This is a genomic window from Sphingomonas sp. NIBR02145 (assembly GCF_027359115.1).
Lineage (GTDB): Bacteria > Pseudomonadota > Alphaproteobacteria > Sphingomonadales > Sphingomonadaceae > Sphingomonas > Sphingomonas kyeonggiensis_A.
Genome location: NZ_CP114791.1, coordinates 2,535,484 through 2,590,791, shown reverse-complemented (window position 1 = coordinate 2,590,791; position 55,308 = coordinate 2,535,484). Strand labels below are relative to the sequence as shown.

The 55,308-nt window shown below is 66.8% G+C and carries 55 protein-coding genes and 2 riboswitches (2 of these 57 cut by a window edge); of the genes, 26 read left to right on the top strand and 29 right to left on the bottom strand.

The genetic code is table 11. From position 1 onward, the window contains the following. The 3 genes from O3305_RS11355 to O3305_RS11345 all read left to right on the top strand — a co-directional run. On the top strand, positions 1 to 1,106 hold the 3' portion of the coding sequence (locus tag O3305_RS11355) for a hypothetical protein (protein ID WP_269572671.1). The gene continues 772 nt to the left of window position 1, outside the view; 1,106 of the gene's 1,878 nt are visible here — the last part of the coding sequence; the start codon falls outside the window, past its left edge; the stop codon is at positions 1,104 to 1,106. A gap of 114 nt (positions 1,107 to 1,220) precedes the next feature. Next, entirely contained in the window at positions 1,221 to 4,139 is a 2,919-nt protein-coding gene (locus O3305_RS11350) for a TonB-dependent receptor (protein WP_269572670.1), read from the top strand. A 181-nt stretch (positions 4,140 to 4,320) separates the two neighbouring features. Continuing rightward, the gene (locus O3305_RS11345; RefSeq protein WP_269572669.1) at positions 4,321 to 5,442 is read left to right on the top strand and encodes an alginate lyase family protein; all 1,122 of its coding nucleotides are present in this window, start codon (positions 4,321 to 4,323) and stop codon (positions 5,440 to 5,442) included. Between the two features lie 43 nt (positions 5,443 to 5,485). Here O3305_RS11345 and O3305_RS11340 read toward each other — a convergent pair whose 3' ends face one another. The 3 genes from O3305_RS11340 to O3305_RS11330 all read right to left on the bottom strand — a co-directional run bounded on the left by O3305_RS11340 (position 5,486) and on the right by O3305_RS11330 (position 8,398). Further along, positions 5,486 to 6,427 (bottom strand): DUF4861 family protein, encoded by a 942-nt coding sequence (locus tag O3305_RS11340; protein ID WP_269572668.1) that lies wholly within the window; start codon positions 6,425 to 6,427, stop codon positions 5,486 to 5,488. Between the two features lie 9 nt (positions 6,428 to 6,436). Beyond that, complete coding sequence (locus tag O3305_RS11335) at positions 6,437 to 7,612, bottom strand: glycoside hydrolase family 88/105 protein (RefSeq protein ID WP_269572667.1); 1,176 nt, start codon at positions 7,610 to 7,612, stop codon at positions 6,437 to 6,439. An 87-nt stretch (positions 7,613 to 7,699) separates the two neighbouring features. Then, positions 7,700 to 8,398, bottom strand: a complete 699-nt coding sequence (locus tag O3305_RS11330) for a hypothetical protein (RefSeq protein ID WP_269572666.1) — start codon at positions 8,396 to 8,398, stop codon at positions 7,700 to 7,702. A 179-nt stretch (positions 8,399 to 8,577) separates the two neighbouring features. Between O3305_RS11330 and O3305_RS11325 the strand changes: the two genes are divergently transcribed. Then, positions 8,578 to 8,988: an acyl-CoA thioesterase gene (locus O3305_RS11325; RefSeq protein ID WP_184168966.1), complete on the top strand. Its 411-nt coding sequence runs from the start codon at positions 8,578 to 8,580 to the stop codon at positions 8,986 to 8,988. 102 nt (positions 8,989 to 9,090) lie between these two features. Beyond that, the gene (locus O3305_RS11320; RefSeq protein WP_269572665.1) at positions 9,091 to 9,447 is read left to right on the top strand and encodes an STAS/SEC14 domain-containing protein; all 357 of its coding nucleotides are present in this window, start codon (positions 9,091 to 9,093) and stop codon (positions 9,445 to 9,447) included. 31 nt (positions 9,448 to 9,478) lie between these two features. Here O3305_RS11320 and O3305_RS11315 read toward each other — a convergent pair whose 3' ends face one another. The 4 genes from O3305_RS11315 to ispH form a co-directional block, all read right to left on the bottom strand. After that, positions 9,479 to 10,837, bottom strand: a complete 1,359-nt coding sequence (locus O3305_RS11315) for a class I SAM-dependent methyltransferase (protein WP_269572664.1) — start codon at positions 10,835 to 10,837, stop codon at positions 9,479 to 9,481. Positions 10,838 to 10,901: 64 nt separating this feature from the next. Further along, a complete protein-coding gene (rnhA, locus tag O3305_RS11310; protein WP_269572663.1) occupies positions 10,902 to 11,342 on the bottom strand; it encodes a ribonuclease HI in 441 nt (146 codons plus the stop codon). After that, the gene (gene thrB, locus O3305_RS11305) at positions 11,339 to 12,295 is read right to left on the bottom strand and encodes a homoserine kinase (RefSeq protein WP_269572662.1); all 957 of its coding nucleotides are present in this window, start codon (positions 12,293 to 12,295) and stop codon (positions 11,339 to 11,341) included. The genes rnhA and thrB overlap by 4 nt, the downstream gene beginning before the upstream one ends. 82 nt (positions 12,296 to 12,377) lie before the next feature. Continuing rightward, positions 12,378 to 13,331 carry a 4-hydroxy-3-methylbut-2-enyl diphosphate reductase gene (gene ispH, locus O3305_RS11300; RefSeq protein WP_269572661.1) on the bottom strand — a complete coding sequence of 318 codons (954 nt, stop codon included), beginning with the start codon at positions 13,329 to 13,331 and terminating at the stop codon, positions 12,378 to 12,380. A 108-nt stretch (positions 13,332 to 13,439) separates the two neighbouring features. Here ispH and O3305_RS11295 point away from each other — a divergent pair, with 108 nt between their 5' ends. From O3305_RS11295 to gcvPB, 6 genes are all read left to right on the top strand, one after another. Then, positions 13,440 to 14,087 carry a hypothetical protein gene (locus O3305_RS11295; protein ID WP_184168961.1) on the top strand — a complete coding sequence of 216 codons (648 nt, stop codon included), beginning with the start codon at positions 13,440 to 13,442 and terminating at the stop codon, positions 14,085 to 14,087. Between the two features lie 89 nt (positions 14,088 to 14,176). Beyond that, positions 14,177 to 14,265, top strand: a riboswitch (glycine riboswitch). 1 nt (position 14,266) lies between these two features. Continuing rightward, a riboswitch (glycine riboswitch) is annotated at positions 14,267 to 14,356 on the top strand. 67 nt (positions 14,357 to 14,423) lie between these two features. After that, entirely contained in the window at positions 14,424 to 15,587 is a 1,164-nt protein-coding gene (gcvT, locus tag O3305_RS11290) for a glycine cleavage system aminomethyltransferase GcvT (protein WP_269572660.1), read from the top strand. After that, positions 15,587 to 15,958 (top strand): glycine cleavage system protein GcvH, encoded by a 372-nt coding sequence (gene gcvH / locus O3305_RS11285; protein ID WP_269572659.1) that lies wholly within the window; start codon positions 15,587 to 15,589, stop codon positions 15,956 to 15,958. Before gcvT ends, gcvH begins: the two co-directional genes overlap by 1 nt. After that, positions 15,955 to 16,443: a hypothetical protein gene (locus tag O3305_RS11280; RefSeq protein WP_269572658.1), complete on the top strand. Its 489-nt coding sequence runs from the start codon at positions 15,955 to 15,957 to the stop codon at positions 16,441 to 16,443. Before gcvH ends, O3305_RS11280 begins: the two co-directional genes overlap by 4 nt. Before the next feature lie 10 nt (positions 16,444 to 16,453). Then, complete coding sequence (gene gcvPA, locus O3305_RS11275) at positions 16,454 to 17,812, top strand: aminomethyl-transferring glycine dehydrogenase subunit GcvPA (RefSeq protein WP_269572657.1); 1,359 nt, start codon at positions 16,454 to 16,456, stop codon at positions 17,810 to 17,812. After that, positions 17,809 to 19,383, top strand: a complete 1,575-nt coding sequence (gcvPB, locus tag O3305_RS11270) for an aminomethyl-transferring glycine dehydrogenase subunit GcvPB (RefSeq protein ID WP_269572656.1) — start codon at positions 17,809 to 17,811, stop codon at positions 19,381 to 19,383. The genes gcvPA and gcvPB overlap by 4 nt, the downstream gene beginning before the upstream one ends. Positions 19,384 to 19,521: 138 nt before the next feature. Here gcvPB and O3305_RS11265 read toward each other — a convergent pair whose 3' ends face one another. After that, a complete protein-coding gene (locus tag O3305_RS11265; RefSeq protein ID WP_269572655.1) occupies positions 19,522 to 20,433 on the bottom strand; it encodes an oxygenase MpaB family protein in 912 nt (303 codons plus the stop codon). Positions 20,434 to 20,558: 125 nt separating this feature from the next. Between O3305_RS11265 and O3305_RS11260 the strand changes: the two genes are divergently transcribed. Continuing rightward, entirely contained in the window at positions 20,559 to 20,885 is a 327-nt protein-coding gene (locus O3305_RS11260) for a phage tail protein (RefSeq protein WP_269572654.1), read from the top strand. A 21-nt stretch (positions 20,886 to 20,906) separates the two neighbouring features. On the opposite strand, the gene O3305_RS11255 is transcribed toward O3305_RS11260, so the two are convergent. Further along, positions 20,907 to 21,380, bottom strand: coding sequence for a methyltransferase family protein (locus O3305_RS11255; RefSeq protein WP_269572653.1), 474 nt, complete (start codon positions 21,378 to 21,380; stop codon positions 20,907 to 20,909). A gap of 129 nt (positions 21,381 to 21,509) precedes the next feature. Between O3305_RS11255 and O3305_RS11250 the strand changes: the two genes are divergently transcribed. Both O3305_RS11250 and O3305_RS11245 read left to right on the top strand, forming a co-directional pair. Continuing rightward, positions 21,510 to 22,019 (top strand): CcdC protein domain-containing protein, encoded by a 510-nt coding sequence (locus O3305_RS11250; protein WP_269572652.1) that lies wholly within the window; start codon positions 21,510 to 21,512, stop codon positions 22,017 to 22,019. Continuing rightward, positions 22,016 to 22,597: a DUF938 domain-containing protein gene (locus O3305_RS11245; protein ID WP_269572651.1), complete on the top strand. Its 582-nt coding sequence runs from the start codon at positions 22,016 to 22,018 to the stop codon at positions 22,595 to 22,597. Before O3305_RS11250 ends, O3305_RS11245 begins: the two co-directional genes overlap by 4 nt. 132 nt (positions 22,598 to 22,729) lie before the next feature. Here O3305_RS11245 and O3305_RS11240 read toward each other — a convergent pair whose 3' ends face one another. Together O3305_RS11240 and O3305_RS11235 are read right to left on the bottom strand one after the other, a co-directional pair. Then, on the bottom strand, positions 22,730 to 23,635 hold the full coding sequence (locus O3305_RS11240; protein WP_269572650.1) for a DMT family transporter: 906 nt from the start codon (positions 23,633 to 23,635) through the stop codon (positions 22,730 to 22,732). Positions 23,636 to 23,685: 50 nt separating this feature from the next. Beyond that, complete coding sequence (locus O3305_RS11235) at positions 23,686 to 24,483, bottom strand: hypothetical protein (protein ID WP_269572649.1); 798 nt, start codon at positions 24,481 to 24,483, stop codon at positions 23,686 to 23,688. A 229-nt stretch (positions 24,484 to 24,712) separates the two neighbouring features. Here O3305_RS11235 and O3305_RS11230 point away from each other — a divergent pair, with 229 nt between their 5' ends. The 3 genes from O3305_RS11230 (at position 24,713) to O3305_RS11220 (ending at position 28,005) form a co-directional block, all read left to right on the top strand. Further along, positions 24,713 to 26,248: an aminoacyl--tRNA ligase-related protein gene (locus O3305_RS11230; RefSeq protein WP_269572648.1), complete on the top strand. Its 1,536-nt coding sequence runs from the start codon at positions 24,713 to 24,715 to the stop codon at positions 26,246 to 26,248. Positions 26,249 to 26,392: 144 nt separating this feature from the next. Then, the gene (locus tag O3305_RS11225) at positions 26,393 to 27,001 is read left to right on the top strand and encodes a TIGR02466 family protein (RefSeq protein WP_269572647.1); all 609 of its coding nucleotides are present in this window, start codon (positions 26,393 to 26,395) and stop codon (positions 26,999 to 27,001) included. Beyond that, a complete protein-coding gene (locus tag O3305_RS11220) occupies positions 26,998 to 28,005 on the top strand; it encodes a pectinesterase family protein (protein ID WP_269572646.1) in 1,008 nt (335 codons plus the stop codon). Before O3305_RS11225 ends, O3305_RS11220 begins: the two co-directional genes overlap by 4 nt. Positions 28,006 to 28,009: 4 nt before the next feature. Here O3305_RS11220 and O3305_RS11215 read toward each other — a convergent pair whose 3' ends face one another. The 5 genes from O3305_RS11215 to glpD all read right to left on the bottom strand — a co-directional run bounded on the left by O3305_RS11215 (position 28,010) and on the right by glpD (position 33,075). Further along, positions 28,010 to 28,339, bottom strand: a complete 330-nt coding sequence (locus O3305_RS11215; RefSeq protein WP_269572645.1) for a pilus assembly protein — start codon at positions 28,337 to 28,339, stop codon at positions 28,010 to 28,012. Between the two features lie 80 nt (positions 28,340 to 28,419). After that, on the bottom strand, positions 28,420 to 28,920 hold the full coding sequence (locus O3305_RS11210) for a TadE family protein (RefSeq protein WP_269572644.1): 501 nt from the start codon (positions 28,918 to 28,920) through the stop codon (positions 28,420 to 28,422). Beyond that, positions 28,917 to 30,926, bottom strand: a complete 2,010-nt coding sequence (locus O3305_RS11205; protein WP_269572643.1) for a beta strand repeat-containing protein — start codon at positions 30,924 to 30,926, stop codon at positions 28,917 to 28,919. The genes O3305_RS11210 and O3305_RS11205 overlap by 4 nt, the downstream gene beginning before the upstream one ends. A gap of 318 nt (positions 30,927 to 31,244) precedes the next feature. Then, entirely contained in the window at positions 31,245 to 31,577 is a 333-nt protein-coding gene (locus tag O3305_RS11200; RefSeq protein ID WP_269572642.1) for a PilZ domain-containing protein, read from the bottom strand. 49 nt (positions 31,578 to 31,626) lie between these two features. Next, positions 31,627 to 33,075, bottom strand: coding sequence for a glycerol-3-phosphate dehydrogenase (gene glpD, locus O3305_RS11195; protein WP_269572641.1), 1,449 nt, complete (start codon positions 33,073 to 33,075; stop codon positions 31,627 to 31,629). Positions 33,076 to 33,129: 54 nt separating this feature from the next. Here glpD and rnr point away from each other — a divergent pair, with 54 nt between their 5' ends. The 3 genes from rnr to O3305_RS11180 all read left to right on the top strand — a co-directional run bounded on the left by rnr (position 33,130) and on the right by O3305_RS11180 (position 36,164). Continuing rightward, a complete protein-coding gene (gene rnr / locus O3305_RS11190; protein WP_269572640.1) occupies positions 33,130 to 35,370 on the top strand; it encodes a ribonuclease R in 2,241 nt (746 codons plus the stop codon). 69 nt (positions 35,371 to 35,439) lie between these two features. After that, positions 35,440 to 35,853 carry a hypothetical protein gene (locus tag O3305_RS11185; protein WP_184168940.1) on the top strand — a complete coding sequence of 138 codons (414 nt, stop codon included), beginning with the start codon at positions 35,440 to 35,442 and terminating at the stop codon, positions 35,851 to 35,853. Further along, positions 35,850 to 36,164 carry a hypothetical protein gene (locus tag O3305_RS11180; protein ID WP_269572639.1) on the top strand — a complete coding sequence of 105 codons (315 nt, stop codon included), beginning with the start codon at positions 35,850 to 35,852 and terminating at the stop codon, positions 36,162 to 36,164. The genes O3305_RS11185 and O3305_RS11180 overlap by 4 nt, the downstream gene beginning before the upstream one ends. Here O3305_RS11180 and O3305_RS11175 read toward each other — a convergent pair. Both O3305_RS11175 and O3305_RS11170 read right to left on the bottom strand, forming a co-directional pair. Beyond that, positions 36,153 to 37,322: a saccharopine dehydrogenase family protein gene (locus O3305_RS11175; protein ID WP_269572638.1), complete on the bottom strand. Its 1,170-nt coding sequence runs from the start codon at positions 37,320 to 37,322 to the stop codon at positions 36,153 to 36,155. The genes O3305_RS11180 and O3305_RS11175 overlap by 12 nt on opposite strands. Before the next feature lie 323 nt (positions 37,323 to 37,645). Then, positions 37,646 to 38,083, bottom strand: a complete 438-nt coding sequence (locus O3305_RS11170; protein ID WP_269572637.1) for a MarR family winged helix-turn-helix transcriptional regulator — start codon at positions 38,081 to 38,083, stop codon at positions 37,646 to 37,648. A 138-nt stretch (positions 38,084 to 38,221) separates the two neighbouring features. Here O3305_RS11170 and O3305_RS11165 point away from each other — a divergent pair, with 138 nt between their 5' ends. Beyond that, positions 38,222 to 38,647 (top strand): organic hydroperoxide resistance protein, encoded by a 426-nt coding sequence (locus O3305_RS11165; protein ID WP_269572636.1) that lies wholly within the window; start codon positions 38,222 to 38,224, stop codon positions 38,645 to 38,647. Between the two features lie 167 nt (positions 38,648 to 38,814). Continuing rightward, entirely contained in the window at positions 38,815 to 40,767 is a 1,953-nt protein-coding gene (locus tag O3305_RS11160; RefSeq protein ID WP_269572635.1) for a PAS domain-containing sensor histidine kinase, read from the top strand. A 7-nt stretch (positions 40,768 to 40,774) separates the two neighbouring features. Here O3305_RS11160 and O3305_RS11155 read toward each other — a convergent pair whose 3' ends face one another. Then, on the bottom strand, positions 40,775 to 42,556 hold the full coding sequence (locus O3305_RS11155; RefSeq protein ID WP_269572634.1) for an ABC transporter transmembrane domain-containing protein: 1,782 nt from the start codon (positions 42,554 to 42,556) through the stop codon (positions 40,775 to 40,777). A 273-nt stretch (positions 42,557 to 42,829) separates the two neighbouring features. On the opposite strand from O3305_RS11155, the gene O3305_RS11150 reads away from it, so the two are divergent. After that, on the top strand, positions 42,830 to 44,062 hold the full coding sequence (locus tag O3305_RS11150; protein WP_269572633.1) for a polyhydroxyalkanoate depolymerase: 1,233 nt from the start codon (positions 42,830 to 42,832) through the stop codon (positions 44,060 to 44,062). Between the two features lie 143 nt (positions 44,063 to 44,205). On the opposite strand, the gene O3305_RS11145 is transcribed toward O3305_RS11150, so the two are convergent. From O3305_RS11145 to O3305_RS11115, 7 genes are all read right to left on the bottom strand, one after another. Next, a complete protein-coding gene (locus O3305_RS11145; protein ID WP_269572632.1) occupies positions 44,206 to 44,580 on the bottom strand; it encodes a YkvA family protein in 375 nt (124 codons plus the stop codon). Positions 44,581 to 44,618: 38 nt separating this feature from the next. Then, positions 44,619 to 45,098: a pyridoxamine 5'-phosphate oxidase family protein gene (locus tag O3305_RS11140; protein ID WP_269572631.1), complete on the bottom strand. Its 480-nt coding sequence runs from the start codon at positions 45,096 to 45,098 to the stop codon at positions 44,619 to 44,621. Positions 45,099 to 45,145: 47 nt separating this feature from the next. Further along, the gene (locus O3305_RS11135) at positions 45,146 to 46,096 is read right to left on the bottom strand and encodes a glucokinase (protein ID WP_269572630.1); all 951 of its coding nucleotides are present in this window, start codon (positions 46,094 to 46,096) and stop codon (positions 45,146 to 45,148) included. 548 nt (positions 46,097 to 46,644) lie between these two features. Further along, positions 46,645 to 47,823: an acetyl-CoA C-acyltransferase gene (locus O3305_RS11130; RefSeq protein WP_184168929.1), complete on the bottom strand. Its 1,179-nt coding sequence runs from the start codon at positions 47,821 to 47,823 to the stop codon at positions 46,645 to 46,647. Positions 47,824 to 47,844: 21 nt separating this feature from the next. Continuing rightward, the gene (locus O3305_RS11125) at positions 47,845 to 48,276 is read right to left on the bottom strand and encodes a MaoC family dehydratase (protein ID WP_184169284.1); all 432 of its coding nucleotides are present in this window, start codon (positions 48,274 to 48,276) and stop codon (positions 47,845 to 47,847) included. Between the two features lie 203 nt (positions 48,277 to 48,479). Then, positions 48,480 to 49,640 carry a mechanosensitive ion channel family protein gene (locus O3305_RS11120; protein ID WP_269572629.1) on the bottom strand — a complete coding sequence of 387 codons (1,161 nt, stop codon included), beginning with the start codon at positions 49,638 to 49,640 and terminating at the stop codon, positions 48,480 to 48,482. Beyond that, positions 49,637 to 50,665 (bottom strand): DNA topoisomerase IB, encoded by a 1,029-nt coding sequence (locus O3305_RS11115; RefSeq protein WP_269572628.1) that lies wholly within the window; start codon positions 50,663 to 50,665, stop codon positions 49,637 to 49,639. Before O3305_RS11115 ends, O3305_RS11120 begins: the two co-directional genes overlap by 4 nt. Positions 50,666 to 50,767: 102 nt before the next feature. Here O3305_RS11115 and O3305_RS11110 point away from each other — a divergent pair, with 102 nt between their 5' ends. Further along, positions 50,768 to 51,319, top strand: a complete 552-nt coding sequence (locus O3305_RS11110) for a type 1 glutamine amidotransferase domain-containing protein (RefSeq protein ID WP_184168926.1) — start codon at positions 50,768 to 50,770, stop codon at positions 51,317 to 51,319. Here O3305_RS11110 and O3305_RS11105 read toward each other — a convergent pair. From O3305_RS11105 to O3305_RS11095, 3 genes are read right to left on the bottom strand one after another with little or no spacing between them, the layout of a single operon-like run. After that, positions 51,270 to 52,358 carry an acyltransferase family protein gene (locus O3305_RS11105; protein ID WP_269572627.1) on the bottom strand — a complete coding sequence of 363 codons (1,089 nt, stop codon included), beginning with the start codon at positions 52,356 to 52,358 and terminating at the stop codon, positions 51,270 to 51,272. The genes O3305_RS11110 and O3305_RS11105 overlap by 50 nt on opposite strands. Next, positions 52,355 to 53,707, bottom strand: a complete 1,353-nt coding sequence (locus tag O3305_RS11100) for a putative O-glycosylation ligase, exosortase A system-associated (protein ID WP_269572626.1) — start codon at positions 53,705 to 53,707, stop codon at positions 52,355 to 52,357. The genes O3305_RS11105 and O3305_RS11100 overlap by 4 nt, the downstream gene beginning before the upstream one ends. After that, positions 53,700 to 53,852: a hypothetical protein gene (locus O3305_RS11095; RefSeq protein WP_184168923.1), complete on the bottom strand. Its 153-nt coding sequence runs from the start codon at positions 53,850 to 53,852 to the stop codon at positions 53,700 to 53,702. The genes O3305_RS11100 and O3305_RS11095 overlap by 8 nt, the downstream gene beginning before the upstream one ends. Before the next feature lie 87 nt (positions 53,853 to 53,939). Between O3305_RS11095 and O3305_RS11090 the strand changes: the two genes are divergently transcribed. Beyond that, positions 53,940 to 55,184: a TIGR04063 family PEP-CTERM/XrtA system glycosyltransferase gene (locus tag O3305_RS11090; protein WP_269572625.1), complete on the top strand. Its 1,245-nt coding sequence runs from the start codon at positions 53,940 to 53,942 to the stop codon at positions 55,182 to 55,184. Further along, on the top strand, positions 55,154 to 55,308 hold the 5' portion of the coding sequence (locus tag O3305_RS11085) for a hypothetical protein (RefSeq protein ID WP_269572624.1). Its footprint extends 892 nt past the window's final position; the window shows 155 of its 1,047 coding nt (coding positions 1–155); its start codon is at positions 55,154 to 55,156; its stop codon lies beyond the right edge, outside the window. Before O3305_RS11090 ends, O3305_RS11085 begins: the two co-directional genes overlap by 31 nt.

Below are 55,308 nucleotides of genomic sequence, written 5' to 3'. Positions count from 1 at the left end.
CGCAGGTAAAGGCCTGGTTGCGCAAGTCTGCCGAGCTGATGCTCCACCGTGCGACCCTGACCGGCGAAGGCTGGGAATATGGCCGCAGCATCGGCACCTATGGCGAGACTGCCTTCCTCGAGGTGCTCACCGCCGCGGCAAGGCTCGGCGTGCTGACGCCCAAGGAGCGCGACATGGCCTATGCGCTCTCCAGCCGGATCGCCGCGCGCTATGCCGATTTCTGGCTGAGCCCGGCAACGGGATCGGTGAACCTGTGGGACGATGGCCGCCGCACCGATGGCTATCGCGGCAAGCACCGGATCCTGGGCGAGAATCTCAGCCTCGCCCGCCAATATATCTATACCAACGCGCTGTGGAACGGCCTGGGTTACAAGGGCGCGGCGCCGTCGCCCGACTATGCGGCCTGGCTCCGGACCTTGCCGGCGGCGCGCTTCACCTGGTTCGCCCGCGGCGACCATGACCGCGCGCTGCTCACGCTGCGCGACAAGGGGCATGTCATCGGCCTGCCGATCATCAACGGTGCCGAAGACCAGCATATGCACAATCCCTATTTCCCGATCCCTTTCTCGGGCGGGATGCTGCAGGGATCCGCGGACGCCAGCTTCCCGCAGCTTACCCCGCGCTTCGCGCTGGCGGACGGCAGCGTGTTGATGCCGCTGGCCTGGTTCCGCGGGATCAGCTGGAAGCGGCAGGGCAGTCGGACGATCGTCGGCTGGCGGCAGGATGCGATGGACCGGATGGGCGAGAATGCCCCGGTCGCCGACAAGCGCATCACCGTCACCACCCGCTACGAATTCACGCCCGGCCGGATCACCCGCACGGACACCTATCGTGCGGCCGGGCCGGTCGAGCTGTCCGACGTTACGCTGGAATTCGCCAGCTTCTCCGGCGAAGCGCGCAGTGCCGGGCCCGGCGCGGTGGCGTTCGGGGCAGGGGAGGTCACCGGCTTCTCCGCCACCGGCTATCAGGGTTGCACGGTCGGCCCGGCGGAGGGCAAGGAGTATCGCGCGCCGACCGGCGCCTTCGCTTCGCTCGTCCGCTGTCGCCTTGGCGCCCGTCGCCTGTCCGGGCCGCTCACCTTGCGGTGGTCGCTCACCTACCGCTGACGGTAGCTGGAAATCTCGAACTGGCCAATTGGGTTGACACCGGTGACAAATTGGCCTTACCAAGAAGCCCGACCCGAAAACGGGCGCGATAAAAATATATGCAGGGGAGTTGGTATGCCTGGGATCCGTTTTTCCGCTTTCGGACGTAATGCACTGCGCCTGGCGCTGTTGGCATCGGCCTGTGCCGTGGTGCCCGCCTATGCGCAGGACACGACGGCCGATCCCGCCGCGGCGGCTCCCCAGGAGGAAAGCCAGGCCATCGTCGTCACCGGTGCCCGCGCCGAGCAACGCAGCTCGATCGACGTGAAGCGCAACGCCGATGTGGTGCTCGACGGCATCGTCAACGACGAGATCGGCGCGCTGCCGGACAATAGCGTAGGCGACACGCTCGAGCGTATAACCGGCGTCTCGGCCGATCGCTTCAAGGGCAATGCCAACGAACTGTCGGTGCGCGGCCTCGGCCCGACGCTGAGTTTCTCGACCTTCAACGGCCGCGAAGTCTCCACTGCCGGCGCGGACCGTTCGGTCGCCTTCCAGCAATTCCCATCCGAGCTGGTCAACGGCGTCATCGTCTACAAGACGCAGCGCGCCGACTTCCTCGAAGGCGGCATCGGCGGCGTGATCGAGCTCAAGTCGATGCGCCCGCTCGATTATGGCAAGTCGCGCTTCCAGGCCGAGATCCGCGGATCCTATCTGCCCAAGGATGACGACATCATCGGCCGCGACGGCCTTGGCTACCGCGCCAATGCCAGCCTGGTGAAGCAGTTCAGCACGGGTATCGGCGAATTCGGTATCGCGATCGGCTATCAGCGCCAGGACGTCGCGGCGCCGGAAGACTATTACAACGGCAACTCGAACTTCGTGCCGTGCAACACCTCGGCGCTCAACGGCACGCTCGTCACTGGCACCACTGCCCAGCTCAATGCGGCGGGCGCAAACTCGAACTGCCAGGTGGGCACTGCGCCGCGCGCCGGCATCGGCGAGACGGTCGGCACCACCTATTACGCCACCCAGTCGCGCAACTTCCGCCAGCAGAATACGCGCGAGTTGCGCAACGCGGTGATCGGCGCGCTCCAGTGGCGCCCCGCGCCCAATCTCGACATCGCGCTCGACGGGCAGTGGTCGAAGCGGGAATCGACCGAGGATCGCAACATCCTGTCGATCGCCGAGGCGCTGCGCGGCATCAAGCCGATCCTGATCGGCGACGGCACCAACGGCTACACCAAGGGCGCGCTGATCAAGTACAGCGGCAACTCGAACATCGAGAACCAGCTCGAGCTGCGCAATCGCAACGAGGAATACAAGGGCGGCGGCGCGACCGTCACCTGGAAGCCGGGCAACTTCATCCTCACCGCCGATGGCAGCTTCTCGGACTCGCACCGCACCGAGACGCAGAAGGCCACCCGCATGCGCTCGACCACGCGCGTCGGCTATGAGCTGGACTATACCGACAGCCCGGACGTGCCGCGCGTCACTTTCCTCAATTTCGACGTCAACAATCCGGCGAGCTTCGGCGCCAACACCGCGACCGCGGTCTATGCGCGCAACCGCTTCGTCACCGATCGCAAGGACAATATCTGGGCGGGCCGCTTCGATGGCGAATACAAGTTTGCCGAGGGCAGCTTCCTCACCGCGATCAAGGCGGGCGGGCGCTATTCCGAGCACCACCGCACGCTCGACAACAACCGCAACAACGATGTGAACACGATCCTGCCCTATGGCGGCCAGACCGTCGCGCAGATCATCAACGGCGCGAACGCCAATTGCCGCCGCGGCTTCCCGACCAAGGACTATTTCCCGAGCACCAGCACGAACCTCACCAGCTGGGCGACGTTCGACAACCAGTGCCTGTACAAGGCCTTTACCGGATCGGACGCGCTGCCGCTGCCGGCCGAGAGCCGCGACCCGAGCGACCTCGACATCCGCGAGCGGATCAAGGCGGCCTATGTGATGGCCAGCTTCCGCGGCGATCTCGGTGCGCTGCCGGTCAGCGGCAATATCGGCCTGCGCTATGTGAAGACCAACATCACCTCGGTCGGCTATCGCCTGCCGTTCAAGGTGACGATCGATACCGGCGCGGACAGCTACACGGTTGCCGCCGATCCCACCGGCACGATCCAGACCGATACGCTCAAGGGCGAATATTCCTACTGGTTGCCCAGCCTGAACCTCAGCTTCGACCTGTCGGACAAGATCAAGCTGCGCACCGCCGGCTATCGCGCCCTGTCGCGTTCGCCGATCGAGAGCTTCGGCGCGGGCATCAACCTGAACCCGACCTCGGGCACCGGCGGCGCCTCCAGCGTGACCTTCAATCCGACCAGCGGCAATCCGAACCTCAAGCCGATGCGCGCCTGGAATGCGGACGTCAGCCTGGAATTCTATCCGAGCCGCGACACGCTCTTCTCGGTCGCCGGCTATTACAAATGGCTGCGCGGCTCGGTGATCTCGCGTTCGGCGGGTCTCCCGACCACGATCACCGTCACCACCCAGGTGGATGCCGGCGCACCGACCCAGCAGAGCTACAACGTCAACCTGATCGCCCCGGCCAATGATCCGGACCTGCGTCACCTCTACGGCGTCGAGTTCACCGGCAGCCACAATTTCTCCTGGCTGCCCGGCATTCTGAGCGGCTTCGGCGTCAACGGATCGCTCAACATCGCCTGGGCCAATTTCCAGTATCCGGACACGTCGGCGCTGGGCGCCTATCTCGATCCGGAGAACCTGATCGGCCTGTCCAAGTACGTTGCCAACGGCACGGTCTATTGGGAGCGCAAGGGCTTCTCGCTGCGCGCGATGTATCGCTACCGCTCGCACTATTACAAGCCGAACGGCGGCACGAACCGCGGGGTGCAGGACGCGGGCTATCTGAACCTCTCGGTCCAGTATGACGTGACGAAGAACATCCAGCTCAAGCTGCAGGCGCTCAACGTCACCAACACCAAGGACGTGTTCTACAAGGGCGGCTACGATTCGATCGCCGAGGTGAGCGAGAGCGGGCCGCAATATTATTTCGGCTTCCGGATCCGCTACTGAGCGCGAAGGAGAATATCCCATGCGCCGCAGTCCCATTCCTCTCCTAGTCCTGGCTGCGGCGTTCGCGCCGCAGGCTGCCTCCCATGCCGGGATCGCCTCCCCTGGCCAGAATACGCAGCAGCCGGTCTGCAACGGCGCGGAAGGATATTCCGCGGCGTTCGATGGACGCAGGACCTTTTTCTTGGCGCCGGACGTGATGGCGCGGCTCAAGGCCGCGATCGCCACCGATCCGGCGGTGAAGGCAGCCTATGAGCGGCTGATCGCCCGCGCCGAGGCGGCGATGAAGCGGCCGCTCTATACGGTGACCGACAAAAGGACGATCCCGCCCTCGGGCGATCGCCACGACTATCTCAGCATCGGCCCCTATTGGTGGCCCGATCCTGCCACGAAGACCGGGCTGCCCTACATACGCCGCGACGGCGAGATCAATCCCGACCGCAACACCGACAAGTTCGACGTCAGCGATCTGGAGGGGATGAGCTCGGACGTCGAGACGTTGAGCCTGGCCTATTATTTCTCCGACAACCCGCGTTACGCCGGTCGCGCGGCCAGCCTGGTGCGCACCTGGTTCCTGACGCCCGCGACGCGGATGAACCCGAACATGAACTATGCCCAGGCCGTTCCCGGGCGCGAGGAGGGCAGGGCGGAAGGCGTGCTCGACACCTCGCGGCTCGAGCGGGTGGTCGACGGCATCGGGCTGATCGGCCCGGCGGGCAAGCTCACCGCCGAGGAGCAGAAGGGTCTGGAGAAGTGGTTCTCCGACTATCTCGACTGGATGCAGTCGAGCAGGAACGGCAAGGCGGAGAATGCCGCCAAGAACAACCATGGCATGTGGTTCGACGCGCAGACCGCGCAATTCGCGCTGTTCGCCCGCAGGCCGGAAATGACCAGGGCGGTGGCCGAGGCTTTCCCGAAGAAGCGCATCGCGCCGCAGTTCACGCCGGAGGGCAAGCTGCCGCTCGAGCTCACCCGTACGCGCAGCCTCCATTATTCGATCTATGCGCTGCTTGCCGCCTATGACGTCGCGGATATGGCCAGGTGCGTCGGCGTCGATCTGTGGAACTACCAGGACGGCGGCAAGGGCCTGCGCGGGGCCACCGACTATCTCAAGCCCTATTACCGCAAGGTCGAGACCTGGCCGATGCCCGAGCTGCGTCCGCTGCCCGGCGAGCTGGACGAGCTGCTGCGCCGCGCGCGCGGTGCCTGGGGTGACAGCTATCCGCTTGCGCCGGAGACCGAGCTGAAGCGCTATTTCGGGAACGGCTCGGGCGTGAGCGAGGCCAATCCTAAGGCAGATAGCTAGGCGTCCGTTCCCCGGCGAAAGCCGGGGAACCGTCAGGGCCTCTTCACTTCGCCGCGCAGGTCTTCTGCACCGCGCCCACCACATAGGGCTGGGTCGCCAGGTCGGTCGCGGTATCGTCCAGCCACTTCCGGAATTCGCGCTCGGTTTTCGGCGCGCCCGGCTCCTGCACCCAGACGGCACCGAACGCATAGCGGATGTTCCGCGGGTCGCAGAAGGTCACGTACAGCGTCTTGCCGTCGCTGCCGGTGCCCGCGGCCTCGTCGGCCGGATAGAAGAGCGCGATGCCCAGATCGTCCCCGGCCAGGCTCTGCTTGCCCCAGGTGGCGAAATAGCGCCACTTGCCGCGCTTCGGGCTCTCGATCTTGCTGACCCCGTCGTGCAGCGTCAGCCCCGCGATCATCTGCGGCACCTTGCCGCTCACCCGCGCCTCAACATTGGTCAGCCGCGATCCCGCGAAGATCCGGTAGGTGGTCGAAAGGTCGGCCGGCCCGCCTTCGCCGGGGAAGCCGACATTGTTGACCAGCACCGTCGCCGCGCGATCGGTGTTGAACACGCGCGCGCTGATCTTCGCCTTGCCGAGCTGGGTCGCCGCGCCGCCGCGCAGCACGCCGATCCCGCCCATCCCGAGCGACTGGTCGACCTGGAAGATGTCCTGCCCCCAGGGTGCCATCGAGTGATAATTGTCCTGGCCCATGCCGATCGTCGGCAGCACGTTCCCGGGCAGCTTCTTGCCATAGATGTCGGGCACGTTCCGCTCGTCGAGGTACAGGCGATAGGCGACCTTGTCGCTCTCCCAACCTGGTCCTTCCATCGCGATCATGCCGTCATGGATCTTGTGATCCGCCGGCACGTCGAACCGGTCGACCAGCTTGTAGCTGCCATCCGCCTGGCGGACGTTGAGCGTCGCCAGCGGGGCCGGCGGCGGGCTGTCCTGCCCGGCCGCGACCAGCAGGGGGGCGGCGAGGAGCCAGAGGGCATGCTTCATATGTCTTCCTTACCTCGTCAGATCATGGACCGCGGCGCCGGCGAGCAGATACGCGCCCGTACCATAGAATTGCGCGTCCTCGGCCTTCACGACGTCCGGCCGGTCGCTCACTTGCTGTACCCAGCCCAACATTCCATTCGGCTGAACGGCTCTCTCAAGTGCCGCCCAACCCTTTGTAACCGCAGGGAGATAGGTCTTGCGATCGAGAAGACCAGCCTTGATTCCCCATGCCATGCCATGGACGTAGAAGCCGGTGCCGCTCGATTCATCCTGCGAGCGCTCGGGATCGGCGAGCAGCGAGGGCGGCCAATAGCCGTTGCCGCGCTGCAGCTTCACAAGCTTCGCCGCCATCTCCTTGAACAGCTTGACGTAATAGGGGCGGCGCGGATCCTTGGCCGGAATCTCGGGGATCATCCGGGCCAGGCCGGAGAACACCCAGCCATTGCCGCGGCTCCAGAACAGCTTCTCGCCATGGGCGCCGCGCTGGTCGAAGAAGCGGCTGTCGCGGAAATAGAGGTCCTCGGACTTGTCGAACAGATAGTCGGTGGTCGCGCGATATTCCTTGTCGGCAAAGGCGGCGTAGCGCTTGTCCTTCGTGTCCTTGCTCAGCGCCCACAGCGTCGGTGGTGCCATGAACAGCGCGTCGCACCAGCACCAGCGGGTGGTGCAGGTCGGATCGCCCTTGCCGGGCTCGGGCGCGGTGAACAGCAGGTCGTTGGTCTTGGGCGCGGCGAGGATCTGGTTGAAGCTCGCGCGCATCGGGGCGAGCGCCTGCGCGCCGGCGCCGTGGCGGGCGGCCCAGATCCAGGCTGCGCCGATGATATGGTCGTCGGCATGGTAGAGCCGGTCGCCCAGCCGCCAGCCTTCCTCCTTTCCCTTGGCGAAGATCGCATCCCTGTAGCGTACGCTGCTCGAGCGGTCGGCGAGGTGCGTCAGCGCGACCCAGAAGGTCGCCTGCTGCCAGTCGCGGGCGCGCTTGGTGCTGGCGCGCGCGGCGGGCATGTAGCTGAGGTCGTCGAGATGGGTGAGCTGCCAGTCGGCGACGCGCTCCATCGATGCCATCACCTGCGCGCGGCTGGGCAGGGCGGGGGCGGTCGCCACGGCCGGCGCAACCGGGCGGGCCATGCCGCTGCCGGCGGTGGTGAGTGCGACTCCGGCCAGAGCGGCGGCGAGCTTCAGTTTCATCGGACATCCCCATCATGCTACCGCTGTCATCGCGGCTATGCCCGGACGATGTTGGCCCGACGTTTTCGAGTCAAGTGGTAAGGCCAATTATTCCGACATCTCGCCGATCTCGGCATCGATGAACAGCGCCAGCGAGAGTGCGGCCGCCACCACCGCTTCGCGCAACGCCGGGTCGCGGGGCAGAAGTACGCGCTTTGACCGACCGTTCAGGTCGACTCCGCCGATCACGTCGCCACTGATCGAGAAGACGTAGCCGAGCGGCATCGCCATCGGCAGCCCGCTGCCTGCAAGGCGATGCTCGGAGCGCAGGTCGATCCGCACGCCTTCCATATCGATATGGCCGCGCCGCTCCTCGCGCATCAGCGCGCCGCGCTCGTTGAGCACGAGCTGTGCGGCGATCGGCTCGCGGTCGCGGGCATAGCGGCAACGATAGGCCATGCCGCGCGTGCGGATGGTGATCGCACCGGTGCCGACATCGGTGGCGGAGGAGCGGCATTCCGCGCTCAGCTCGCCCCGGATTTCCCCGCCGCGCACGATGAAGGCGGCGCCGCCATCCAGTTGCACTGCTTCGCCGATCCCGTTGCCGAACCAGCGATAGCCCGCGCCGCGCACGAAGCTGCCGCCATATTCGGCCAGGATGAATTCGCCGTCATGATTGTCCCCTATGCCTTCGAGCACCGCCTGCTCGGTCCGCTCGGGGGAAGTGACGGGCAGGCGCATCTGGACGGGAGTGCAGGCCGTTGCGGTGAGCAGGACGAGCGTCGGTACGGCGTGGCGGAGCTTCATGGGCGATTCCTTCCCGTGACTACCCGACGCGGCTTGGGACGGAATCCTGGGTGCAAAACCGCATCCGCGAACGAGGCGGTTGCGGAATGACGCTACGGCAAGCACGCTTCGCGCATAAACCGCAGTTTTCCGGGGATTTTAGTCGCTTCGAAACGCTTGATGCGCTACATTCCGGAAACATGTCCGGCACCGCGCTCCCCTATGAATTCCCGATCGATGTCGCTCAGGACGATATCGACTTCATGGGGCACGTGAACAACGCTTCCTATCTGAAGTGGGTGCAGGAAGCGGTGATCAGCCACTGGCAGGCGCTGGCGCCGGTCGAGGCGGTGGCCGAGCACCTCTGGGTCGCGCTCAAGCACGAGATCACCTATCGCAAGCCTGCCTTCCTCGAGGACGACGTGGTCGCCACGGTGTTGCTCGAAAAGGTCCAGGGCGCGCGCGCTTTCTACGAGACGGTGATCCGCCGCGGCGGCGAAGTGCTGGCCGAGGTCAAGTCGAGCTGGTGCTGCCTCGATGCCGAAACGCTGCGTCCGGCACGGCTGGCCCGCGAAGTGATCGACAAGTTCTTCGTCAAGGACGAAGGCTAGGCGCGGTAGCCGCGCGCGCTTCCCGGTGGCGTGCCCATGACAAATCGTTTCGCGTTGGGCACGGTCTAGATTCCCTTAACCTTTGGCTGCAAGAGCGGCCACATGTACCGCGTTGCCTTCCGTAAAGAGCTGAATCTGCTCGATATCGAGTGGCTTGCGATGTTCGGGCCTGACGAAGTCGGCGACTATGCCCGCAAGCTGCGCGACCAGTTCGATGCCGAGGGGTTCGCGCCCGGCTATCTCCTGCGCATGGACATGCGCCGCAGCGGCGTGCAGGCGCAGGCGGCGGTGGCGGCCTTTCGTCGCCACTTCGCCGGCTTTCCCGCGGCCAGCCGCATCGCGATCGTCACCGAAAGCGCGATTGCCCGCATGCAGATCCGCCGCGAGATGACCCAACCCTATCTGCGCATCTTCGGGCGCGCCGAGACCGCGCTCACCTGGCTGCTGCGTCAGGGCTGAGGCAACACCGCATCTTCGCGCAGCCTGACGGTTAGGCGAGCGGGAGCAGGATCAGCGTGATCCGGTCGTGACCGACCGCGATGTCCAGCGTCTGCCCCGCCACCACGTCGATCGGCTCGGGGAAGCTGTGCAGGAGCTGGAGCCAGCCGCCATCGGTATAGCGATCGGGGTGATTGTCGAACGACACGCCGTCCCACAGGTCGATATGCATCCACTGGACGATGCCGATGGCGCGCCCGCTCGCGGTGACCGGAATGCTCAGCCGCGCGAGTACCGCGTCATGCTTCTTCTGCGTCAGGTCGAGGCGAACGAGCTCCAGATCGTCCGACAGGCGATCCCATGCGGTCATCGTGCCGTGGATCGGCAGGCGCTGCGGCGCGAAGGCAGTGAAGGCGGAAAGATCGAACCCGGAAACCTCGCCGACAAAGGAATAGTCGGCCAGGTTCTCGCTTGCCACCAGGCATCCCATCGCGCTCGCCGCGCGCGGGATCACGATCGCGTCGGGCGCGAGGAGGCGGCGATGGGCGTCCTCGAACGTGTCGAGCACCTTCTCGGTCAGCAGGTCGCTTGAGAGGATTTCCGAGACCAGGATATCGGCCGGCGCATCGAGTTCGGTGCCCATGGCGAGTTCGGTCGAGGGCTTGGCGTGCACCGTGACGCGGTCGGCGTAGCCGTTCTGGGCGACGATCCGCTGCGCCATGTCGGCGATCATCGGATCCATCTCGCACGCCACGACCTTTTTTACCCCGGCACGCGCGGCCATCAGCGACAGCAGGCCGCTGCCTGCGCCGATGTCGAGCACCCGGGCGTCGGGGCCGGTGACGGCGATCGCGGCCTTGATCGCATCCTCGAACGCGTCGTTGCGCGGCGCGTCGTTCATCATCGGGATGTGCCAGAAGGGCACCGACCCCGAGCCGAGGCGCCGGACCTGGTGGCGCAGGTGCAGATTGTCCGGCTGCAGCGCGAGCGCACGGCGGAAATGCTGGAGTGCGTCGAGGTTCCGGCCGGCATCGGCCAGCACCACGGCGAGGTTGCCGATCGCGATCGGGTTTTCGGGATCGACCGCGCAGGCGCGCTCGAGTGTCGCGATCGCATCGCCGGTGCGACCGAGCCAGTGCAGCGTCAGCCCCTTTTCATGCAGCGCCACGGCATGATCGGGCTCGATCGCGAGAAGCTGGTCCCAGGCGGCGAGTGCATCTTCGGGGCGCGTCAGGCGCCCGAGCAGGCCGGCGAGCAGCGGCAGCACGTCCGCCGGGCGATAGCCCTGTGCCAGCACTTTGCGATAGCCGGCTTCGGCGCCTTCGAGGTCACCTCGTTCATGCAGCGCCATCGCTTCGGCGAGCGCGGCGCGTGCCTCGGTCATATGGTCGGTCGAAGCCGGATCGGTCACGTCGTCTTCCTAGAATATCGGTATCGGGGCGCGGTCCGTTCGATAGGCCAATCGCCGTCGCCGGTCACATCCCGATCGCGGCATCGCTCGCCAGCTTGTCGGCGCGCTCATTGTCGGGGTGGCCGGCATGGCCCTTCACCCACACCCATTTCACCTGGTGCGGCTTGGCGGCGGCGAGCAGTTCCTGCCACAAGTCGGCATTCTTCACCGGCTTCTTGTCGGCGGTCCTCCAGCCATTCTTCATCCAGCCATGGATCCATTTGGTCAGCCCGTCCATGACATAGCGGCTGTCGGTGGAGAGGGTGACGCGGCAGGGGCGCGTGAGCGCCTTCAGGCCCTGGATCGCCGCCATCATCTCCATGCGGTTGTTGGTGGTGTGCTTCTCGCCACCCGAGAGTTCCTTCTCGGTGTCGCCCATGCGTAGCACCACGCCCCAGCCGCCCTTGCCGGGATTGCCCTTGCACGCGCCATCGGTGGCGATTTCGACATGTTGCAGTTCGCTCATGCGAACAGCGCGTCGCCCTTTGCCGCGTAGAAGTCCAGCCGGCGCATATAGGCGAGCGGATCTTTCCTGGTGACAAGCGCGTCCGCCGGCGTGTTCAGCCAGTCCCAGGCGCGGGTCAGGAAGAAACGGAGCGCCGCGCCCTCGGCCAGGATCGGTAGGGCGGCGCGCTCGGCATCGGAGAGGCCGAAGCTTGCGGTATAGCCCTCGATCAGCGCCGCGCCGATCTCCGCTGAGAAATTCTCGCCCTTGCCGTCAAAGGCCCAGGCGCCGTGCATCACCGCCAGGTCATAGGCGCGGATGTCGGTGCAGGCGAAATAGAAGTCGATCAGCCCGGTCACCCGGTTGCCGAGCATCAGCACATTGTCGGGGAACAGGTCGGCATGGATCGCGCTGGTCGGCAGATCCTCCGGCCAGGCGGCGAGGATCGTGTCGAGCGCCTTGCCCGCGCGGTCGTACAGTCCCGGCGCGATGCCATCGAGGTCGCGGCCGCAGCGCTCGAACAGTGGCTGCCATTCGGCGAGGCCCATCGAATTGGGCCGGTTCAGCGGGAAGTCCTCGGCCGCCTTGTGCAGCTTGCCCATCGCCTCGCCGGCGGCACGCGCCTGTGCCGGCGTCGGGTGCGACACCGATACGCCCGACAGGAACTGGATCAGGCACGCCGGGCGTCCCTCCAACTGGTGGATCAGCGTGCCGTCGCGGTCCGGCACGGCGGGCGGCACCGGCAGGCCTTTGTCCGCCAGATGCTCGAGCAGCGCCATGAAATAGGGCAGGTCGCCCTCCGCCACGCGCTTCTCGTAGAGCGTCAGGATGAAGCGGCTCTTGCTGGTATCGACGAGATAGTTGGAGTTCTCCACGCCCTCGGCAATGCCCTTGGCCGAGACCAGCTCGCCCACATCGAACTTCGCCAGGAAATCCGACAGCGCTTCCGCCGATACCTGAGTGTAGACCGCCACGCTGCCCCCCTATCCCCTCGAACGCGGCGACCCATCGCCCGTTGGGCGCGCCCGCACAACTTAGTTGTGCTTGGCTGCCCTATCAGGCGGCTTCCAGCCCGCGCGGCAGCTTGAAGGTGACGTTCTCGGGCACCGTCTCCACTTCGCGCTCGCTCACCTCGAAGCGCTCCGAGAGCTTGTCCACCAGCTCGCGCACCAGCAGTTCGGGGGCGGAGGCACCCGCGCTCACGCCGACGGTGCCGACGCCTTCGAACCAGGCCCAGTCGATATCCTCGGCGCGCGGGATCAGATAGGCGGTGGTGCCCTGGCGCTCGGCGACTTCGACGAGGCGCAGCGAATTGGACGAGTTCTTGCCGCCGATCACCAGCATCAGGTCGACCGACGAGGCGATTGCCTTCACCGCGCCCTGGCGGTTGGTGGTCGCGTAGCAGATGTCGTTCGGGCCGGGCGCCAGGATATTCGGAAAGCGCCGCTTGAGCACCGCCAGCGTCGCCGCGGTATCGTCCACCGACAGCGTCGTCTGGGTGAGGAAGGCGAGGTTCTCGCCGTCGCCCACGCTTACCCGCTCGGCGTCCTCGGGCGTCTCGACCAGGGTCATCGCGCCTTCGGGCACCTGGCCGAAGGTGCCGATCACCTCGGGATGGCCGGCATGGCCGATGAACAGGATATGCCGTCCGGCATTGACCAGCCGCTCGGCCTGGCGATGCACCTTGGAGACGAGCGGGCATGTCGCGTCGAGATAGTCGAGCCCGCGCTCCTCCGCCTTGGCCGGCACTGCCTTGGGAACGCCGTGCGCGGAGAACACCACCGGCACGCCGTCCGGCACCTGGTCGAGATCCTCGACGAAGATCGCGCCCATCGCCTTCAGGCTGTCGACGACATATTTGTTGTGGACGATCTCGTGCCGCACATAGACGGGCGCGCCATATTTCTCGATCGCCAGCTCGACGATACGGATGGCGCGGTCCACGCCAGCGCAGAAGCCACGGGGGGCTGCGATCAGCAGCTCGAGCACAGGTTTGAGTTGGTCTGCCATAGTTCCGCCTCGCACCTACGCGATTGCTTGCGCGGGCTCAACGCGGTTCCTATGGTGCGCGCCGCTTTGGACCCCTTCTGGTCCCGTGTGTTTGAAAGGGTTTCCGTCTTGGTCCGCAAGCTTGCCGTTGTCGCCCTGATCCCGCTCGCGCTCGGCGCCTGCGCCAAAACCGGCGAGATCGACGCCTCCGGCGGCGGCGCCGGCATCACGGCGGTCCGCTCGGCCTGCCCGCATGTTGCGATTCCCGCGGGCACCGGCGACATCACGATCTTTAATCCGGCGAACAGCCGCGAAGCCAGCGCGATCGACGTCAATGCGGTGATGACCAACGTCACCTCTAAGTGCGACGACGCCGGCCCCCAAGTCGTCACCACGGTCAATTTCGATGTGCTGGCCCGCCGCCAGAACGCCGATGGCGCGCGTGACGTCAGCTTCCCCTATTTCGTCACGGTCGTGCGTGGCGGCAGCTCGGTGGTCGCCAAGCGGATCAACCGCGTTACCGTGCACTTCGAGCCCGGCCAGCTGCGCGCCCAGACCACCGGCACCGCCACCACCTATGTCGATCGCAGCGCCGCGACCCTGCCGGACGATGTCCGCAAGCGCCTGACCGAGAAGCGCAAGGCCGGTGAGCAGTCGGCGGCGATGGACCCGCTCGCCGATCCCTCGATCCGCGGCGCGGTTCTGTCCGCGACGTTCGAGGCTCTGGTCGGCTTCCAGCTGACCGAGGACCAGCTCAAGTACAACGTCACGCGCTGATTGCGTCCCGGGCGGCAACGTCCGACCACGCTTTGCAAGCAATGCAATTGACTCGAATCGAGGGGGCGGCCAAGGCTGCCTCCTGTCGATAGGCACGCGCGGGAGAGTGTGGGGCAACCCACCGCCGAAGGAGCAACCGCCCCGGAATCTCTCAGGCACAAGGGACCGCGCGTACACGACACTCTGGAAAGCGGACGCGGCCCGGCCACGTCCCACCGAAGGGGTAAGCCAGGCGACTGGCGAAAGCTCTCAGGTTCCGTGACAGAGGGGGCGATGGAACGGCGCGAGGATTCCGCGCCATTGCATCGTGTCCCTACTTGAATCCGGAGCGTGCAGATGAGCGAGCAAGTCCAGGACCAGACCCTGAGCGCCGATCCCGAAGGCGGGGAGGGCGAAGCCGAGCTGCTCAAGCTCCCGCTCGATGCCTGGCACCGCGCCCGTGGCGGCCGCATGGTCCCGTTCGCCGGCTATGAAATGCCCGTCCAGTATGAAGGCATCATGGCGGAGCATGTCTGGACCCGCGAGCATGCCGGCCTGTTCGACGTCAGCCATATGGGCCAGCTGACCTTCACCGGCGAAGGCGTCGAAGCCGCGCTCGAGGCGCTGATGCCCGCCGATATCCAGGCCGCGAAGTTCTCGCACCCGGTCTATTCGCTGGTGATGGCCGAGAATGGCGGCATCCTCGACGACCTGATGCTCACCCGCATCCAGGACGGCGAAGTGTACATGGTCGTCAACGGCGCCTGCAAATGGGACGACATCGCCCATTTCCGCGAGTTCCTGGCCGACGAGATCGGCCTCAATCACATGGAAGACCATGCGCTGCTCGCGCTGCAGGGGCCGGAAGCGGCTGTGGCGCTGGAGCGGGTGATCCCGGGCGTCTCGGCGCTGGTCTTCATGCAGGGCGCGGCCTTCCAGTGGCAGGGTCACGACCTGTGGATCAGCCGCTCGGGCTATACCGGCGAGGATGGCTTCGAGATCTCGGTGCCCGCGGAGGCTGCCGAGGCGCTGGCCGATGCGCTCACCGCCCAGCCCGAAGTCAAGCCGATCGGCCTCGGTGCCCGCGATTCGCTGCGCCTCGAGGCGGACCTGCCGCTCTACGGCCATGACCTCGATACCGAGACCACGCCGGTCGCCGCCCAGCTCGGCTTCGCGCTCAAGAAGCGCCGTCGCGAGGAAGGCGGCTTCCCCGGCCACGCGCGCATCATGCTCGAGCGCGAGAACGGCCCGATCCTCAAGCGCGTCGGCCTGATCGTCGAGGGACGCCAGCCGGTCCGCGAGGGCGGCCTCGTCCTCGATGCCGATGGCAACGAAGTCGGCAAGGTCACCAGCGGCGGCTTCGCGCCGACCCTCCAGAAGCCGATCGCCATGGCCTATGTGCCCGCCGCGTCGGCCGAGCCCGGCACCAAGATCACCCTTGCCCAGCGTGGCAAGATCCATTCGGCGGAGGTCGTGAAGATGCCCTTCGTCGCCCACAAGTACGTCAGAAAGGGAGCCTGATGAGCCGCTATTTCACCGAAGATCATGAGTGGATCGACGTCGATGGCGACACCGCCACGGTAGGCATCACCGAATACGCCCAGAGCCAGCTCGGCGACATCGTGTTCGTCGAAGTGCCGGAAGAGGGCAAGGAAGTCGCCAAGGGCGACGACGCTGCCGTGGTCGAGTCGGTCAAGGCCGCGTCGGACGTCTATGCGCCGGTGTCGGGCACCGTCATCGAGGGCAATGAAGCGCTCGCCGACAATCCCGCGCTGGTCAACGAAGACCCCGAGGGCGAGGGCTGGTTCTTCAAGCTGACGCTCAGCGACACCGGAGAGCTCGACAGCCTGATGAACGACAGTGCCTATCAGGACTACGTCTCGAAGCTGTGATCCGTGCGCTTGCCCTTTGCGCCGCAACGGCATTGCTCGGCAGCTGCGGCCAGGCGCCGCAGCTGCTGACGGTCGATCGCTATATCGCGCAATGCGAGGCGTTGAAGGGCAAGCCCGTCCGGCTGGCCGGCTATCTCGGTGAGTGCGCCGGCTATGACTGCCACATGACTGCCAGCAAGCAGGCATGGGATGCCTATAAGGATGCCTTCAAGCGCAGCGCCGGCGACAAGACCACGCCCGAGGCGCTCAAGGCCGCAAGAGCCGCTCTGGACGAGATGCAGGCCATCCAGCTGATCGGGATCGGGGGCGACGAAGCCTTTGACCGCCAGGCCGCGCCCTTCCAGCAACGCTATGTCGTGATCACCGCCCAGGTGGCCAAGGACAGCTGCACCGGCGCAGGCGGCACCGACCGTTCCGCCGGCATCGAACCCTCCGATATCCGCGCCTGGACCCCGTCCGAAGGCGCTCCCGCCAATACCCAGTGAGAAGGCCCTGATGCGCTACCTTCCCCTTACCCAGCCCGATCGCGAGGCGATGCTCGGCGTCATCGGCGCCAAGTCGATCGACGATCTCTTCGTCGATGTTCCTGAGAGCGCCGTGCTCGACGGCCCGATCCCCGGCCTGCCGATGCATGCCAGCGAGCTCGCGGTCGAACGCCACATGACGAAGCTGGCGGCGAAGAACCTTGCCGCGGGGGCAGCGCCCTTCTTCCTCGGTGCCGGCGCCTATCGCCACCATGTGCCGGCCAGCGTCGATCACATCATCCAGCGCGGCGAGTTCCTCACCGCATACACGCCCTATCAGCCGGAAATCGCGCAGGGCACGCTGCAGATGATGTTCGAGTTCCAGTCGCAGATCGCGCGGCTGCTCGGCTGCGACGTGGCGAACGCCTCGATGTACGATGGCTCGACCGCGTGCTGGGAAGCCATCACCATGGCCCGCCGCGTGACCAAGCGGGGCAAGGCGATCCTCTCGGGCGGTCTGCACCCGCATTATGTCTCGGTTGCCGAGACCATGGCCAAGTTCACCGGCGACCAGCTGGTCACGGCGCTCCCCACGCTGAGCCCGACTCCGGACACCGATGACCTGATCGCCCGGATCGATGACGATACCTCGTGCGTCGTGGTCCAGTATCCGGATATCCTCGGCCGCATCGCCGACCTCTCCAAGCTCGCCGAAGCCGCGCATGCCAAGAAGGCACTGCTCGTCGCCGTCGTCACCGAGCCGGTGGCGCTGGGCGCGATCAAGGCGCCGGGCGAGATGGGTGCGGACATCGTGGTGGGCGAGGGCCAGTCGCTCGGCGTCGGCCTGCAGTTCGGCGGGCCCTATGTCGGCCTGTTCGCCTGCTCGGAAAAGCTGGTCCGCCAGATGCCGGGTCGCCTCTGTGGCGAGACGGTCGATGCCGAGGGCAAGCGCGGCTATGTGCTGACGCTCAGCACCCGCGAGCAGCATATCCGCCGCGAGAAGGCGACTTCGAACATCTGCACCAGCTCGGTGCTGTGCGCGCTCGCCATGTCGGTGCACATGACGCTGCTCGGCGAGAAGGGCCTGCGCCAGCTCGCCGCGATCAATCATGCCACGGCCTCGGCCGCCGCGGACCGCCTGGCCCAGGTGCCGGGCGTCGAGCTGGTCACTCCGACCTTCTTCAACGAGTTCACGCTGAAGCTCTCGAAGGAGGCTCGTCCGGTCGTCCGCACGCTTGCCGACCAGGGAATCCTCGCTGGCGTGTCGCTCGGCCGCCTCTATCCGGGTGCCGATGATCTCGCCAACGGCCTGATCGTCGCGGTCACGGAAACCACCACATCGGAGGACGTCGAGACGCTTGCCTCCGCACTCCAGGAGGTGCTGGCATGAGCACGATCAACCAGTCCGGCTGGCGCCCCACCACCCCGGAAGCGGGCGAGGCGGGCAACCTCTCGACCTTCACCGGCAACCGTGCGCTGATGCTCGACGAGGCGCTGATCTTCGAGATCGGCTCGTCCGAGACCACCGGCGTCGATTTCGGCGAAGTCCCTGCGGCGACCTCGCGCCTCGGCGGGCTGGAGCGTTCGAGCGAGATCGGTCTGCCGGGCCTTTCCGAGCCCGAGACGGTGCGCCACTACACCCGCCTGTCGCGCCAGAACTACGCGATCGACCTGGGCCTGTTCCCGCTCGGCTCGTGCACGATGAAGCATAATCCGCGCCTCAACGAGCGCATGGCACGCCTGCCGGGCTTCGCCGATATCCACCCGCTCGCGCCGGTCGATACGGTGCAGGGTGCGCTGGAGGTCATCGACCAGCTCGCGCACTGGCTGATCACGCTCACCGGCATGCAGGCGGTGGCGATGAGCCCCAAGGCCGGCGCGCATGGCGAGCTTTGCGGCATCCTCGCGATCCGCTCGGCGCTCGACGCGCAGGGCCAGCAGGACCGCAAGATCCTGCTCGTCCCGACCAGCGCGCACGGCACCAACCCGGCGACGGCGGCGTTCGCCGGCTTCTCGGTCGAGGACATCCCCGCGACCGAGGACGGCCGTGTCGATCTCGAAGCGCTCAAGGCGCGGCTGGGGCCCGACATCGCCGGCGTGATGATCACCAACCCCAATACCTGCGGCCTGTTCGAGCGCGACATGAAGGCGATCTCGGACGCGGTGCATGCGGCGGGCGGCTATGTCTATTGCGACGGCGCCAACTTCAACGCGATTGTCGGCCGGGTCCGCCCGGGCGATCTCGGCGTCGATGCGATGCACATCAACCTGCACAAGACCTTCTCGACCCCGCATGGCGGCGGCGGCCCGGGCTCGGGCCCGGTCGTGCTGTCGGCGGCACTGGCGCCCTATGCGCCGCTGCCGTTCGTCGAGAAGCAGGGCGACAAGTTCCACCTCGTCGAGGAAGAGACCGCGGGCGAGCATCATGCCGGCACCTTCGGCCGCATGACCGCGTTCAACGGCCAGATGGGCATGTTCACGCGCGCGCTGACCTATATCCTCAGCCACGGCGCCGATGGCCTGCGCCAGGTCGCCGAGGATTCGGTGCTCAACGCCAACTACATCCTGCGCTCGATGACCGACGTGCTCGACGCACCCTTCGCCAAGTACGGCCCGTGCATGCACGAGGCGATCTTCAGCGATAAGGGCCTGCCCGAGGGCCTGTCGACGATCGACATCGCCAAGGGCCTGATCGACGAGGGCTATCACCCGATGACGGTGTATTTCCCGCTCGTCGTCCACGGCGCGATGCTGGTGGAGCCGACCGAGACCGAGAGCAAGGCGACGCTCGACCAGTTCATCGGCGCGTTCCGCAGCGTGGCTGCCCGCGCCAAGAATGGCGACCCGACGATCAAGACCGCCCCGCACTTCGCCCCGCGCCGCCGCCTCGACGAGACGCTCGCGGCCCGCAAGCCGGTGCTGGCGTGGAAGGCTCCGGCCCAGGCCGAGGCTGCGGAGTAAGAACCTTCTGGTCCCCCTCCCTGAAAGGGAGGGGCTAGGGGTGGGGCGATTTACGCGATACGGCAATCGAGCGGGCGCTCGGCTGCAGTATCGCCAAGTCTCCACCCACCCCCGACCCCTCCCTTTCAGGGAGGGGAGCTATCGCTTCCACAACCAGTCCGCCGGCAATCCCAGCCGCTCGCTCGCTTTCGCCGGCGGGGAGTCCAGCAGCGGCACCCGCTCGGCCATCCGTGCCACTGCCCGCACCAGCCTCCGCTCGAACCCGCGCAGTCGCCAGTCCTCCAGCCCCAGCCGGTCGATCAGCGGATCGGGCAGCAGTGAGACCGCGGCGCGCAGCAGCATCTTCTGGAACGGCCGCGCCACCCGCGGCAGCGCCGGCACTTTCACCATGATCGCCAGGAAATCGTGGATGATGGGCGAGGGGACCAGCCGCGCGTCCATCTTCGCGAACAGCGCCGCCATCCTCGCCTCGCTGGTCGGCGCGCCGATCGCGCCATAGAGCCGCGCCACCGCCGCGCCCTCCGCCAGCGCGCTGTCGCGTTCGCGGTAGCTCAGCCGCTCGACATGGAAGTGATAGGCGCGGATGAAGCCATAGGAGGCGGTCGCCTGCACCCAGTCGAGCAGCACCGGATCATTGGCGCGGTAGCCATGGCCCTCGCTGGTGACCCCGGCCACCCGGTCATGCGCGCGCACCACGCCGGCGATCATCGCCTCGGCCCGGCTGCGCGGACCATAGACCGTCATCATCGCCGCAAGGCCGGTGCGCCTGAGGCGGGTGAGCGCATCGGTGCGGAAGCTCGAATGCTGCCACACGCCATCGCGCACCCCCGGCTCGGCAAGTTCGAGGATTACCGCCGCAACGCCGCCGATGAACAGGGTGACCGGGTTCTTGAACACCCGCCACGACACCGAGTCCGCCGGCACCAGCGCCGGCTCGCCCGCCGGTACCGAGAAATCGAAGTCCATTCCGGGCGCCGAGCCCATCATCTCGCTCGCCGCCGCGCCGATACGGCGGAGCAGGGGCTCGGGCAGGGCGAGGGCGTCGATCATATCCCTTCAACGTGCCGGCAGGCGCTTTCGTTCAGGGCGGCACTGCTCCGGAACCGACCAAATGCCGATTGCGCCGCGCGCGGGCGCTGAGGCAGGCTGCGCGGCGCTTTCAAGGGGGAAATGCCATGAAGACCGTGCTGCTAGCATCCGCCATCGCCGCCATCGGCTTCGCGCTGCCCGCCCATGCCCAGCGCGACGCGATCGTGGGCCAGGTCCGGCTGATCGGTTTCGATTTCTGCCCGGAAGGCTGGGCCGAGGCCGATGGCCGGCTGCTGCCGATCCAGGGCAACCAGGCGCTCTTTGCGCTGTTCAGCAGCAGCTATGGCGGCAACGGCTCCACGAACTTCGCGCTGCCCGACCTGCGCAAGGCGATCCCGACCCCGGTGACCGACAAGGAAAAGCGGCTGCGCTACTGCGTCGCGATCCGCGGCGACTTCCCCCGGCGGCCTTAGAGGTTGGGGAGCAGGTGGCGCCTAGATCCAGCGGCGCACCGCGGCCCTATAGGCCAGATATCGCTCTCCGAACTTCGCCGAGAGGTACAGCTCCTCGCGCTCGATCACTTCGCGCTGGATCACGATCAGCAGCGGGATCAGCAGCAGCAGCGTGACGAGGCTGTCCATCCAGATCGCCACGCCGGCATAGGCCAGCGCCATCCCGAAATACATCGGGTTGCGCGACCAGCGATAGACGCCGTCGGTGACCAGCGCGGTGGTGCGCTTCCACGGCTTGGGATCGGTGCCGGCGGCACGGAACAGCCCGACGGCGGAGAGCATGATGCCCACGCCGAGCAGGGTCGCCAATGAGCCCAGCCCGCGCTCGCTCGAATGGTTGAGCGGCAGGTCGGGGCTGCCCAGCAGCTTGCCGAGCGCGAGGCCCACCACCAATGTCCCGATGAAAGCGGCCGCCGGCGCGAATTTCACGCCAGCGCTATCCTGTTCGACGTCCATGAACCCTCCGGACGCCCTGATGGACTGGCGATCCCGCATGCGCAATCCTCTTGCCTTTGCACCGCAACTCGGCTGGCATAGAAGCTGTATTACTTATATAAGTCACGTGCAAGTTTCCGGGGGCAAACCATGCAAGGCCAGCACAATCCGCTGTTCAACCTGATTCCGATCGCCATCGTGCTTCTCGTCCTGGCGCTGCGCATGCGGCGGCTCACTCGCGAGCGCCCGCTCAAGGTCGAATGGCTGTGGGTGGTGCCCGCGCTCTACATCGTCATCGCGGGCGTGACCTTCTGGAACCTGCCGCCCTCGCCGATGACCTGGGTCGCCGCCTTTGCCGCGCTGCTGGCGGGCGCCGCGCTCGGCTGGCAGCGCGGGCGAATGATGCACATCGCGGTGAACCCGGAGACGCACGAGATCTCCCAAAAGGGCTCGCTCGCCGCGATGGCCTTCATCCTCGTCCTCGTGCTGATCCGCACCGGTGCGCGCAACGCCGAATCGCTCGGCATCCCGGGCGTGCATTTCGACGTGATGGCGATGACCGACGTGCTGATCGCCTTTGCGCTGGGCATGCTGACCATGCAGCGTGTCGAGATGTTCCTGCGCGCCCGCCGCCTGCTCGAGGAAGCGCGCGCGGCATGAGGCGCCACGCGCCCGCGACCGAGCGCAACCGCGATCCGATCGCCGCGGTGCTGGCCGAGGAGCTGCCGGCCACCGGCATGGTGCTCGAGATCGCCAGCGGGACCGGCGAGCATTGCGCTTTCTTCGCCGAGCGCTTCCCCGGCCTGACCTGGCAGCCGAGCGATCCGGACGCCGACGCGCTCGCCTCGATCGCGGACTGGTGCGCCGAGCTGCACAATGTCGAGCCGCCGCTGAAGATCGATGCGGCGACTGGCGACTTCCCGCCGGCGGACGCGCTGCTCTGCGTCAACATGGTCCATATCAGCCCGTGGCAAGCGACACTCGGCCTGCTCGCCGGCGCGGGGAAAGTGCTGGGGCAGGGGGCGCCGCTGATCCTCTACGGACCCTATCGCCGCGAGGGCGTAGAGACCGCGCCGTCGAACGAGGCGTTCGAGCTGTGGCTCAAGGACAAGGACCCGCGCTTCGGGCTGCGCTTCGTCGAGGCGGTGAGCGAAGCGGCGGCGGCGCAGGGGCTGGCGCTGGCACGGTCGGTGGAGATGCCGGCGAACAACCTGATGCTCATCTATCGCAAAGTCTGAAATTCGTCGTCATGCTGAACTTGTTTCAGCATCCAACGCGCCACCGGCGATATCGCTTGGGGAGAGTTGGACCCTGAAACAAGTTCAGGGTGACGGTTGGGTTGGGGGTGGCCGAGGTCCGTTCCACCTTCCCTAAACCGGCTCCATCTCCGCGCTGGTCACCGCCGGGCCCACCCCGCGCTTGCGCTCCCGCCACACGATATACAGTCCGCTCGCGATGATCACCGGGGCACCGAGCCAGGTCCAGCCGCTCGGCCACATGCCGAAGATCGCCCAGCCATAGAGTGTGCCCCAGATCAGGCTCGAATAGTCCATCGGCACCACCGCGCTGACCGGGGCGTGCTTCACCGATCCGGTCAGGGCGAGCTGGCCGACCCCGCCGATCAGCCCGATGCCCACCAGGATTGCCCAGGTCATCGGATCGTGCGGCTTGACCTGGAAGGCATAGGGGATCGCCAGCACCGGCACCGACAGGACGGAGAACCAGAACACCGTCGTCCCCGTCGGCTCGGTCTTGCCGATCTGCCGCAGCAGGATCGCGACGATCGCCACGAACAGCGCGGCGAGCAGGCCGACGGTCGCGCCGAACAGCGGGACGTGCGCGCTCCACGGCTGGGTTACGATCAGCACGCCGACAAAGCCGACCACGACCGCGCCCCAGCGATGCCAGCCGGTCGGCTCCTTGAGCAGCAGCGCGCCCAGGATCGTCGCGAAGATCGGCACGGTGAACTGGAAGGTCACCGCCTCGGCCAGCGGCAGCAGCAGCACCGCGCCGAAGGTGAAGATCATGCCGGTCAGCCCCACCGCGGTGCGCGAGACATGCGCGCCGAAGCGCTCGGTGCGGATCGATGCCAGGCCGGGGCCCGCGGCGATCCAGGCGGTCACCAGCGGCACTGCCCAGAGCTGGCGGTGGAACATCGTCTCGACCAGCCCCGCGCCGCGCGCCTCGGCCAGCTTGATCAGCGCGGACATGGTGGCGAGGCAGGCAACCGCGAACAATCGCAGCAAGATGCCCTTGAGGATGTGATCGCCCGCCATTCCCCGGCGCTAGGGAAAGTCGCGCGCGGGGGCAATGTTGCCGGGCGCGTTCAGGGCAGTTTCTGCGAGGCGAGCCAGCCGGTAACCCGGTCGGCCGGGGCGTGGGGCATCTCGACGATGCCTTTCAGCAGGTACAGGCCGATCGCGCATTGCTGCTCCGGCCGTGCCCGCGCCATCCGCGCGGGATCGGTCCAGACCTCCAGGTCGGTCTGGTTCATCCCCGCGTGCCGCATGTTCGTCACCAGCGCGACGGCATCCGCTTCGGATATGTCGCCCTTCGGGATCTTGCGATCGGCGGGATGGTCGCGCCCGCCGGCCGAGGCGGTGATCCACGACGCCGCGACTTCGATCAGCCGCTCGGCGGTCTCGGGCGGGTAGCGCGTGCCGGGGCGCACCGTCCCCATCGCATATTGGCCGCACAGCCGCACATCCTCCTGCTGCATCGTCTCGACCAGCTGGATCTCCATCTGGCGATAGAGGTTGAGGTCGCCGTGCGGCGCCTGCACGAATTCGTCGAGATGGCGCTGGGTGGTCGCCTGCATCCAGGTGAAGCTCTCGGCCCGGATCTGCTCGCGCGTCGCGCCATCGCGGACGCGGCGGGAAAGCAGCGCGGTATAGTCGGCGAACTCATTGGGATAATTGTCGCGCAGCGCCTCGAAGAAAGGGGCGCCCTTGCGGTCCTTCAGGATCGACTGGGCGATGCCCTCGGGCGATTGCGCCTGCTGCTGCAGCTTCGCGCCGAACCACAGCGCGGCGCCGAGACCCACCGCCGCCAGCAGCAGCACGACGATCCCGACGACAAGCCCCGAGCGCGAGAATTCGCGCCCCGCCACATCCCGCTGTTCCATGCCCCGATTCCCCCTGGCGGGCAGTAGAGCGAGCCGGGCCGGTGGAATCAAGCCGGGTGCCGGTGCGGATGGCGCTGGCAATGTAGGATTTGATTTGTCACCACGATGCTGGTCCCGACGGTGCCCCGCGCACGTACGGGTGATTCAAGAGATTCAATGAATCTCGCAATCAACGCCGCGAATATCGGCTCGCTTGCGGCGGGCCGGGCAGGGAATTACAGGCACCGCCATGATCAAGCATGCGCTCAACGTCACCCGCGAAGCCAATTTCGCCGAATGGTATCAGACCGTCATCACCGAGGCCGACATGGCCGAGGAGAGCGGCGTGCGCGGGTGCATGGTCATCCGGCCGTGGGGCTATGGCATCTGGGAGCGGATCCAGCGCCTGCTCGACGACCGCATCAAGGGCGTTGGCTATGACAACACCTATTTCCCGGTGTTCATCCCGCTCTCCTATTTCGAGAAGGAAGCCGATCACGTCGAGGGCTTCGCCAAGGAAATGGCGGTGGTCACCCATCACCGGCTGATCGCGGACGGCAAGGGTGGGCTGATGCCCGATCCCACGGCGAAGCTCGAAGAGCCGCTGATCGTGCGTCCCACCTCGGAGACGGTGATCGGCGCCGCGTTCAGCCGCTGGGTCCAGTCGTGGCGCGACCTGCCGGTGCAGATCAACCAATGGGCGAACGTCGTCCGCTGGGAGATGCGCACCCGCATGTTCCTGCGCACCAGCGAGTTCCTCTGGCAGGAGGCGCATGCCGCCTATGCCACCGCCGAGCAGGCGCGGGCGGAGACGCTTAAGGGCCTCGAAATCTATCGCAGCTTCGCCGAGGATTGCGCGGCGATGCCGGTGATCGCCGGCGAGAAGCCCGAGAATGAGCGCTTCCCGGGCGCCGTCTCGACCTACAGCATCGAAGCGATGATGCAGGACGGCAAGGCGCTGCAAGCGGGCACCAGCCACTTTCTCGGCACCACCTTCTCTTCGGCGCAGGACATCAAGTTCCAGAATTCGGAAGGGCAGCAGGAGCTCGCCCAGACGATCAGCTGGGGCATGTCGACCCGGATGATCGGCGGCATGATCATGACGCATGGCGACGACGACGGCATGCGCGTGCCGCCGCGCCTGGCGCCGTGGCAGGTCGTGATCGTGCCGATGCTGCGCGACAATGACGAGGACGCGGCGCTGATCGAATATTGCCAGGGCGTGCAACAGGAGCTTGGGAAGCTTCTAGTATTCGGCGAGCCGGTGCGCGCGCTGCTCGACCTCAAGGCGATCAAGGCCGTCACCAAGCGCTGGGGCTGGATCAAGAAGGGCGCGCCGATCGTGGTCGAAGTCGGCGGGCGCGACATGGCCGGGGGCAATGTCTCGGTCACCGTCCGCACCGATCTCTACAAGGAAGACGGCAAGCTCAACTCGCAGATCGTCGCCCGCGACGCATTCCTCGGCGATGTGGTCGGCACGCTGGAGGGTATCCAGAAGACCCTGTTTGATCAGGCCAAGGCGCGTACCGACGCCAATATCGTCCGCGACGTGACGGACTTCGCGGGCCTCGAAAGCTATTTCGAGAATGCCGGCAAGTTCCCGGGCTGGGTCGAGGTCGAATGGTCGAAGCCGACCGGCGCGGAGCTCGACAAGTTGGTCGAGCGGATCAAGGCGCTCAAGCTCACCTTCCGCAACGTGTCCAACGACGCGGCGCCGGCCACCGGCACCTGCATCTTCACCGGCGCGCCGGCGGTGGAGCGGATCCTGGTGGCGCGTGCGTACTGAGGTCTGCCGAGCTGACAACTTTCCGTCACCCCGGCCTTGTGCCGGGGTGGTCCACGGTGCCGCGTCTGCTGTCCTCACGCCCCTTGTCCATTGCGCGCTTCCTGGTGGACCCCGGCACAAGGCCGGGGTGACGGGTTGGGAGCGATGACGCTGCGCACGCTCTTCTCCACGCCGCTCTACCAGGAGCCGCTGGGTGACGACGATCTCCTCGACGCGCTGGAGGATTCCTGCCTCCAGCTCGCCGAGGACGACAGCGCCGGCCGCCGCTGGTGCCGCGAGAACCATTATCGCGGCTATACCAGTTATGCCTCGCTCGACGATTTGCCGATCCGCGACCCCAATTTCGCGGACCTGAAGCGCCTGCTGGACAAGCATGTCGCCAAGTTTGCCAAGGCCTGCGCCTTTGATCTCGGCGGCAAGAAGCTCAAGCTCGACAGCCTCTGGGTGAACGTGCTCGACGGCAAGGGCGGGCATGGCGCACACATCCATCCGCACAGCGTCGTCTCCGGCACGCTCTATGTCTCGCTGCCCAAGGGTTCGCGAGGCCTGAAACTCGAGGACCCGCGGCTGGCGATGATGATGGCCGCGCCGCCGCGCCTCGAAAATGCGCCCGACGAGCTGCAGAGCTTCGTCGAGATCGTGCCCGAGCCCGGCACGGTGCTGCTCTGGGAAAGCTGGCTGCGCCATGAGGTCCCGCCCGGCTCGGGCAAGGAAGTGCGGATCAGCATCAGCTTCAACTATCGCTGGGGATGACCGGCCGGCGCGCCTTTCTCGCCGGCGCGCTGTCGCTGCCGATTGCGGCACAGGCGCGGGGCGCGGAGCAATGGGACGCGGTGGTCGATCCCGCCACCGGCACGTTGGGCGCCGCGCTGGCCGAGGCGGAGAAGGCGGGACGGCCCTGGCGCATCCTGCTCAAGCCGGGCCTGTTCACCGAGAAGCTGACGGTGCGCGTGCCCGGCCTTACCCTCCAGGGCTCGCCGGGCACGGTGATCGAATATGGCACCGCATCGGGGACGCCCAAGCCGGGCGGCGGCACCTGGGGCACCGGCGGCTCGGCAACGCTGACCATCGCGGCACCCGGCGTGACGCTGCGCGAGCTCATCGTCATCAACAGCTTCGACTATATCGGCGCCCGGCGGGACGGCTCGGGCAACGGAGCCCAGGCAGTGGCGCTGGCCATCGGCCGCGAGGCGGACCGCACCACCGTCGATCGCTGCACGCTGCTCGGCTATCAGGACACCTTCTATGTCCAGGCCCGCAGCCTCATCACCGGCACGCGGATCACCGGCGGGGTCGACTTCATCTTCGGTGGCGGCGCGGCGTGGTTCGAGCGCTGCGAGATCGTCACCCGCTATGTGCCGAATGCCGAGAGCTTCGGCTATGTCGCTGCGCCGAGCACGCCGGCGGCGCAGGAATTCGGGCTGGTCTTCTCGGATTGCAGCCTGCTGCGCGAAAACGGCGTGCCCGAGCGTTCGACCTGGCTCGGCCGCCCCTGGCGTGCTGGCGGCAACATGGCGCTGACCGGCGAGGCGGTGTTCCTGCGCTGCTTTATGGACGGTCATATCCGCCGCGAGGGCTGGACCTGGATGGGCTACAAGGGACCGGACGGCGAGCCGCGCCGGCTGACTCCGCCCGAAGCGCGGCTCTGGGAATTCGGGACCCGGGGTCCCGGTGCGGCGCCGGCCGGCGCGGACCGCAAGCTGCTGACGGTGGCGGAGGCGAAGCGCTTCACCCGGGCGAAGGCGATCGGCTTCTGAGGGCTCAGCCGAGCTTGGGGAAGCAGGCCTTGGCGGTGATCTCGGCGGGAATTGCGGAGATCAGCCCGGCAATCGGCGAACGGAAGGGCGCGGTGATCGAGACCTGGTTGGAAGCGGCATTGCCCTCGCAGGTGATATTGGCCTGGATCGCCAGGTTGGTCGCCGTGATCGCCACGCCATATTGCGAGGCGCGGGTGAGTGCGTAGCTTTGCTGCTGCTGGAGCGTGGCGCAGGTGCTGCTGACCGACATGCAGCGCACCGTGCTGAAGGCGACCTCGCCCAGCGTCTGCCGGAGCCACAGCATGCGGCTGCCCTCGATGATGCCGAACAACATTGTGAGGAATACCGGGGCAAGCAGCGCGAACTCGACGGCGCTGGCGCCCCTAGTGGCACAGAGGAGGCGGCGGACGGGGTTCATTGCAGCCGCACAGTGGCGGTTTCGGAAATGCTGGAGGCGGTCAGCAATCCGCGGGGCAGTACCAGCGGCTGGTAGGCATAGGAGGCGGAGATCTTGAGATAATAGCCGGAGGTGGCACCGGCAGCCATGCCCGAGCCGGAACAGGGCACGCCGCAGCTCGCGACCGGCACATAGGTTGCGGTGCGGCTCAGGCAGGCGCAGCTGCGTGCGCTGTTGGTACAGACCGCGCTGCCGTTGCAGGTGGTGGTGACCAGCGCCGTGGCGGGGGCACGGGCGGCGCGGCGGACATAGTCGGGGATCGCCGCATAGCTCACCGTGTCGCGCTGGGCGAAGCTCGATGTCGCTGCGGCGGACACGGCCTGGCGGAGCGAGCTGCGTTGGATGAGGTAGGTGCCGATATCGAGTGCAACGAGCATCACGCCGAGGAAGAAGGTGGCGAGCAGCGCAAACTCGATGGTCGCGGCGGCGCGACGCTCCCGGAGCAGGCGGCGGATCATTGGACCAGCCCGATCGAGCCGGTGCCGTTGCCCGAGCTGCCGCCGCCGGTGATGCTGGTGCAGGCTGAGCCCGTCGCCGCGCCGCCGGTCGCCGCGATGCGATTGGCGATCAGCATGAAGCACTGGCCGGCCGACAGCGTGGTGCTGCCGCCGCTCATCGTCACATCGGAATTGGGCAGGTGAACCGCGCCGACGAATATATTCTGCGCGCCGGCGCCCCAGCTGGTCGCGCTGCGGGTCAGGCTTTCGATCAGCAGGTCGGCGATCGCGCCGCCGCTGGTGCCGATGGCCGCGGCGACCAGCTTGGTCTTGGCACCGCCGCCGAGATTGAGCGTGCCGGAGAGGATGAAGGACACATTGACCCCGGCCATGTCATAGCCGGAGACGCTCACCCCCTCGAGTGTGTTGCCATAGGTGAGGCCGGTCACCGACGAGGTATAGGGCCAGGTGGTGCCGCCGGTGCCGTTGGTGAAGTTGCCGGCGATCGTGTAGCGGCTGGTGCCGAACAGCACCGATCCGGCGATGGTCATGTTGCCGTTGATCAGGTGGTTGGTGGTCTTGCCGAACACCAGCCGGCTGCCGCCCGAGGTGGTGATATTGCCATTGGCGCTGAACGCGCCGTCGCCCATGAGCATCACCGCGCTGCCCGACAGGTTGACCGCGTCGCCCGAACTAGCCTTGCCCAGCCGGTAGTCGCCCTTGCCGGCCGCGAGCGTCGATCCGCCGCCCACCGCGATACCGGCGCCGACGTCCAGGTCGCCATCGCCCAGTTTCATCCAGCCGCCGCCGCTCAGCGCCACGCTCTGGAAGGCGTGGTTGCCGGTGCCCATGCTGAGCGACGAGCCACCGCCCAGGTTCACCGTGCTGTTGATCGTCACCGCGCCATTGCCGATGCTGTTGGTGCCGTTGAAGCTGATCGAACCGCTGCCGATCTCGATCGTGCCATTGCCCAGGGTGACACCGCTCGATCCGCTGGCGAAACCGCCATTTACCTTGAGGTTAACGTCGCCGAACACGACCGTGGAGCCGCCGCCGATCGAGACGCCATTGGCCACGGTAATGTTCGATCCGCTGGCGAAGCGGACGTTGAGGCCGCCATCGATGGTCAGCTTGCCGATCGTGTAGTTGCCCGCCGGGATCGTGTAGTTCGCGCTGGTGCCGCTGCGATAGCCGGCGACATTGGCCGAGGGCGTCCAGCCGATCGTCCATTCGGCGCCGGCCGGCGTCACCGGATTGGCAAGGGTGCGCGGCGCGACGAAACTGCCGATCAGCTCGCGGGCATTGGCCAGGTCGACATTGTCGGCCAGCGGATCGGTGATGTCGGTCGTGCCCTTGATGATCTTGTCGGACGAGGGGACGTTGGTGTTCCACGAGGGATTGGTGAAGCTGTTGCCGTAGCGGATCAGGTCGGCTGACAGCGTGCCGTAATTGTTGATGACCGATCCGGTGCCGGCGATGATGTTCTTCGCGGTGATGCCGGTGCCGCCATTCTCGACCGTGGACACGGCCGCGACGACGCAATCGGGCGTGTTGATCGTAGCGCCGCCGCTTGTCGAGATCCCGGTGCCGCTCGAGGCGAGCGAGAGAATGCAGGGGGTGCCGATCTGCGCGGCCGAGTTGAGCGAGGCATAGGCGGTCGCGCCCACATCAAAGGCACCGTGGAAGCCCATCGCCGTGCCCAGGGCAAAGGGCATCCGGGTGGTGACGGTGACCTTCACGGCCTTGGTGCCGGCGGTCGGGACATCGTTGACCAGTGTCGCGGTGACGGTGGCGTCGGCGATGCCGTTGACCAGCACCACGTCCTGCGCGGTGGGGGCGAGAACCATTTCACTGTTCGCTGCCTTGTAGGCCAGAGCGGCGGCGAGCGCGCCCATGTCCGCCGCGCGCTGATTGGCGATGCGCTGGTCATAGCCCCGGTTGAGATCCACCGCGAACGCTGCACTGCCGATCACCGCCACCAGCGACAGCGCGCCGATCACCGCGACAGTGCCACGACTGTCGCGCACCAAGCGCGCGCATATCGTGCGCAAGGCATGTGAGAGCTTTAGAGGAATTTCCCGACCCTTGTTCTTTGCGTCGGGCGCTAGGTAGGCGGGGTAAACGATCCATTACGGATGCATGTTGGTATCGGTATCACGGTTGCACGAGATGCAATCGTTCAACCGGCCTCCGGTGCACGCTTGTATCTCTAAAATGCTGTAAACATAGAGAAATTGTAGGTCGCGTCGTCGCCGGATATGTACATCGCCAGCGACGAAGATGAGCCGAAATCCGCCATTCTGGGGACTCTCGAGCATCTCCGGCCTCGCCCTGCCGTGAAACGGCTAGCGGATCACCAAGGTCAGCTGGCGCACCAGACTGCGCTCGATCGGCTCGTCGAAGCGGCAGCCGATATGCGTGCCGTTGTTCCACACCACCGTGGCGGGCACCGGGGCGCCGTCGGGCAGGTTGAGCCACACCTTGTCGCCCGTTCCGTGCGGGGCTTCGCAGGCGAGGCGGCAGCCATAGACCGACAGGTCGTGCAGCATTGCCTCGACCGGCTTGTTGCCGCGCTTGGTGAGGGTGGCGCGGGTGACGAGAATGCGATGACGCGTCGCGGCCCGCTGCTCGACGAGCGCAGGTGCTACGGCCCGATATTGGGAGAACTTCGTTGCCATTCTCTCTCCGCCCCGGCGCGCACCCTGCCTTGGACGGTTTAACAAGGGCTTAAGGGGTTTTCAGCACGGCCTCGACCTTGGCCGCCAGCTCGGGGCCGGCGTGCAGGCCGAGCTTGCTCCGCCGCCACAGCACGTCCTCGGCGGTGCGCGCCCATTCATGGTCGCGCATCCAGCGTATCTCGGTGGCTGTCAGGCCGGCGCCCAGGTCCTCGCCGAGATCGGTCACGTCGCGCAGCATGTCCGCCAGGCAGCAGCCATAGGCATGCGCCATGCGTTCGGCCCGGGCATCGCCGAGGAACGGCCAACGCGCCTTGGTCTGCGCCACGAACCTGTCGAAATCGGCGATCGTGCCGCCGGGGAAGGGGCGGGCCCGGGTAACAGGCTCGACTTCGCCGCCGAGTGCCGGGCCGATCTTCGCCAGCGCTTCCTCGGCCAGCGCACGGGCGGTGGTGATCTTGCCGCCGAAGATCGAGAGCAGGGGTGGGCCCTTGTCGTCGAGCTCGAGCACATAGTCGCGGGTCACCGCCTGAGCCTTGGCGGCGCCGTCATCGTGCAGGGGGCGGACGCCGGACCAGCTCCAGACGATGTCAGCGGGGGTGACCTGCCGGGCGAAATAGCGGTTCACCGCCGCGCAGAGATAGGTCTTCTCCTCCTCGCTGCACACGGCATCCTCGGGGCGTTCGACCTGAATGTCGGTGGTGCCGATCTCGGTGAAGCCGCCCTCATAGGGGATGGCGAACACGATCCGGCCGTCGGGCTGCTGGAGGATATAGGCATGGTCGCCGTCGAACAATTTCGGCACGACGATGTGGCTGCCCTTGACCAGCCTGATCTGAGAATGATTAGCAATAGCCAGCGCGTCGAGCAGGTTTCGCACCCACGGTCCGGCGGCGTTGACCAGGCCGCGCGCCTCGACGGTGCGGCCGTCTGAGAGCTCGGCATGCCAGATTTCGCCCTCTCGCCGGGCGCCCAGCAGCTCGGTGCGCGTCGCGATCTCGGCGCCATGGGCCGCGGCGTCCACGGCGTTGGCGAGGGTGAGGCGGGCGTCATCGACGCGGCAGTCCGAATAGACGAAGCCCCTGTGGGTGCCGGCCAGGGGGGCGGTGAAGGCCTGGTCCCGGGCAGTCAGGTCGCGGGAGCGGGGCAGGGTGGAATTGCTGCCTATCGCCAGCGCGTCGTAGAGGTAGAGGCCGAGCCGGACCATCCACCAAGGGCGGAGCGCATGGGCATGGGGCAGCACGAAGGTGAGCGGGCGGATCAGGTGCGGTGCGGCCTCCAGCAGCCGCTCGCGCTCGTGCAGCGCTTCGCGGACCAGGCGGAACTCGTAGGTCTCGAGATAGCGCAGCCCGCCATGGATCAGCTTGGTCGAGGCCGAGCTGGTATGGCTGGCGAGATCGTCCTTCTCGACGAGCAGCACCTTGAGCCCGAGCAGCGAGGCTTCGCGGGCGATCGCGCACCCGTTGATCCCGCCGCCGACGATGAGCAGGTCATATGTCACGCTGTGAGGTTACGGCGTTGGCAGGCGGCTCGCGAGTCCTTATCTTAGGGGTCAATGGCAAAACCAAAACATAAAGCTGGACTGCCCACGCGGCAGCAGATTCTGGATTTCATCACCAATTCCAACACGCCCGCAGGCAAGCGCGAAATCGCCAAGGCCTTCGGACTGCACGGGCAGGACAAGATCCTGCTCAAGGCGCTGCTCAAGGACATGAGCGACGAGGGGCTGATCGACGTCGCCCCGGGCCGCGCCTTCCACAAGATGGGCGGCGTGCCCAAGGTCACCGTGCTGCGAATCACCGACGCGGATGGCGACACCACCTGGGCGGTGCCCGAGCGCTGGGAGGCCGAGGGCGTGCCGGTGCCGCGGCTGCGGGTTCGCGAGCCGCGCGGCAAGCGCTCGGCGCTGGCGATCGGCGACCGCATCCTTGCCCGCACCGAAGAGGCCGGCAACGGCTGGATCGCCCATCCGATGAAGAAGCTCGCGCGCGGCGAGGAGCTGATGCTGGGCGTGCTCAAGGAAGAGGCCGGGCGGCTCTGGCTGCAGGGCGTCGAGAAGAAGGAGCGGCGCAACTGGATGGTCTCCGACGCCGGCGGCGGCGAAGTCGGCGACCTGGTGCTGGCCGAAAAGACCGGCCGCCCGCCGCGGATCACTGCCAAGGTGGTCGAGATTCTCGGCGATCCCTTCGCCCCGCGCAGCTTCTCGCTGATCGCGATCCACCGGCATGGCATCCCCAATGTCTTCTCGGAGGACCTGCTCGAAGAGGCCGAGCGGGTGTCGAAGCTCGACCTCGGCAAGCGCGAGGACCTTCGCCATCTGCCGATCGTCGCCATCGACCCGGCGGATGCCCGCGACCATGACGACGCGGTCTGGGCCGCGCCGGACGAGGATCCGAAGAATGAAGGCGGCTGGAAGGCCGTGGTCGCGATCGCCGATGTATCCTTCTATGTCCGCCCCGGTTCGGAGCTGGACCGCGAGGCGCGCAAGCGGGGCAACTCGGTCTATTTTCCCGACCGCGTCGTGCCGATGCTGCCCGAGATCCTCTCGGCCGAGGTCTGCTCGCTCAAGGAAGGCGAGGACCGGGCGGCGCTCGCCTGCCATCTCCAGATCGGCAAGCATGGCGAGCTGAAAAGCTGGCGCTTCACGCGCGCCGTGGTCAGCATCGCGGCAAACATCGCCTATGAGGATGCCCAGGCCGCCATCGACGGCAAGATCGAGCATCCGCTCACCGAAACGGCGCTCAGGCCACTCTGGAGCTGCTGGCATGCGCTCAACAAGGCGCGCGACAAGCGCGAGCCGCTCGACCTCGACCTGCCGGAGCGCCGCATCGTCCTCGACGAGATGGGGCGTATCCTCTCGGTTGCTCCGCGCGAGCGGCTGGATGCGCACAAGCTGATCGAGGATTACATGATCGCGGCCAATGTCGCGGCGGCCAAGGCGCTGGAGGCGAAGAAGGCGCCGGTGATGTATCGCATCCACGAGCCGCCGGCCCGGGAGAAGCTCGTCGCGCTGCGGGAATATCTCAAGACCTTCGGCATCGAGTTCGCACTGGGGCAGGTCATCAAGCCGGCGACGTTCAACCATATCCTGAAGCGGGTTGGGGAGAGCGACTTTCGCGAGCAGGTGATGCAGCAGGTGCTGCGCAGCCAGATGCAGGCCTCGTATGGCCCGGCGAACCACGGCCATTTCGGCCTGTCGCTCGGCAGCTATGCGCACTTCACTTCGCCGATCCGCCGCTATGCCGACCTGATCGTCCACCGCTCGCTGGTCCATGCCTATGATCTCGGCCCGGGCGGGCTGACGCAGGAAGAAGCCGCGACGATGGAGCGGATCGGCGAGAGCATCTCGAGCCTCGAGCGCCGGGCAATGGAAGCGGAGCGGGAGACGATCGACCGTTATGTCGCCGCCTATCTCGCCAATCATGTCGGCGAGGTGCTGGAGGCACGGATCACCGGAGTGCAGAGCTTCGGCTTCTTCGCCACCGTCGATGGCGTCGGCGGCGACGGGCTGGTCGCGGCACGGGACCTCGGCACCGAATATTTCCGGCACGACGAAGCCGGACAGCGGCTGGTCGGCGACGAGAGCGGCGACGAGTTCACCCTCGGCATGCGGCTGCAGCTGCGGCTGGTCGAGGCGAACCCGGTATCGGGCGCGCTGCGCTTCGAGCTGCCGGACGGCGTCGGTTCGGCCGGTCCTTCGGGCTTCCGGCCGGAACGGGCTGGCAAAGGGCGGCCGCGCCCGATTAAGAGGCGGGGCAGACCGGCCAATATTCGCCACAATGGGAAGCGGCGCTGATCTGGGTTCATTGACCATGTGTCCTGTGCCCTTATGCTTCGCCTTCCACATTCCGGGGGATTCGACCCAATGCTGAAGCCGTTCATCCTTGCCCTCGCGCTTACTGCCGCCCCGGCGCTGCCCGCCGCCGCGCAGACCGCGCCGGCTCCGGCTCCCGCGGCCCAGGCCAAGCCGACCGCCGCCGACTTCGCCAAGAACATGCAGGGCGCCGTCGGCCAGACCTTCGAGGGCGGCATCGTCCTCAAGAACATCACTTCCGAGGCCAATACCCTGGTCCTCACCGTCGATGGTCCGGCCGGCTGGCGTACCCAGCTGACCCCCGCCGACATCTCGACCGCGCTGGTCGGCGGCTTCTGCAGCACGGCGCCGCAGTTCTTCGCCACCGGCGTGTCGATGCGGGTCGACTCGCTCGACGGCGGCAAGCTGGCCAAGGGCCCGACCGTCACCACCTGCCCGCCGGCCGCTCCGGCGACGCCGCAGTGATCTCCTCCAGCGTCCCGGTCTCCATCGGGGCGCTGGCCGCAGGGGCGCGGCGGCGAATCCGCGCCCATTTCTTCGCCCTCCACGCCGTATCCGCCGAGGAGGCGGTTCCCTTCGTGCCGCAGCGGCCCATCGAGCGCCGCCAGTTCGAGCGCATGCAGCGCGCCGGGATCATCCATGCGGCCGGGCAGGACCGCTACTGGTTCGACCTTGCCGCCTTCCAGAAGGACCAGGACCGCACCCGCGCCATCCTGGTTCCCATCGTCATCGTCCTCTGCCTGCTCGCCGCGGGGCTGCTGACCCTACTCTACTGAGAAGCTGAGCCCGGCATTGGCCTCGAGCCGCTTGACCAGGGGCTCGGGCATCAGGCCGCCGGCGGTCCAGATGCCGCCCTTGCCCTCGGCAGGCACGTCGCGCAGCAGGCAGAGCGCGCTTTCGGCGATCATCTTGCTCGTTGAGCCATAGCCGGGATCCTTGTCGCCCTTGACCGTTGCCGACAGGCGCTGGCCGTCCGGCATCTCGGCGACGAAGACCAGGTCGTAATAGCCGGTTTCGCGCTCCTCCTTGCTCGGGCCTTCGCCCGGGGCGGGGCCCTTGTCGGCGGCCATGGGGTTGATCTTCGCCAGCGCCTCGGCCGCGGCCTTGCCGATCTCGCCGAGCCCGGGGACGATGGTCATCTCGTCATACTGGAAGTCCGCGCCATAGGGCTGGCCGGCCAGGAAGTTCGAGCGGTGGACGTTCTTGGTGTTGATCACCGCCATCATGAAGGGGGCGACCCAGGCATCGACCGCCTCGTCATGATAGGGAACCATGCCGTTCGGCTGGTGCGGCCCCTGGAAGCCGGGGGTGAGGGCGAAGGGATCGACCATCAGCTTGAGGATCGAGGGATCCCTGGCCGCGGCGGCCATCGACGCCTTGCCGCTGGCGAAGGTGCCGCCGGAGAAGGTGCCCTTCATCGCCCGCACCCGGCCCTTCACCCGCGGCGCCGGCCTGCCGAAGCGGGCGATCGCCGCCTGCTGCACGGCCCATACGCCGAGATCGAAGGGGATCGAATCGAAGCCGCAGGAGAAGACGATGCGCGCGCCGCTGGCCTTGGCGGCATCTTCGTACTTGCGGATCATCTGGCCCATCCAGGCGGGCTCGCCGCACAGATCGACATAGGCGGTGCCGGTCTCGATACAGGCGGCGAGCAGCGCCTCGCCATAGAGCTGGTAGGGGCCGACGGTGGTGATGACCACGGAAGCGCGGCTGGCCATCGCCGCGAGGCTGGCGGGATCGTCCGCGTTGGCGGTGAGCAGCGGCGTGTCCGCCGGCGCGCCGATCTCGTCGCGCACTTCCTGCAGCTTGGTGAGCGAGCGGCCCGCCATCGCCCATTTCACGTCCGGGTAGCGGGCGGCGAGATACTCCGCGACGAGCCGGCCGGTGAAGCCGGTGGCTCCATAGACGATGATATCGAATTCTCGGTTTGCCATTCTTGCGGTTCCTGCTCCTGCTCGCCTTTGGGGCGATTCATTGAATCTCTTGATACTCGCTTTTACGTGCGTGGGAGAGCGGCGAGGTGCCGATTTCCCGTGCGCGGGCTTTTGCGATCAGGACCAGTGAAGCAGAGGAAATCCTACATTGGAAGGGGCGGTATGGTGGTTTGGCGTGGTTTGGCGACCATCCACGCTATTCTCCGTCATGCTGAACTCGTTTCAGCATCCAAGGCGCCGCGAAGGATATCGCTTGAGGCGCGTTGGACCCTGAAACAAGTTCAGGGTGACGATGGGTGTGGGGCAGGCGGGTAGCGCCTCTCTCAGTCCTGCCCCTCGCGCAGCGCGTTCCACAACGACTTCACGTCGCGGTTGAGTCCCATCAACTGCTCGCCCCGCATGCCCGAGCGGGTGAGCAGTTCCTCGGCCAGGCAGCCGCATTCCTCGCGCATTTCGGCGCCGCGCGGTGTCAGGCGGACCTGGACCTGGCGCTCATCCTCGGGATTGCGCTCGCGCCGGACGAAGCCGGCAGCCTCGAGCCGCTTCACCAGCGGCGTGATCGTGCTCGATTCGAGCGCGAGTCGCTCGGCGATCGCGCCGACGGTGCGGCCGTCCTGCTCCCACAGCGCGTGAAGCACCAGATATTGCGGATAGGTGATGCCGAGCCGGTCGAGCATCGGCTTGTAGGCGCGCGTGATCGCCATGCTGGTCGCGTAGAGCGAGAAGCAGAGCTGGTCGTCGAGCGGTGTGGCGGCGGGCATGATCGGTCTCCTTGGCCAGGGCCAAATTCGTCAAAATACATATCGCGATAAATATTCGCTAGACAAGGGCCGACTCACGCACTAGCTAAACGTTATCGCGATAATGATTATCGCAGAACGTTTTTAAGGAGACCGAGCATGTCCGTCGACGTCAAGTACAGCACCCGCGCCACTGCCACCGGCGGACGCGATGGCGAAGCCCGCAGCGAGGATGGCCGCGTTGCCGTGAAGCTCTCGACCCCGAAGGAACTGGGCGGCGCCGGCGGCGAGGGGACCAATCCCGAGCAGCTGTTCGCGGCGGGCTATTCGGCCTGCTTCATCGGCGCACTGAAGGTTGCCGGCATGCAGCTGAAGATCAAGGTTCCGGCCGAGACGACGGTGACCGCGACGGTGGGCATCGGCCCGCGTTCGGAAGGCGGCTTCGGCATCACCGCCGACCTGGAAGTGAACCTGCCGGGCCTGGATCGCGCCGATGCCGAGAAGGTGGTCGAGGCAGCGCACCAGATCTGCCCCTATTCGAACGCCACGCGCGGCAACATCAATGTCGGCCTGACCATCGCCTGACCTGACCTTATGAAGCTCCCGGCTGCCGGCCCGTAAAATGCGGAACATCCGCAATTTTCCGGGCTGGCAGTTAACCTGCACAATGATGAAAGATCATAGCTAGTGGTAGATCGCGCATAGCGAATCGCCATGGGGGCGCCGCCGGCCCGGCCGGAGGAAGGGAAGCGATGGCAATCGCAAGGAGCGAGGGTTCCGAGACGACGGGGGGCACGGCGGCCTATCGCTGGGCGACCTGGCTGTTCGGTTTCTCGGTGGCGCAGCCGGTGCTGGTGCTGCTCGGCTGGACCCTTGGCATCCCGATCCTGCGCGGCCTGGGCAATCCCCATTATTCGATCATGCCGCTGGCATCGGTGCTGTTCTTCCTGGTGGCGCTGGGCGGGCTGCTCGCGCATCGCGAGAAGCGCACGGCCGCCCGCATCGTCATCGGGGTGGCGCTGGCGCTGCTGAGCCTGCAGGCATTCCACTACCTTGCCCATTTCGACCTGGGGCTCGAACGGCTGCTGTTCTACCGGCAGGTGATCGAGCTCAATGTGCTCAACAAGGGCGTCCCGGGCACGGGCGCGATCAGCATGCTGATGCTCGATTGCGCCGCGATGCTGCTGATCACCAGCGATGCGCCACTGCCGCGGACCTGGGCGGCGCTGATCGCCAGCACCGGCATCGGCCTGACCGCGCTGACCGCGACGATGATGCTGGTCGAGGCGCCGACCCAGATCTCGCCGAGCTTCATCGGCCGTTCGATCACCACCGCCATTCCCAATTTCGCGCTGGCCACCGCGATCCTGCTCCATGTGCTGCATGGCCGGGAGCGGCGCGAGATCGGCTTCGAATACCGGCTGTTCCGGCGGCTTTCCCCGGCAATCATCGCGCTGCCGGTCTTCCCTTCGCTGCTGGCGCTCGTCCTGGTCCGCGATGGCGGGCTGGGGCTCAACGAAGCGCAGTTCATGGTGGTGGCGTGCAACATCCTGATCGTGTCGCTGCTGCTGATCGTCGGACTGCGCGGCGCGCGCCAGCAGAACGATGTGGTGCGGCTGCGCGGCGAGCAGCTGCGCGCGATCCTGGCCGGGGTTCCCGATGCCGTGATCGTGATAAACCGCGAAGGGCTGGTGACCGATTTCAGCCAGGCCGCGGCCGCGCTGTGGCTGGTCCCGGCCGGGGCGCAGGGCTGCAACATGGGCAGCTATCTCGGCGAGCGCGAGCGGACCAAGCTGATGGCGATGCTGGGGCGCGAGCAGCCCGAATTCCTGCTGACCGGCGAAGGCGTGCGCACCGACGGCACGCGCTTTCCGCTCGAGCTGCGCGGGGCGAAGTTCAAGGGGATCGACGGGATCACCTGCTTCACCCTGTTCGCGCGCGACCTTTCCGAAAAGCTTGCCGCCGAGAAGCATGTCGCGAAGCTCTCGGCGCAGCTCGCTCATGTCTCGCGCCACAATGCGATGGGCGAGCTGGCGGCCGACCTGGCGCATGAGCTCAACCAGCCGCTGACCGCGGCGATCAACTATCTCTCCGCCGTCGGCTATCTGCTCGGCCAGCAGGGCGATGCGGGCAAGGCGCCCGAGATGGTCTCGCAGGCGCGCGGCCAGGTGACGCGGGCGGGCGAGATCATCCGGCGGATGCGCGACTTCGCCCAGCACCGCGAAGTGCGCAAGCATCTGGAGCCGCTGCGGCCGATGATCGACGACGCGATCCAGCTGGTCCGCGCCGGCAGCGATTCACTCGATGTCGAGGTGGAGCTGGCGATCGAGCCGGCGGACGTCGCGGTGTTCGTCGATCGCATCCAGGTGCAGCAGGTGATGGTCAACCTGCTGCGCAACGCGGTGGAGGCGATCCGGTCGGCCGAGCAGGCCGCCGGGCGAATCGTGATCGCGGCACACCCGATCGCGGGCGACTGGGTGGAAGTGGAATTCCGCGACGACGGCCCCGGTGTGCCGGAGACGATCCTCGACCAGCTCTTCGAGCGCTTCACTTCGACCAAGGCCGGGGCGGGGATGGGCATCGGCCTGTCGATCTCGCGGCGCATCGTCGAGGCGCATGGCGGCACGATGCGCGCGGTCAATGACGAAGACGGCGGCGCGACCTTCTGCTTCACGCTGCCGGGCGCGCTGCACGCCGCCCATTAGTCCGCGTTCAGGCGGCTTCGTTGAACTGCAGCGCGGCGAGCCGGGCGTAGAGCCCGCCCTGGGCGACCAGCTCGGCATGGGTGCCGGTCTCGACGATCCTGCCTTCGTCCATCACGATGATCCGGCCGGCGGCGCGGACGGTGGCGAGGCGGTGGGCGATCACCAGCGTGGTGCGGTTCTCCATCAGCCGCTCGAGCGCGTCCTGGACGAGGCGCTCGCTCTCGGCATCGAGCGCGGAGGTCGCTTCGTCGAGCAGCAGGATCGGGGCGTCACGGAGCAGCGCACGGGCGATGGCGATGCGCTGGCGCTGGCCGCCGGAGAGGCGGGCGCCACCCTCTCCGAGGAAGGTGTCGAGGCCCTCGGGCAGGTCGCGCAGGAAATCGGCGGCGTTGGCGGCCCGGGCGGCGGCCCAGATCTGCTCGTCCGACGCGTCCCAGGCGCCGTAGCGGAGATTGTCGCGGGCCGAGGCGCCGAAGATCACCGTCTCCTGCGGCACCATCGCCATGCGGGCGCGGACATCGGCCGGGTCGGCGGAGCGGATCGGCACACCGTCGATGCGGACTTCGCCGCCCTCGGGGTCGTAGAAGCGCTGGAGCAGCTGGAAGAGAGTGGACTTGCCGGCGCCCGAGGGACCGACCACCGCCACCGTCTCGCCCGGGCGGATGTCGAGCGAGAAGTCGCTGAGCGCCGAGACTTCGGGGCGGGTGGGATAGCGGAAGGTGACATGGTCGAACGCCACCGCCCCATGGGGCGGCTGGGGCAGGGCGACCGGATTCGCCGGGGCGGCGATGTCGGGCTCTTCCTGGAGCAGCTCGGCCAGGCGGCTGGCGGCGCCCGAGGCGCGCAGCAGGTCGCCATAGACTTCGGTCAGCGTGCTGAACGAGCCGGTGACCAGGCCGGCGGTAAGCACGAAGGCCATGATCGAGCCGCCCGAGGTGCGCCCGGCGGCGACATCGGCGACGGCGGCCCAGACGATCAGCACGATCGCGGAGAACAGCGCGCCGATCACCAGGGCGGTCATGATCGCGCGCAGGCCGAAGCGGCGCTTGCCCGCTTCGAAGGTGCGCGTGACCGCGCCCTGGAAGCGCTCGCCCTCGCGCTTTTCCTGGCCGAAGGCCTGGACGATGCGCATCGCGCCGAGGGTCTCGCTGGCGATCGAGCCGACATCGGCGACGCGGTCCTGGCTGTTGCGCGAGAGCTGGCGGACGCGGCTGCCCAGCCAGACGATCGGCAGGATCGTGATCGGGATGCCGACGATCAGATAGGCGGCGATCTTGGGCGAGAGCGCGAACAGGTAGATCACGCCGCCGGCGCCGGTGAGCAGGTTCCTGAGCGCCATCGACACGGTGGAGCCGACCACCTGCTCGACGATCGCGGTATCGGCGGTGAGGCGCGAGGCGATCTCGGACGGGCGGTTTTCCTCGAACCATTTGGGCGGCAGGCGAAGGAGATTGCGGTGCACGGCGATGCGCAGGTCCGCGACGGTGCGCTCGGCCAGCCACGAGACGAAATAGAAGCGGATCGCGGTGAACAGCGCGAGCGCGAGGACGACGAGCAGCAGCCCCTCGAAATAGATGCCGATCCGGCTGGTATCGACGCCGGTCGCGAAGCCATGGTCGATGATCAGCTGGAAGGTGCGCGGGATCAGCAAGGTCGTCACCGACGAGCCGAGCAGCGCGATCATCGCGATCAGCAGCTGGAGCGGATAGCGCCGGGTGAAGCTCCACACCACGAGCAGGTTGGAGAGCTTGCGCTTCTGCGGCGGCGCGGCGGGGGCGGTTTCGGCCATGGGCGCGGGACTAGCGCACATGGCGGGGCAGGGAAACTGTCCTTTGCCCGAGGGTGATCGCGGCGAGTTAACGCGAATCAGAGGATGGTGGTTTAATCGTGCATGCAGAGAGGGTTAGGCGGAGCGGTTATAGGATTTCGTAATCACGGTATGGGAACTTGTCCTCGTTCCGTCGCATTATGATACCGGGCGCCGTTGCACCGCAGCACGGGCCTACTATAACGCTACCATAGCCGCCGCCGTCGAGGGGAGGGGGACGGCGGAAGGGACGCAATGCTGTACGACGCTTATGAGATCCAGCGCTCGCTTCTCGCAGGTGCGAGCGCGCTGGCCAATTTCTCCGCCGGGCTGCTGAACAATCCCGCGAATCCGTTCGCCTATTTCGGCGGCGGGCCCGTGATGGCCTCGGCGCTGGAGGTGTTCGCGCATGCCTCCGCGCCGCGCGGCAAGCCGGATTTCGCGCTCGATCATACCGAGATCGACGGCAAGACCGTGCAGGTCCATGAGGAAGTCGTGCTGCGCAAGCCGTTCGGCCAGCTCAAGCGCTTCGTGCGCGAGGGCGTGGAAGGCGGTCCCAAGCTGCTGATCGTCGCGCCGATGTCCGGCCACTATGCCACGCTGCTGCGCGGCACGGTCGAGCGGATGCTGCCGGTGGCGGACGTCTACATCACCGACTGGCGCGACGCGAAGCTGGTGCCGATGGCCGAGGGGCGCTTCGACCTGCAGGACTATGTCGATTACCTGATCGAATTCCTCGCCTTCATCGGCAAGGACGGCGATCCGCGCCCGCATGTGCTGGCGGTGTGCCAGCCCTCGGTGCCGGCCTATGCCGCCGTCGCGCTGATGAGCGCCGACAACCACCCGAACCGTCCGGCGACGCTGACCATGATGGGCGGCCCGATCGACACGCGCGAGGCGCCGACCGCGGTCAACACGCTCGCCACCGAGCGTCCGTTCAGCTGGTTCGAGCAGAACGTCATCGCTACCGTGCCGATGAGCTATTCGGGCGCGGGGCGGAAGGTCTATCCGGGCTTCCTGCAGCTCGCGGGCTTCATGACGATGAACCTCGGCAACCACATGATCTCGCACTGGGAGATGTTCAAGCATCTCGTCCAGGGCGATGAGGAGGGTGCCGAAGCGACGATGAAGTTCTACGAGGAATATCGCTCGGTCTGCGACATGACCGCCGAATTCTACCTCCAGACGATCGACCTGGTGTTCCAGGCGCATGCGCTGCCCAAGGGCGAGATGATGCATCGCGGGCGCAAGGTGGACCCGGCGGCGATCAAGGACGTCGGTATCCTCGCGATCGAAGGCGAGAAGGACGATATCTCGGGTATCGGCCAGACCAAGGCCGCGCTGACCATCGCGACTTCGCTGCCGGAATCGCTGAAGCAGTATCACCTTGCCGAGGGCGTCGGCCATTACGGCATCTTCAACGGCTCCAAGTGGCGCAACCGCATCGCGCCGGTGCTGGAGCAGTGGATGGCGACGCATAAGGGCTGAGGCGTGTGAACTCCCCTCCCTGGAAGGGAGGGGCTGGGGGTGGGTCGCGTCCTGGCGTACTGCCGACGTTACGCCCCGTTCTGGTCGTATCGCGTACATCCACCTACCCCTACCCCTCCCTTCCAGGGAGGGGTATTCCGGGGTCAATTATACTCGCTGGTCGCGACCACGCTCCACACCAGCCAGGCCACGCCTGCCCAGATCGCGACGATGAGCGCCACGCCCGGCCAGCTGACCGGGCGCTGGGTCTCGATCTCGGCGCGGGCGCGGTGCTCGGCGAAGAGGGCGGGCGGGATCAGCCGTTCGAACAGCCAGACGCCGAGCGGGATGACGATCGCATCATCGACCAGGCCGAGCACGGGGATGAAATCCGGGATCAGGTCGATCGGCGACAGCGCATAGGCAGCGACCAGCACGCCGACCAGCTTGGCGAGCAGCGGCGTGCGCGGATCGCGCACCGCGAACCAGATCGCATGTGCTTCGGTGCGGATGCGGTGGGCGAGCGACGGGCCGGACATGCACCTTGGGTGACTTGCCCGGCGCCGTCGGTCAAGCGCTAGGTCGCGGTGCTGTCCACCACCGCATGGCTGCCTTCCTCACTGCCCTTCAGCTTGCCGCCGAACAGCATTCTGGCGAAGCCGCCCAGCGACATGTCGGCTTCCCACAGCTCGGCGCTGTCGATGTCGAAGCGGAGCAGGGCAAGGTTGGGATCGTCCTTGCCGCCGGGAAACCAGGCCTCGACATGCTTGTTCCACAGCTTGTCGATCTGGGCGAAATCATTGTCGATGCGGATATCGCCATCGAGGCAGGCGAAATAGTCATGCCCCTTGGCGACGAAATGCACCATCGCGCGGCCACCAGGCGCGAGGCGATTGTCCTTCGCCGCGAAGAAGAACAGCGTGTCGACCTGGTCGGCATCGAGTTGCGCGGTGAGCGGAATATGGTGCTGCGGGCTGTCGACAAGGCCGGCCATCACGAAGGGGCTGGATGCCATTTTCGACCAGAGATGCTGCTTGAGTTCGGCGATGTCGGCCATGAGTCTCTCCCGATGCTGTGATGTGCGGGGAGAACGGGCGGCCGGGCTCAGGCGTTCCCATAGGCGGCGGCCGCGCCGATCAGCTCGAGGTCGTTGCGGTTGACCAGCACCACCGGCACTTCGGAGATCTGGCGGCGGAAGGCGGCCTTGCCTTCCATCCGGCGGCGGAAGGCGGGGTCCATCAGATGCGGGTGCAGCGCGCGGCTGATCGCGCCGGTGAGGTAGATGCCGTCCCAGGCGCCGAAGGCGAGGGCGAGATCGCCGGCGAAGCTGCCGAGATGCTCGACGAACATGCGCACCACGGCGGCGGCGACGGCATCGCGGGCGGTGTTGCGGGTGACTTCCTCGGGCGAGGCGGGCTTGGCACCGCCCGACAGCGCCTCATAGGCGAGGCAGAGGCCCGGCGCGGAGATCAGCGTCTCGACATCGAGCGCATGGCCACGCAGCCGGCAGAACTCGGCGAACTTGCGCTCGTCCGCGGTCTGCGGGGCGAAGGCGATATGGCCGGCCTCGCTCTGCACCGGGATCAGCCGATCACCCGTGGTGACCAGCGCGGCGACGCCGAGCCCGGTGCCGGTGCCGATCACGACATAGTTGCCGCCGGGCGCAACGGGGCGGGGCGGCGGACCGTGCAGCGCGGTGAAGGCACTTGCCGGCAGGGTGGTGAGCGCCAGCGCGTTGGCGGCGCATTCATTGAGCGCGCGGGGCGGCGCGCGCAGCACTGCCTCGACCCCTGATAGCGAGATGTACCAGCGGCTGCCGGTGAGATTGATGAGGTCGCCGCGCGCCGCACCGGCTACGGCGAGGACGCTGGGCAGGCGGGCATCCTGCAGCCCGAGGGCGCTCAGATAGGATACCAGCGCGCTGGTGAAAGTGGGATGCTCGCTCGTGGAAAAGCGACGGATGTCGCGCGGCGTGAACCCCGCATCGCCTCCTGTCAGCCCGAAACGCACCGATTGGCGGCCGATATCGGCCACCAACGCCAAGCCTTCGCTCATGGCGTACCCCTCCTTTTGCCGGCCGCGCTTTGCGTGGTCCGAGAGCTGTTATCGCTAACACTTGTTACTGAAACAACAAGTGGGTCGCGATTGGCAGCGTTGTCAGAAAGGGTGCGCGAAGTTGCGCGGCCGCGCAAGCGGGTTTGTTACACCGCGCGTTACAGTGGGGCGAGCGGCGCTGAGACGGACCTCCTCTGTCGGCGCAGACGCATCCATTCCGGGCCAGTCTCGCGGCACGCCCTTGCTCTGGAGGTAGGTTCGGGGTGGCGGCAATCCCGCTGCCGCATCCATGGAGGTGGCATTATGAGTCTTGCAGACTTGTGCCTGATCCTTGCCGCGTTGTTCGCGTTCGCGACCTTGATCCTCAAGGTCGTGGAGGTGGCACGCTCCAAGTAAGCACGACGGGAGGGGGCTGGCCTGGCAGCCGGACCCCGAACGATTTGGGCCCCGGTTGCTGGCACAACCGAGGCCCATATCAATGGGGCGAGCCCCATGAGTCTTGCCGAGCCACTATAGCAGCGCAGGCGTCAATTTTCAATGTTGTGCAGTTACAGCACCTCGAACAAGCCGGCAGCGCCCATGCCGCCGCCGATGCACATCGTGACGACGACATATTTGGCACCGCGGCGCTTGCCTTCGATCAGCGCGTGGCCGGTCATGCGGGCGCCCGACATGCCATAGGGGTGGCCGATCGAGATCGCGCCGCCGTTCACGTTGAGCAGTTCGTTCGGGATGCCGAGCTGGTCCTGGCAATAGAGCACCTGCACCGCGAAAGCCTCGTTCAGCTCCCACAGGCCGATATCGTCCATCTTGAGGTTGTAGCGCTCGAGCAACTTCGGGATCGCATAGACCGGGCCGATGCCCATCTCGTCCGGCTTGGTACCGGCGACGGCCATGCCGACATAGCGGCCCAGCGGCTGCAGGCCGCGCTTCTCGGCGAGTTTCTCTTCCATCAGCACCGAGGCCGAGGAGCCGTCCGACAGCTGCGAGGCGTTGCCGGCGGTCACGGTGCCGTTCGGCAGCACCGGGTTGAGCGACTGCAGGCCTTCCAGCGTGGTATCGGCGCGGTTGCCCTCGTCCTTGGTGAGGGTGACTTCCTTCTGGGAGACTTCCTTGGTCTCCTTGTTGACGACGTTCATCGTCGCGGTGACCGGCACGATCTCGTCATCGAACTTGCCCGCGGCCTGGGCGGCGGCGGTGCGCTGCTGCGACTGGAGCGCATAGGCATCGCAGCGATCGCGGCCGATGCCGTAGCGCGCGGCGACGACCTCGGCGGTCTGCAGCATAGGCATGTAGATGTCGCCGTGCATCGCGAGCAGCTCGCGATCGGGCTCGAGGCGCATGGCCGGCGTCTGCACAAGGCTGATCGACTCGACGCCGCCGCCAATGGCGATGTCCATATTGTCGACGATGATCTCCTTGGCGGCGGTTGCGATCGCCATCAGGCCCGAGGCGCACTGGCGATCGACCGACATGCCGGCGACCGAAACCGGCAGGCCGGCGCGGAGCAGGGCGGTGCGGGCGATGTTGCCGGCCTGGCTGCCCTGCTGGAGCGCGGCGCCGAACACGACGTCCTGCACTTCGGCCGGATCGATGCCGGCGCGCTCGACCGCGGCCTTGATCGAATGGGCGCCGAGCGTCGGCGCCGGCAGGGCATTGAACGCACCGCGATAGGCGCGGCCGATGCCGGTGCGGGCAGTGGAGACGATGACTGCGGAGCGAGACATGGGTTTTCCTTCTCTTGGACCTTAGACGTAGACGAGCGCGATCCACTCGGCGATCAGGGCGGGCTTCTCCTCGCCTTCGATCTCGAGGGTATATTCCTGGACCTGCTCCCAGACTCCGGGCTTGCGCTCGGTGAACTTGAGCAGCTTGAACCGGCCGCGGACGCGCTTGCCCGAGCGGACCGGCTGCATGAAACGGACTTTGTTGCCGCCATAGTTGACGCCCATCTTCACGCCCTCGATCGACGGCGTATCGGTGCGGGCGGCGAGCATCGGCATCAGCGAGAGCGACAGGAAGCCGTGGGCGATCGTGCCGCCGAACGGAGTCTGCGCGGCGCGGACGGGATCCACATGAATGAACTGGTGGTCGCCGGTCGCCTCGGCGAACTGGTCGATCATCGTCTGGGTGACTTCCACCCAGTCCGAAACGCGCTCGGTACCGATGCTTTCGGCCATCTGCTGCACGGTGATCGTCGCCAAGGAAGCGGTCCTCTCGCCTGTTCTCGGCACCATCTAGTGGCGGGGTGGGGGCTCCCGCAAGCCTCACCCGACCGGAAATTTGAAAGCCACGACTGACGTAGCGTCCGTCGTGGCTTGATTGGGGTTAGCGTGCAGGGCGCTGGCAAACCCGATATTCGAAAACGGCGTTTTCGAGTCGGTCAGGCGGTGCCTTCCGGATGCTCCGGATAGGGCAGGATGAACTTTCCGTCGGGCCCGGCGGTGTAGCTGGTCTGGGTCGGGTAGGGGATCGAGATGCCCTCCGCCGCGAACTTGCGCAGGATCGCGAAGATGATCTTGTCGCGCACCGCCTGGGCATGCGGCACGTCGTCGCCCGCAACGTCGAACTCGATCACGAAGTCGATCGAGCTGGCGCCGAACCCTTCGGTGCTGGCGCGCGACAGGGTGCCGCCGGCCTGCTCGACGATCTCCCTGAACATTGCCGGGAGCGCCTCGAGCTTCTCGACCGGGGTCTCATAGGCGACGCCGATCGGCAGCTTGGTGCGGGTGTGGTGGCGCAGCGAGAGGTTCTCGATCAGCTTGTCGAGCAGCTGCTTGTTCGAGAAGACGAGCTCCTCGCCGATGAACGAGCGGATGCGCGTGCTCATCAGGCCGATCGAGACGACGGTGCCGCTGTTGCGATCGAAGCGGATCTTGTCGCCGACGCGGAAGGGGCGGTCGAAGAGGATGGTCAGCGCGGCGAAGAGATTGGCGAAGATGCCCTGCGCCGCGAGACCGATGGCGATGCCGCCGACGCCGAGACCGGCGATCAGGCCGGTGACGTTCACGCCCAGATTGCCGAGCACCATCACCGCGGCGATCGCGAACAGCACCACGGTGATCAGGATTCGGATGATGCCGAGGGCGCTGGCCAGGCCCGAGCCGTGGTAATTGTCGGCGCTGGTCTTGTGCTCGATCGCGCCGAAGATCAGCTCGCGCAGCCAGATCGCGCACTGGAAGGCGGCCGAGATGGTGAAGAGGAACTCCACCGTGCTCTCGACCATCTGCGGCGGGTTGGCATAGCCGGTGACCAGCCGGATCGAGGCCATCAGGATGAAGAAATTGCCGGTCTTGGCGATCGCCCGGCCGATGATCGCATACCAGTTGGCGACGCCCTCGCCCTTCTTGCACAGGCGCGCGCCCCAGCCCTTGATCGCGTGGAGCAGGAAGAACACCGCGATGGCGACGCCCGCGGCGATCAGGATCTGGAGCCAGTGCGATTGCGCCCAGGTCCAGCTGTCATTGGCGAAGGTCTCGGCCTGAATCTGAAGGTCCTCGCTCTGTGGGAAACCGGCGGCGTTGCGATTGGTCGATGTCGTCATGCAGCTTTCTTGGGTTGGCAGGCGGAAATGCCCTCCAGAAGGGCGATCAGTCCGCGTTCGTAACGATTGAGCCAGCGCGTGGCACGCGGCAAGTGGAGATCGGCGCGCCAGCAGGCCTGGGCCTCGCGATCCTTGGCGAGATCGATCAGTGCCGGGTGGACATAGGATTTGCGGGCGATGGCGGGGGTGTTGCCCAGCGCTTCGGTCACCGGCTCGAGCATCGCCTTGAGGCCGAGATGGCCGTCCGCTTCCGCAAGCGCACGGAAGGCGAGGACGCTGGCGCCCCAGGTGCGGAAATGCTTGGCGGTGAAGTCCTCGTGCGTCGCCCCGCGGATATAGGCGTTGACGTCGGTCGAGGTGACCGGATGCGCTTCGCCCGCATCGTCGAGCCAGCGGAACAGGTGCTGGCCGGGCAGGTCCTGGCAGCGCTTGACGAAGCGGCTGAGTGACCCGTCGGTGATCGTCAGCACGCGCAGCTTGCCCGACTTGGCGCGGAACTGGAGGCGGAGCGTCTGGCCCTTCACGACCGCATGGCGCTTGCGCAGCGTGGTGGCGCCGAAGCTCTTGTTGGCCTGGACATATTGCTCGTTGCCGACGCGGATGCTGCCGAGGTCGAGCAGGCGGACGACGGCGGCGACGGCCTTTTCCTTGCACAGGCCGCGCAGCTTCAGATCGTGCTCCACCTTCGCGCGAAGCCGGGCCAGATGCTCGCCGAAATCGGCGCAGCGGTCATACTTCGCCGCTTCCTGGGCCTCGCGGAAGGCGAGGTGGTAGCGATATTGCTTGCGGCCCTTCTCGTCATAGCCGGTCGCCTGGATATGGCCGCGCGGATCGGGGCAGTACCAGGCGTTTACATAGGCGGGCGGCAGGCCGATCGCGTTCAGGCGGTCGATCGCCTCGCGGTCCTTGATGCGCTGGCCCGCGGCATCCCAATAGCCCCAGCCGTGCCGCACCTTGCGGCGGGTGATGCCGGGCTGCTGGTCATCGACATAAACGATATCGGTACTGGGTAACCCGTCGGGCATGGGGCCTCCTCGCAATGCCCCGGTCAATGCGCGGCTTGTCGCTTCGTTCCGGAACCCGGCGGCGAGCGGCCGGTTCAGCGGGAGCAACCGAGGAGCCCTGCCATGACCGATCTCTCTCATGTTCGCGTGCTGATGATGGCCACCAACGGCTTCGAGCAGGACGAGCTGATGCTGCCCCGCCAGGCGCTGATCGATGCCGGCGCGCAGGTGACGCTGGCGGCGCTCGATACCGATCCGATCACCGGCGAGAAGGGCGGCGAGAAGGGCCAGAGCATCACGCCGGATACCACCGTCGACGAGGTCGATACCGAGAATTACGATGCGCTGGTGCTCCCCGGCGGCGTGGCCAATCCCGACAAGCTGCGGATGAGCGAGCGGGCGGTGGAGATCGTCGGCGAATTCATGGACGACGAGAAGATCGTCGCGGCGATCTGCCACGGACCGTGGCTGCTGGTCGAGGCGGATGTGGTCGAGGGGCGGGAGGTGACCAGCTGGCCCTCGATCCGCACCGACCTGGAAAATGCCGGGGCCGAGGTAATCGATCAGGAAGTGGTGGTCGATGAGAACCTGATCACCAGCCGCAAGCCGGACGATATCCCGGCCTTCAACCGTGCGGTGATTGCTGCGCTGGAGAAGGTCCCGTTCGCAGTCTGATGCCGTTCACCCAGCGCTGGGCCGGCCGCTCGACAAGGTGATAGAGCGCGATCGAGGCGAGCAGGACGAGCAGCAGGAAGCCGCCGACCAGCGACCATGGCACGGCGTGTTCGTCCTGGACGAACGCCAGCTTGAAGGCGAACCACAGGAGATAGTGGGAGAGGTAGGTCGCGTAGCTGATCTCGCCGAGATAATGGAGCGGGGCGATCTCGAGCGGGTTGCCGGGTTTCGCCGCGGTGAGTGCGAGGGCGAGCAGCAGCGCCGCGAAGGTGGCAGGTGCCATGAAGGTCTCGGGCAGGCCCAGCGCCCATCCGCCGGCAAAGGCCAAAGCGAGGGCGAAGCTACCGAGCGCGGGCAGGCGCCATTGCCCGCGCCAGCGCAGCCAGAGCGCGGCGACGGCCGTACCGCAAGCGAACTCCAGCACGCAACGGATCAGGCCAAGGCTTGGGATACGCTGGCCGAGTGCGACGGCGCCGCTGCCGGCGAAGATCAGGTGGAGCAGCGCGAGCAGGACGGCGATGGCGGCGATCACGCCCCAGCTCGGCACGCGGCGCCAGTCCACGGCCAGCGCGAGAAACGGGAAGAGCAGATAGGCGGCGAGCTCGCAGGAGATCGACCAGGCAGGATCGTTCCAGGTGAGATGGCCGGTGAAGCCCCAGTTCTGGAGCAGCAGGACATGGAGCGGCAGCTCGTGCCAGGGGAACTGGTCGCTGCCCCGGCCGGTAAGCTGGAGCGCCAGGGCGACCGCCACCGCGAAGCCGAGCATGAACAGGTGGAGGGGCCACACTCTGGCGACCCGGCGCTGGAGAAAGTCCGGCACCGAGGCAAGTCCGCCGCTGCGGACACGCTCGTTCCAGGTCATCCAGATCACGAAGCCCGAGAGCAGGAAGAAGAAATCGACGGCGAGATAGCCTCGTCCCAGCAGGGGCGGAAACGGATAGGGCAGGTCGGCCATCGCCGTGCGGATGTGGAAGAGTACCACCATCCAGGCCGCGATACCGCGGACGCTGGTGAGCGCCTTCAGCTCGGGACCCTTCATGCCAGTGCCGGCCTCGCCTTGCGCAACGGCCGCCAGGCGGACTCCTCCCGCTTGCGGGCCATATAGGTGTCGAGCCCAATCTGGGCGCCGATCAGCATGTAGACAAAGGGCTGGAAGGCGATCGCGATGAAGGTGGCGCCGAGCATGTAGACGATATGCGCGGTCTGGAGTGCCGAAGCCAGTGGGGCGACCCATTCCTGGCCGGGCTCGGGCTTCTTGTAGCGCTGGCGCAGCACTTCCATGCGGAAGATGCCGAGGATGTTGATGAGCAGCCAGATGGCGAGGCCGGGATAGCCCTGCTCGCCGAGCATCTCGAAATAGGCGCTGTGATAGGCGCGGGCGCTGTCGACCTCGAGGCTGCGATCGACCGTGGTCTGGCCGGCGCCGTCATTCTCGGTCGCCACCTTCTCGTAGCGAATCTTGTTCTGGCGATAGGCCTCGAACCCGCCACCCATCGGGTGGGTCTTGGCGTAGTCCATCGTCCACTGCCACACGGCGAGGCGGGTGGAAGCGGAAGCATCGGCCTTGTAGGTCTTGATCGTGCCCATCCGCTCGGTGAACGAGCTGGGCAGGAACGGAATGGCGGCAAGGCCGAGGCAGCCGAGCGCGGTGAGGTACACCAGCTTGCGCTTGGCATCGCGGATCATCAGCAGCGCGACCAGGCCGATGCAGAGCAGGCCGGTGCGCGTCGAGGTGCCGACCGGGATCAGCAGGCAGGCGAAGATCAGCGCGAGGCAGAAGCTCTTCACCTTCCAGTCGGGCTTGAAGATCGTGCCGAAGCGCATGAACCAGACGATCAGCGGGATGATCGCGATCGCCACGGTGGAGATGGTCGAGCCCTCGTACAGGCCCGAATTGTTGGCGACCATCAGGTTGAGCTCGCCATAGCCGCCGCCCGAGCCGAGCGTCTTGATGCCGCCGACGATGATGATCGACGAGGCGGAGAGGACCATGAACAGGAGCAGGCTCTCGATGCGCAGCTTGGTCCGCAGGGTGAGCGGCAGGAAGGCGGCGAAGGCGAGCGCCTTCCAAACCCAGTCCCATTTATCGAGCGCCTCGACTTTGAAGTCGGCATTTTTCGTCGTGTAGAAGCAGTAGGCGAGCAGGATGACGATCAGCAGCTGGCGCGGCGCGACGCGGACGTCCTTCTTGTCGTCCATCGCCAGCCAGCCGAGCACCGACAGCCCCACCGCGATCAGCGAGATCGGGATCGAGTTGAGCAGGAGATAGGTCAGCCGCTGCGGCGAGACGATATCGATATAGGCGTAGACCAGCACGAAGATGAACGGCTTGCGGAAGCCCATCCCGAAAAAGGCCAGCAGGAAGGCGACGAAGACGAGATCACGCACCGGGCTTGCCCCATCGGCTGGGCTTGACCTTGGAGGCTTCGTCGGAGGGGCCGGGCTCGTGATCGAGATCGGGCCGGCGCAGCAGCAGGAAGGCCGCGAGCAGCATCAGCCCGTGCGAGATCGCGAGCGATAGATTGTCGATCATGGGCCCGTTGCCGCTCCTGCTTACGGGGCCGGTGTAGCGCGATGCGGTTGACGCCGCGTTAAGTGCTCCTGTGGCAAGGGAGCGGGTATGCGGATTCTCCACATCCTCGATCACGGCCTGCCGCTGCACAGCGGCTACACGTTCCGCACGCGGGCGATCCTGAAGGCGCAGATGGCGCGCGGCTGGGAAGTCGCCGCGGTGACGAGCCCGCGCCACGGCAAGTTCGACACCGATGAGGAGACGATCGACGGTATCCGCTTCTACCGGACGCCGCGGGTCAATTCCGGGCCGCCGGTGATCGGCGAGCTGCGCGAGGTCTCTGCCTTTGCGAAGCGGATCGAGGCGGTGGCGCGGCAGTGGCAGCCGGACGTGCTCCATGCCCATTCGCCGGTGCTGGGCGCAATGGCGGCGCAGCGGGTGGCGAACCGGCTCGGCCTGCCGCTGATCTACGAGATCCGCGCCTTCTGGGAAGATGCCGCCGTAGGCAATGGCACCGGCACCGAGGGCAGCTGGAAATACCGGGCGACGCGCTGGCTCGAGACGCGGGCGGTGCGCAAGGCCGATGCGGTCGCGGTGATCTGCGAGGGGCTGAAGAACGATCTGCTGTCGCGCGGCGGGATCGATGCGGGCAAGATCATGATCTCGCCCAATGGCGTCGACCTGGGCCTGTTCGGCGAGCCTTTGCCCCATGACACGGCGCTTGCGAAGGAGCTGGGGATCGAGGGCGCCGAGACGATCGGCTTTATCGGCAGCTTCTATGATTATGAGGGGCTGGACGGCCTGATCGAGGCGATGCCCGCGCTGGTGGCGCTGCGGCCGAAGATGCACCTGGTGCTGGTCGGCGGCGGGCCGTGCGACGCGGCGCTGATGGCGCAGGCGGCGGCATCGCCGGTGGCGGACCGTATCCATTTCGTCGGCCGGGTGCCGCACCAGCAGGTCGAGCGCTATTACAGCGTGATCGACGTGCTGGTGTATCCGCGCAAGCATATGCGCCTCACCGACCTGGTGACGCCGCTCAAGCCCCTGGAGGCCATGGCGCAGCGCCGGCTGGTTGCTGCTTCCGATGTGGGCGGGCACCGGGAGCTGATTCGGGACGGCGATACCGGGACCTTGTTCAAGCCCGACGATCCCGCGGCACTTGCCGACTCGGTCGCGAGACTGTTCGGCGCGCGTGAGGGGTGGGATTCACGACGCGAACGGGGCCGGGCCTTTGTCGAGACCGAACGGAGCTGGGCGATCAATGTCGGGCGTTATGACTCCGTTTACCAAAGACTCGCCAAGATCGGGGCCATGGAAGACTCGTGGTCGCACACGTCCGTGGTGAGCGCATGAACCTGCCGCTGGCGCCCTTGATCGCCGCGGTCGCGGGTGGACTCGCTGCGCTCGGCGTGGCGATGATCCCCGTGCCCGCGCTCGAGGCGCTGGTGATGGACTCCGGTCTCCCCTCGATTCTTGC

Excerpts from the sequence above, each read along its gene's own strand:
- O3305_RS11350 (WP_269572670.1), top strand. The coding sequence starts at position 1,221 with ATGCCTGGGATCCGTTTTTCCGCTTTCGGACGTAATGCACTGCGCCTG.
- O3305_RS11340 (WP_269572668.1), bottom strand. The coding sequence starts at position 6,427 with ATGAAGCATGCCCTCTGGCTCCTCGCCGCCCCCCTGCTGGTCGCGGCC.
- O3305_RS11335 (WP_269572667.1), bottom strand. The coding sequence starts at position 7,612 with ATGAAACTGAAGCTCGCCGCCGCTCTGGCCGGAGTCGCACTCACCACC.
- O3305_RS11330 (WP_269572666.1), bottom strand. The coding sequence starts at position 8,398 with ATGAAGCTCCGCCACGCCGTACCGACGCTCGTCCTGCTCACCGCAACG.
- O3305_RS11325 (WP_184168966.1), top strand. The coding sequence starts at position 8,578 with ATGTCCGGCACCGCGCTCCCCTATGAATTCCCGATCGATGTCGCTCAG.
- O3305_RS11320 (WP_269572665.1), top strand. The coding sequence starts at position 9,091 with ATGTACCGCGTTGCCTTCCGTAAAGAGCTGAATCTGCTCGATATCGAG.
- rnhA (WP_269572663.1), bottom strand. The coding sequence starts at position 11,342 with ATGAGCGAACTGCAACATGTCGAAATCGCCACCGATGGCGCGTGCAAG.
- ispH (WP_269572661.1), bottom strand. The coding sequence starts at position 13,331 with ATGGCAGACCAACTCAAACCTGTGCTCGAGCTGCTGATCGCAGCCCCC.
- gcvT (WP_269572660.1), top strand. The coding sequence starts at position 14,424 with ATGAGCGAGCAAGTCCAGGACCAGACCCTGAGCGCCGATCCCGAAGGC.
- gcvH (WP_269572659.1), top strand. The coding sequence starts at position 15,587 with ATGAGCCGCTATTTCACCGAAGATCATGAGTGGATCGACGTCGATGGC.
- gcvPA (WP_269572657.1), top strand. The coding sequence starts at position 16,454 with ATGCGCTACCTTCCCCTTACCCAGCCCGATCGCGAGGCGATGCTCGGC.
- gcvPB (WP_269572656.1), top strand. The coding sequence starts at position 17,809 with ATGAGCACGATCAACCAGTCCGGCTGGCGCCCCACCACCCCGGAAGCG.
- O3305_RS11265 (WP_269572655.1), bottom strand. The coding sequence starts at position 20,433 with ATGATCGACGCCCTCGCCCTGCCCGAGCCCCTGCTCCGCCGTATCGGC.
- O3305_RS11260 (WP_269572654.1), top strand. The coding sequence starts at position 20,559 with ATGAAGACCGTGCTGCTAGCATCCGCCATCGCCGCCATCGGCTTCGCG.
- O3305_RS11255 (WP_269572653.1), bottom strand. The coding sequence starts at position 21,380 with ATGGACGTCGAACAGGATAGCGCTGGCGTGAAATTCGCGCCGGCGGCC.
- O3305_RS11250 (WP_269572652.1), top strand. The coding sequence starts at position 21,510 with ATGCAAGGCCAGCACAATCCGCTGTTCAACCTGATTCCGATCGCCATC.
- O3305_RS11245 (WP_269572651.1), top strand. The coding sequence starts at position 22,016 with ATGAGGCGCCACGCGCCCGCGACCGAGCGCAACCGCGATCCGATCGCC.
- O3305_RS11240 (WP_269572650.1), bottom strand. The coding sequence starts at position 23,635 with ATGGCGGGCGATCACATCCTCAAGGGCATCTTGCTGCGATTGTTCGCG.
- O3305_RS11235 (WP_269572649.1), bottom strand. The coding sequence starts at position 24,483 with ATGGAACAGCGGGATGTGGCGGGGCGCGAATTCTCGCGCTCGGGGCTT.
- O3305_RS11230 (WP_269572648.1), top strand. The coding sequence starts at position 24,713 with ATGATCAAGCATGCGCTCAACGTCACCCGCGAAGCCAATTTCGCCGAA.
- O3305_RS11225 (WP_269572647.1), top strand. The coding sequence starts at position 26,393 with ATGACGCTGCGCACGCTCTTCTCCACGCCGCTCTACCAGGAGCCGCTG.
- O3305_RS11220 (WP_269572646.1), top strand. The coding sequence starts at position 26,998 with ATGACCGGCCGGCGCGCCTTTCTCGCCGGCGCGCTGTCGCTGCCGATT.
- O3305_RS11215 (WP_269572645.1), bottom strand. The coding sequence starts at position 28,339 with ATGTTGTTCGGCATCATCGAGGGCAGCCGCATGCTGTGGCTCCGGCAG.
- O3305_RS11210 (WP_269572644.1), bottom strand. The coding sequence starts at position 28,920 with ATGATCCGCCGCCTGCTCCGGGAGCGTCGCGCCGCCGCGACCATCGAG.
- O3305_RS11200 (WP_269572642.1), bottom strand. The coding sequence starts at position 31,577 with ATGGCAACGAAGTTCTCCCAATATCGGGCCGTAGCACCTGCGCTCGTC.
- rnr (WP_269572640.1), top strand. The coding sequence starts at position 33,130 with ATGGCAAAACCAAAACATAAAGCTGGACTGCCCACGCGGCAGCAGATT.
- O3305_RS11185 (WP_184168940.1), top strand. The coding sequence starts at position 35,440 with ATGCTGAAGCCGTTCATCCTTGCCCTCGCGCTTACTGCCGCCCCGGCG.
- O3305_RS11175 (WP_269572638.1), bottom strand. The coding sequence starts at position 37,322 with ATGGCAAACCGAGAATTCGATATCATCGTCTATGGAGCCACCGGCTTC.
- O3305_RS11170 (WP_269572637.1), bottom strand. The coding sequence starts at position 38,083 with ATGCCCGCCGCCACACCGCTCGACGACCAGCTCTGCTTCTCGCTCTAC.
- O3305_RS11165 (WP_269572636.1), top strand. The coding sequence starts at position 38,222 with ATGTCCGTCGACGTCAAGTACAGCACCCGCGCCACTGCCACCGGCGGA.
- O3305_RS11160 (WP_269572635.1), top strand. The coding sequence starts at position 38,815 with ATGGCAATCGCAAGGAGCGAGGGTTCCGAGACGACGGGGGGCACGGCG.
- O3305_RS11155 (WP_269572634.1), bottom strand. The coding sequence starts at position 42,556 with ATGGCCGAAACCGCCCCCGCCGCGCCGCCGCAGAAGCGCAAGCTCTCC.
- O3305_RS11150 (WP_269572633.1), top strand. The coding sequence starts at position 42,830 with ATGCTGTACGACGCTTATGAGATCCAGCGCTCGCTTCTCGCAGGTGCG.
- O3305_RS11145 (WP_269572632.1), bottom strand. The coding sequence starts at position 44,580 with ATGTCCGGCCCGTCGCTCGCCCACCGCATCCGCACCGAAGCACATGCG.
- O3305_RS11140 (WP_269572631.1), bottom strand. The coding sequence starts at position 45,098 with ATGGCCGACATCGCCGAACTCAAGCAGCATCTCTGGTCGAAAATGGCA.
- O3305_RS11135 (WP_269572630.1), bottom strand. The coding sequence starts at position 46,096 with ATGAGCGAAGGCTTGGCGTTGGTGGCCGATATCGGCCGCCAATCGGTG.
- O3305_RS11130 (WP_184168929.1), bottom strand. The coding sequence starts at position 47,823 with ATGTCTCGCTCCGCAGTCATCGTCTCCACTGCCCGCACCGGCATCGGC.
- O3305_RS11125 (WP_184169284.1), bottom strand. The coding sequence starts at position 48,276 with ATGGCCGAAAGCATCGGTACCGAGCGCGTTTCGGACTGGGTGGAAGTC.
- O3305_RS11120 (WP_269572629.1), bottom strand. The coding sequence starts at position 49,640 with ATGACGACATCGACCAATCGCAACGCCGCCGGTTTCCCACAGAGCGAG.
- O3305_RS11115 (WP_269572628.1), bottom strand. The coding sequence starts at position 50,665 with ATGCCCGACGGGTTACCCAGTACCGATATCGTTTATGTCGATGACCAG.
- O3305_RS11110 (WP_184168926.1), top strand. The coding sequence starts at position 50,768 with ATGACCGATCTCTCTCATGTTCGCGTGCTGATGATGGCCACCAACGGC.
- O3305_RS11105 (WP_269572627.1), bottom strand. The coding sequence starts at position 52,358 with ATGAAGGGTCCCGAGCTGAAGGCGCTCACCAGCGTCCGCGGTATCGCG.
- O3305_RS11095 (WP_184168923.1), bottom strand. The coding sequence starts at position 53,852 with ATGATCGACAATCTATCGCTCGCGATCTCGCACGGGCTGATGCTGCTC.
- O3305_RS11090 (WP_269572625.1), top strand. The coding sequence starts at position 53,940 with ATGCGGATTCTCCACATCCTCGATCACGGCCTGCCGCTGCACAGCGGC.